This window comes from Jeotgalicoccus nanhaiensis (genome assembly GCF_015235105.1).
Lineage (GTDB): Bacteria > Bacillota > Bacilli > Staphylococcales > Salinicoccaceae > Jeotgalicoccus > Jeotgalicoccus nanhaiensis.
On the sequence record NZ_JADGLW010000002.1, the window covers coordinates 230687 to 287736 of the forward strand.

Here is a 57050-nt window from a genome sequence, read left to right on the forward strand (position 1 = left end):
AGTAAACATTGGTACTCAGGCAGCGGACGCAAAAAGACAAACAATCATTCAGGAAGATAAAGAAATTGTTTTTCAGTCTAACAACTTTAATCTCTGGTACGGTGACAACCATGCACTCCAGGATATTAATTTAACTTTCCACGAAAACGACATCAACGCTATCATCGGACCGTCAGGCTGCGGTAAATCGACTTTTGTTAAATCTTTAAACCGTATGACGGAATTAGTGCCGATTGTCCGGACAGAAGGTGATATCCAGTTCCGGGGGGATGATATTTTCACGAGCGGCATGTCTGTGGAAGAATTAAGAACACGTGTCGGCATGGTTTTCCAAAAACCGAATCCTTTCCCTAAATCAATTTATGATAATGTGGCTTACGGTCCGCGTGTTCACGGCATTAAAAAGAAATCCGTTCTCGATGAAGTGGTAGAGAAATCATTGCGCAGCGCATCGATCTGGGACGAAGTCAAAGACCGTCTTAATGACAATGCAGACGGCTTATCAGGCGGACAGCAGCAGCGAATCTGTATCGCACGTGCACTTGCAGTAGAGCCTGAGGTTATTTTAATGGATGAGCCGACAAGTGCCCTCGATCCGATTTCAACAACTAAAATTGAGGATTTAATGCAGGAACTTAAAAAAGATTACAGTATCATTATCGTGACGCATAACATGCAGCAGGCTGCACGGGTATCCGACAGAACTTCTTTCTTCTACCAGGGCTACGTCGTTGAATCAGATGATACGAATGTGATTTTTGAGAATCCTTCTGATAAACGTACAGAAGATTACGTTTCAGGCAGATTCGGCTAAAAATGACTGTCTATCGTGAAAAATTCCAGCAAGAACTGGACGCACTGATTGGCGAATGTATAAAACTTGGGGAAGAATGTCACAAAAGACTTGCGGGAACTGTGGAAGTACTTCTTGCAGATGATATCGAAGATGCGCGGAAAGTCGTCCGCAATGATGCTGAGATTAATAAAATGGAAGCTGATGTAAATGCTCATGCGATTAATTTAATTACTACCCAGCAGCCTGTTGCCACGGACTTAAGAACGATTATTTCCTGCATTAAAATTGCTGATAATCTCGAACGGATAGGGGATAATATAAGTAATGTGGCAGAAGTCCGAAAGCGTATTAAAATTACAAATGAACGGACGCTGCTCCGTTTTAAAACAATGGAACGTCTGGCGTCATTAATGCTGGAAGACGTTTACACCGCCTTTAAAAAATCGGATCTTGATCTGCTCGATGAAATTATTTTAAGAGACCAGGATATCGATGCGGTATTCGTTCAGATTACCACTTCGGATATTTTCGAAGAATCCGATGCTTTTTTAACAGGTCAGATACAGCTGACCGCAAAATATCTTGAACGTATCGGCGATCACATTAAAAGTATTGCGGAACACATTTACTATATTCACACCGGCGACCCATATGAAAAATACAAGAGCGAATAAGAACAGCCTCCAGTAATTCTGGAGGTTTTTTCTATATTCATATAGAATAACTGTAAGCAAGAAATAAATAGTGAGGGGTTATTAATATGTCTAAAAAAGAGTTGCGCCAAAATATGATCAGCACTTTAAAATCTATGGACAAAGATGCCAAATCAAAAGCTGAAGACAGCATTACAGCGCACGCTAAAGATTTTATTCAAAAGCATGCTTTTAAAAGTGTGGGGATAGTCCTGCCGATGAAAATAGAATACGACACCTGGAAATTAATTGATGAACTGCTTGACTCAGGTATTGAGGTATACTCCCCGCAGTGTCATTACGATGACAAATCGATGACTTTCCACCGCCTGACGTCAAAAGAAGAAGCCACGCTTGATGAGAAAAATATTCCGATTCCAAATCCCGAAGCACCGGTCAACAACGATGTGGACCTGCTAATTGTGCCGGGGCTGATATTCAGCACGGACGGATACCGGATCGGTTACGGCGGAGGCTTTTACGACCGTTTCCTGACGAGTTTTAAAGGCAGTACGGCTTCTTTAATCTTCAGCGAACAGCTGGGAGAGACTATCGTCATGGAACATGACCTGCCTGTCGATACTCTGATTACCGACAAAGAGATATTGAGTGTAAAAGCAGTGAGAGAACATGAAGAATAAATGGCAGGCAGCATTTGAAGTTGCGAAATATACAAACTATGACTTTCTTCATTATGACCAGGATACAGACATGATCTGGCTGAAAGACCGCAAAAAGAAAACACTGCTGTGCCTTTTGGATATGGATTTATCCGATCGTGAACTGGAGTCGATTACTGATAACATCTTCAACTCCGCGGATAATCTTTCAGCAATTGCAGGTTTTCCTGTTAAGACAATTAACCTGTACCATTTAACTGAAAAAAAATTCACGCGCAAGTTTAAGTCGAAAACATTGAGAGTCAATCACAGAACCGTCAGTAATCTCGAGAAAATTATATCAAATCCATTTTATAAAATTGATATGAAATATAAAAAACCGAAAGATGATGCATTTTATAAGCGAAGATTAATGTCGCGCCATCCTTTTGAAAAGTATATGATTAAATTTACACCGATGACGCTCTTGTTCGTAACATTAAATACCATTGTCCTGTTAATTAATTTGATATTTGTTCATCTGTTTAATACTTATGAATTGACCAATCTTCTCGCAGTCAGCCATTACGAAGTTGCATCCGGTGAATATTACCGGCTGGTTACGAGCACCTTCTTGCACGTCGGAGTCAGTCATTTTCTTTTTAATATTTTTGCGCTGTACATACTCGGCAAATTCGTTGAAGGAATATATACACCGTGGCATCTGCTGATAACTTATCTTGCAGCAGGTACGATTTCGAGTCTTTTTTCTCTCGTATTTATTACAGAAGGTATTTCCCTCGGAGCGAGCGGGGCGGTTTACGGTCTGCTCGGTTTAATCATTGTACATTTATTAATTACGAGAAAAATCAAAGCAAAACTGCTTATCCAGATTATCGCAGTATTCGCAGCAGTTTCAGTCTTATCGATGTTTGTAGCAAATGTTAATCATTATGCACATATCGGCGGTCTGATTACAGGCGTACTCCTCGGGGTAATATTTAATTTCCGCCGGGTTAAATTAAAATATACGATTATTGCTGCGGCAGTGCTGATTTTATTCACCATGTTCAGCCATTACGGCATGAACCGGCAGACATCGATTCATCCTATGGACGACGAAGCACTGTACTATTATGAAAAAGGCGATTACGACGCGGCCCTTGCAGTTGTTAATAATTCGATTAACAAAGATGCGGCAACAGATATGACTTACTATTTACTCGGAAAGCTGTATATAGAAGCAGGAGATGAGAAAAAAGGCCAGCAGTACGTCGATCAGAGCTATGAGATGGATCCGTCCAATGAACTTGCGGCAAAAGAAAAAATACTCGAGTTCCGCAAGAATCAGGACTATGACAATATGAATGCAGCCATAGACAAACTGGAAACACCAGTCGAAGATGAGGAACTGCAGATTTTAATTGATGAAGCGAATTAATATATAGAAAAGCATTAAAGAGGCTGATAACGGCCTCTTTTTTTATGTTTTCAAAAAGTATATTAACTATATGTATAATTATACTTGATTATGTAATTTTATGATGTTAGTATTTAAATTATCAATTAATTAAAAAAACTTATGAGGTGACATATATGGCACAGAAAAAAGTAGTATTAGCATATTCAGGCGGATTGGACACAAGCGTAACGATTCAGTGGTTTATCGATAAAGGTTTTGATGTAGTAGCGGTATGTCTTGATGTCGGTGAAGGCAAAGATCTTGAACAGGTTCATGACAAAGCACTAAAAATGGGTGCCAGCGAATGTCACATCATAAATACACAAAAAGAATATGCAGAAGAATTCGTTGCATATACAATTTACGGCAACTCGATGTACGAAGAGAAATATCCTCTCGTATCTGCACTCAGCCGTCCGTTAATTTCTAAGAAACTTGTGGAAATTGCACACGAGACAAATGCGGATTACGTTGCACACGGCTGTACCGGTAAAGGGAATGACCAGGTGCGTTTCGAAGTGGCTATTAAATCACTCGATCCGTCAATCAAAGTACTCGCACCTGTCCGTGAATGGACATGGTCAAGAGAAGAGGAAATCAAATATGCGAAAGAGCATAATATTCCAATTCCTATCGATCTTGATTCTCCATATTCTGTCGACCAGAATCTGTGGGGCAGAAGCAACGAATGCGGTATCCTTGAAGATCCTTGGGCAGCACCGCCGGAAGATGCCTACGATCTTACTGTAAATATTAAAGATGCTCCGGACGAAGCTGAAGAATTATTAATTACTTATGACAAAGGACTGCCGGTCGCTATCAATAACGAGAAGTTCGAACTGCATGAATTAATCCTGCATTTAAACGAAGTCGCGGGCAAACACGGCATCGGCAGAATCGACCATGTAGAAAACAGACTGGTCGGCATTAAATCAAGAGAGATTTACGAAACACCGGCGGCAAAAGTAATTTTAACTGCTAAACACGATTTAGAAACGATTACTTTAACGAAAGATATCGCTCATTTTAAACCGGTAATTGAACAGAAATATACAGAGCAGGTTTACAACGGCTTATGGTTTACACCATTATCCGAAACGCTAAGAGCGACTCTGAAAGATATGCAGCAGCCGGTCAGCGGTGATGTGCGTGTTGAATTATATAAAGGAAACGTCACTGTTACAGGACGCAAATCTGAAAACAGTCTTTACAATGAGAAACTGGCAACTTATACGAAAGAAGACGCCTTCAATCAGGAAGCATCTGTCGGCTTCATAGAAATCTTCGGACTGCCTACTAAAGTGAAAGCGATGCTTGAACAGGGAGTTGCTGTGGATGAGTAAAAAAGCCTGGGGCGGCAGATTCCAAGAGGATTCAATTTCATGGGTGGAAGAGTTTAATGCTTCCATCCATTTTGATAAAGTCCTGATTGAAGAGGATATTAACGGCAGTATTGCACATGCTAATATGCTTGCAGCCCAAAATATTATTACCGAAGAAGAAAACAGCCTGATTAAAGATGGATTGATGAGCATCTTAGATGACTACAACAATAATAAACTGGTCTTCAGCGTATCAGAGGAAGATATTCATATGAATGTCGAAGCAAAACTGATTGAGAAAATCGGCGCAGCAGGCGGCAAACTGCATACAGCCAGAAGCAGGAATGATCAGGTTGCGACAGATATGCATTTATACGTTAAAAAAGAAGTTAAGACAGTCATTGAGAGTATTGAATTGCTGCAGCAGACAATTATCGAACTTGCAGAAAATCACATCGGTGTCATTATGCCCGGTTACACGCATCTGCAGCGTGCCCAGCCGATTTTATTCTCTCATCATATACTGACCTACTTTTGGATGCTGGAACGCGACAAATCGCGTTTTAACGATGCTTTAAAACGCATTGACGTTTCTCCATTAGGTGCAGGAGCAATCAGCGGCACAACGTTTAATATCGATCGTTTCCAGACGAAAGACGAGCTCGGTTTTTCAGGCATATACCACAACAGCATGGATGCGGTGAGCGACAGGGACTACATCGTTGAAACGTTGTCGAATATTTCGCTTTCGATGGTGCATTTATCGAGATTATCCGAAGAATTGATTTTCTGGACGACGGATGAAGCGAATTTCGTCACGCTGAGCGATGCGTTTACGACGGGCTCTTCGATGATGCCACAGAAGAAAAATCCGGATATGGCCGAACTGATTCGCGGAAAAAGCGGACGGACTGCAGGACATCTCATGTCTATGCTCATGCTCTTAAAAGGGCTGCCGCTGACGTATAACAAGGATATGCAGGAAGACAAGGAAGGCCTGTTTGATTCACTGACAACCATAAAGGGCTCCCTTAAAATTATGAATGGCATGCTTGAAGCACTGACGATTAACGAAGAAGTGCTGGAAGAAGCTGTAACCGAAGATTTTTCCAATGCAACGGAACTCGCGGATTATCTAGTTGCTAAAGGTATTCCATTCCGACAATCTCATGAAATTGTCGGAAAACTGGTACTGTCATGCATTAATAAAGGGATTTATCTTAAAGATCTGCCGCTGACGGAATTTAAAGCAGCCAGCAGTGTAATCGAAGAAGATATCTACGGCATCTTGTCGCCTAAAGTTGTCGTCAACAGAAGAATCAGCTACGGATCAACAGGTACAGAGTCTGTTAAGCAGCAGCTGGAAGTCGCTAAAAATCATATGTAATATTAAAATACTCCTTCTGGTAAATCCAGAAGGAGTATTTCTTTTTCGTTATTCATTAATTAACCGAGATCCGGATAGCCGAATGTAAATATAGTTGCAAGCGTCCAAAGTCCAAAGACCAGAACTGTTATTGCACTGAATGCGGCAGCCAGGATGTTTTTAGCTTTCATCGAGTTTAAAAGCCCGATAATTCCAAATACTGCAACTAAGCCCATTAAAATTGCGAGAGCGTTAACTCCGATTCTAATAGTCAGTCCACCAATACTAAATAATTCTCCTGTATCGAAGAAAGGCATTATATTGACCCCCTAATCTTTCTCTTTAAACAATCACTTAACAATATTGTATAATTAATATATAGTTTTGTCGAGAACATTTTGGAGAGTGATTATTAATGAAAATTACAAGATTGCCTTTAGGGGCTTTATCAACAAACTGTTATATTGTGAGCAATGGAGAAAGCGTACTGGTAGTAGATCCGTCGGCGGAAGCAAATGTAATTACCGGTAAATTGAAAGATATCGGACTGCCTGTGGACGGCATCCTTTTAACCCATACGCACTACGATCATTTCGGAGCACTGGATGAAGTTCAGGAATTTACAGATGCTGAAGTCTATATGTCGGATATCGAAACAGACTGGCTGACAGACACCTCTAAAAACGGCTCAATCCGCTTTACTGAGGAGATTACTTCATCAGTGAGCCCGAATATCCTAAAAGAAGGCCCGGCAGCTGTAGGGGCCTTTAAATTCGATGTGATTCATACACCAGGACATTCCCCCGGATCGCTGAGCTATAAATTTGAAGATTTTGTTATTTCCGGTGATGTCTTATTTCACAAAGGAGTGGGACGCACAGATCTTTATGGCGGCAGCACACCTGAACTGATGCATTCTATCAGGGAAAAACTGTACAAGCTCGCTCCGGAAACGACTGTTTATGCAGGACATAATGTACCGACAACCATCGGAGATGAAAAAGAGAATAATCCTTACGTGCGTTAAAAGGCAGCAGCCAAATAGAAAGAGCAGGAACACCGATGTGTTCCTGCTCTTTTTTTAATTAATGCTGGTTTCCAAAAGATGGTTCCAGTAAGAATGTTGTGTAATATGTAAAGCCGACAAAGAACAGAATCAAGTAGGCAGCAAATACGTACATGTACATTCTTTCAGTTAATTTCATATAGCCTAGTAAGACAAAAAGTCCTGTCTGTGCAACGAAGAATAATGACATTGTTACCATATCTCCGATATAGAACAGAATGGCAAACATCGCTGTCCAGAACCCAATCATTTTAAATACTTTATCCATGTGTTACATCCTCCCACCTGAATAATTTTACATATCATTAAATTCAATTATAGATAATACAACGGCTAATGTAAATAGTAATTGCATTTATTTTGATGTAAATAAATTCCAAAACTATGTAAGTTTGTGTAAAAAGTAAACCAGTTTTGCTATTTTTGTGTTTAAGTAACTTTTTTAAAAGGAAATCGCACTTTTGGCCTATATATAGGGTAGGAGGTGTTTTTTTGAAAAGCTTGGCAGAAACATTAATTAAGGATGCATATGACAGCGGCGCAAGCGATATTCACATTACGTTTGAAAAAACCGAAGGGTCGGTTAAAAAACGTATCCGCGGAAAGATGGTAGCCGTCCGCACCCTGGAACTCGATATGCTGAAACGGCTGATTAACTATTTGAAGTTCATTGCGGAACTGGATATTAACGAGCACAAGGTTCCCCAGAGCGGCCGGACGAGTTTTTATATCGGTGATTTGCAGTGCAATATCCGCGTCAGTACACTTCCGCTCACAATTATGAAAGAAATTGTAGTCATCAGACTGCTGAACACAAGTGCAGGAAAATCTTCCGAAAGTCTTTTTTATAGAGACGAAGATTACAAATTTCTCGCTTCGCATATGAAGCTGTCACAAGGGCTGATTCTCTTTACAGGGCCTACAGGGTCGGGAAAAAGTACAGTTATGTACAGACTCGCGACGGATGCCGCAAAAGACGGTACCAGACAGATTATCAGTATTGAAGATCCGGTGGAATTTGATATCAGCGGACTGGTGCAGGTCGAAATTAACGACAAAGCGAATCTGAGTTATGCGCCGCTTATCCGGGGAGTGCTCCGGTGCGACCCGGACATCATTATGTTCGGTGAAATCAGGGACAAAATCATCGCAGAAGAGCTGCTGAAAACAAGTCTTTCAGGACATTTGGTACTGAGCACTTTTCACAGCAAAAGTGCTCTCAGCACGCTGACCCGGCTGAAAGATTACGGTCTCTACAAAGAAGAGATGGCAGAAAGTATTTCACTCATTGTCAACCAGCGGCTGATTCATACTGAAGCGGGGGCGTTTATCGTGTATGAGCATCTTGACAAAGAGATGATACAAAAACATTTAAACGGCGGGACAGTAATGTATCCGACTATCCAGGATAAGCTCATCGAGCTGCACGGGGAAGGAGCGTTGACGGATGAAGAATATAAACATTACAATCGGTCCTTCCAATAAACTCGGCAAATACGATGCTCATTTTTTAATCAAGCTCGCCGGTCTTTTAAGGAACGGTTTTACGATGCAGCAGGCATTAACCTTTTTAACCGAACAGTACGAGGTCATTAAAGAGCCGGATAGAAGAAAGCTCTTAGAATTGATTAACAGCGGTGCATCGCTGAGCGCCGTCTTGAAATATCTCGGCTTCTCTAAATCGATTATTATGCAAGTATCATTCGCTGAAATACACGGTGAGATCATTTCAAATCTTGAACAGTCGGGGGAATATTTAAACACGCGCCGGCAGACAATGCAGCAGCTGGTTAAAACACTGCAGTATCCTCTCGTGCTCGTTGCAGTATTCATCATTATGCTCGGGCTGCTGAATTACACAGTAATACCGCAGTTTAATGAGCTGTACAGCGCAATGCAGGCAGATAAGACGATACTCGTCAGCATGCTCACGCTCATATTAAATTATCTGCCGTATGCGGCTTTCAGTATTTTAGGGACGGCGGTTCTTATACTCCTCGTAATACTGCTGATACTGAATTTGAAAAATACAAAACTCGCAGCAAAGCTTCTGCTCGGTATACCTATTGTTAAAACTTATTTTAAATATTATGTCACCTACCGCTTCTCGCGCGAGTTCGGCTACTTTTTAAATAACGGTCTCGAAGTGAAAGAAATTATACTGCTGTTTAAAACGCAGACCATCAACCGTTATTTAAGCCTCGCTGCAGAAACGATAGAAGAACAGCTTCTTTTCGGCACATCGCTCGGGGAGGCGGTAGAAGAGCTGGACATGCTCGATAAACGGCTCGCGGTATTTGTCAATCACGGCGAGTACAACAGCAATGTTGGACAGGAACTGATTATTTACAGCGAATACTCTTTAGAAAATATCATTATTAAAGTTGAAAGCTTAACGAAGAAAATCCAGCCCGTCATATTTTTAATTCTCGGGCTTCTGATTATCTGTTTATATTTAGTCATCGTGTTACCGATATTCAATATGCTCAGTTCGATAAAATAGGAGGAAAATATTATGAGAAAAACAATCAACCGTAAATTTAAAAACAAGGAAGAAGGCTTTACACTGATCGAAATGCTGCTGGTGCTGCTCGTTATTTCCGTGCTGATTATACTTATTATTCCGAACATCGCCGCCCAGAGCAGAAACGTCCAGGACACGGGATGTGAGGCGCAGGTGCGCATGGTCCAGAGTCAGATTGAAGCTTATACGCTGAACGAAGGCGGAACACCTGCAACAATTCAAGATCTTGTACCTGACTATTTAACAGCTGAACAGGTCAGCTGCCAAAACGGCGATACAATTACGATAACTAATGGCGAAGCCACGAGACAGTAGCGGCTTTACGATGATGGAAATGATGCTAATCCTGACGATTGTCAGCATCATTTTATCGATTTCCGTGCCGCATCTACCTGTATACCGGCAGCACGATCTTGCGGATGAAATCGAAAATATCAGCTATGTATTCCAGGGTGCCCAGATGAATGCACTGGCAAAACAAGAGTCATATACAGTATTTATGGAATATAATAACCAGTCTATTACAGTACGCGATAAAACACGCACTGTTATTTCACATTATGAGCTGCATGCATGCCGGCTCGAAGATTTCGGCATGAAGCAGTTTTCCTACAGGCCGAGCGGGGACACGAGTGCTTTTGGCACAGTGTATTTATCCTGCGGAGAGAAAAACGTTAAATTTATTTTTCAGATATTGAAGGGGAGGTTCCGTATTGAACAATGAAGGCTTTCTGCTCTACGACAGCATGGTGGCGCTTTTAATATTTACTGTCATCGTTCTTATGCTGCCCGGGCTTATCTACATTTCCGTTCTCGACGGAGACAGCATGGCACAGCTGAAATTTTACCGCGAACTGTATACTTTAAGCAGCCGCTATGATTCCTCCGCCGATTATATCAGTAAGGCTGAAGAACTATTTAACAAGGCGGGGGTGCCATGTGATGAACGGCTCAAAAAAATATGCAGCTGACGGTTTTACCTATATGGAAATGCTGCTGTCGCTTATGACTGCAGCACTGATTATGGCAGTCATGCCGGCGGTGATAGCTTTGTTTCAAACACTCGAGCTGCAAGAGGATTACTACGACACTGATATCTTCACACTGGATATTATGGAGACATATAAGGCATCCCGGAAAATTGAAGCTGCCGGCACAGCTGTTCACTTTACAACAGACAGAGGAAAGATTACCTACAGATATTCCAGCGGCAGAATTATTAAAAGTATCGAAGACGAGGGGTTTGTTACTTTAATGTTTAATATCGAGGAATTTATTACTGCTGAAACAAAAGAAGCGGTAAGTCTGGAGTTGAAAGGAGCAGCCGATGAGACATTTATCTTCAAAAAATGACGGATTTTTCAGCCTGTCAGTATACTTTTTACTTATATATTTAATCGGAGTATACTATCATTACTATAATAGGTTTCAGCTGGTACTGGATATCCGTATGAATTTAATTGAAATTTATATTTCAAGAATTGATCAAATAATAAATTAGGTGAATGATAATATGATATTAATCGGTTTTATGGGGTGCGGCAAAACGACAATCGCACATGAACTCGGCATACAGTTAAATAAAAAAACAATAGACCTTGATGATGTGATTCCAAAAATTGCGGGACAGCCGATTCCGGACATTTTTGCGGCTGAAGGAGAAGCGGCATTCAGAGAATACGAATTTCAGGCGCTTCAGTCGATATTGAAAGAAAATGCTATTATTGCGACAGGCGGTGGAGTCGTTACTTATGAAAAATCATATGCGCTGCTGAAAGAACTGACAGACATGCCGGTGTTTTTCTTAAACGCACCGTTCGATGATCTGTACAGCCGGATTCAGGAAGATGATAACCGTCCGCTCGGCAATCAGGATATTGAAAAAGTACGGGCACTTTACAATTCGAGACTGGATAAATATTCAGCGCTTGCCGACAGGGAAATCAGCACTTCAAAGACTGTTGCAGATACAGCAGCTGAAATCATAAGCTATATGGATGATGGGAATTTTAAAGCCTAAGTATTCAGCTTGCCATTTTAAATAAATTATGAGTATAATGAATACGGATTCACAAGACAGTTACGGATGAATAATACTGGAGAGAACGCGTTCAGCGTCGCCGAAGGAGCAAGCCCCTGCGGGGTGAATCTCTCAGGCAAAAGGACAGTGTTGCGACGTAATCCTGAAGATTATTTCAACAGGACAGCGATTATTCACTGTCCTGTTTTATTTATTTGAGGAGGAAATTGTAATGAGTGAGTTAAAAAGAACACCTTTAAATGAGTACTACCACGAAAACGGTGCTAAACTGGTCGATTTTGGCGGCTGGGAAATGCCCGTTCAATTCTCAAGCATCAAAGAAGAACACACAGCAGTAAGAGAAGATGTCGGTATTTTTGATGTCAGTCACATGGGAGAAATCCGTGTTACAGGCAGCGAGGCTGAAGAATTCTTAAACTATGCACTGACTAACGATGTTACGAAGTTAACAGATGTAAAAGCTCAATACACTACGATCGCTAACGAAAAAGGCGGGGTCATTGACGACCTTGTTATATACAAGCTCGCTGAAAATGATTACCTGCTGATTCCAAACGCAGGCAATACTGAAAGCGACTTCGCTTGGCTTAAAGCTATCGAAGGATACGATGCAGTTGTGGAAAACGTATCAGCGGACTACGGTCAGCTTGCAGTGCAGGGGCCAAATGCAAGAGCACTGGTACAGAAATTCACAGAAACTGATTTATCCGGCCTTAAAATGTTCAACTTCGTAACTGGCGCTCAGGTGGACGGCAAAGATGTAATTATTTCACAGAGCGGATACACAGGAGAAGACGGATTTGAGCTTTACTGTAAACCGGAAGATACAGTAGACCTGTGGAAACTATTTGTAGACAACGGCGCTCTTGAGTGCGGACTCGGCGCCCGTGATACACTCCGTCTTGAAGCAGGACTTCCGCTTCACGGCCAGGATCTGTCACCTGAAATTACACCGCTTGAAGCACGTATCGGATTTGCTGTGAAAGTGGATAAGGGCGACTTTATCGGTCAGCCGGCCTTAAAAGAACAAAAAGAAAATGGTGCACCGCGCCGTCTGTCGGGCTTTGAAATTACGGGCAAAGGAATCGCGCGTACAGACTATGAGGTTTATGACACCGAAGGAAACAAAGTAGGGTACGTAACAAGCGGAACGCAGTCACCGACAACGAAACGTTCAATCGGTTTCGCTTTAGTTGATACTGATTTTTATGAACTGGATAAAGAATTCATAATCAAAGTGCGCAATAAAGATGTGCCTGCAAAATTCGTTAAAACACCATTCCACAAAAACTAAATGATTAATTATTTTAAAAGCCTGCAGCTTGATGCTGCAGGCTTTTTGTCTGATATTTTTTCTTTATCTCGACGTAATCTGTTCGTTTGGACGAATAACTCAAAATACGCCAAAAACCAAAAAAAGACGCCTGACCGCAGCCGGTCAGGCGTCTTTTTGTTATTTTAACGGTTTTTAGATTTAATTTTACCTGTCCATTTAGCAATTCCCTGCTTTAGAACGTTGATGTCCTTATGGCCGTCTTTTTTCAGCATACGAGCCGCGCGCAAGGCAGTACGCCCGTTCTGATCATATAAGTAAACCGGCTTATCTTTTCTAATACCGCCTTTTTTTAACTGGAAGGACGATATCGGCATATTTCTCGCTCCGAGTATATGGCCGTGTTCAAATTTTTCCTTCTCGCGTAAATCAATCAGCTGCACTTTGCGCAAATCCTGATTGAATTCTGTCTCAGACAGCATGTTCACGCCTCTCATACTTAAAAATGCATTTATCACCAATGCGATGATGACAACTGCCAGAATAATTAAAGCAATAATCCAGCTTTCCACTTAAAAACCTCTCCTTGTATATGTGTATTATTTTCTCCGCTGTTTACGCTTTGCTTTGCGTAATGCTTTTTTATATTTTCTCTGATCTTCAGTTAAGATAAAGAAATAATAAATGCCGTATAAAATTGCAGCTATCACTAAAAGAAAAATTAATGAATTGACAATCATACCGAGCACGAGATCAAGATTCATCAGAAGCCCGATTGCTGCAACAATCAAAACGATAATCACCAAAGCTCTTTTCACTTTTTATCACTCCCTAAAAGATGGTTGAATGAATGTATTGCAACTTCAACCTGATCGTTCTCCGGCTGTTTTGTCGTTAAATACTGCAGCCACAGGCCCGGCAGCCCGAGATACTTCAGCACGGGCACCTCTCTCAGCTTGTTCGTCAGCTGCAGCACTTCAAAAGACAGTCCGAGGACGACGGGTATCAGCAGAATTCTGTTAATCACTCTCACGTAAAGCGGATCGACGGGAACAAACATGTAAACGATGAAGCCGACCAGTACGGTAAACAGTATAAAGGAACTTCCGCACCGGTAATGCAGTCTCGACTGTGCCTGAACGTTTTCAACTGTCAGCGGCTTATCTTCTTCGAAGCAGTTAATGACTTTGTGTTCAGCACCGTGGTACTGAAACAGTCTTTTAACCATCGGCGTCAGCGAGAGCAGGTATATATAGCCAAGCAGTATAATCAGCTTAATCAGTGTTTCAAGGGCTACCTGTCCGAATTTCCCTGTAATCATACCGGAAAATACTTCCGCGACAAACACCGGTACCAGTGTCAGCACAAATTTACCGATCAAAAAGGTAAGTATACCGATAATCACAGTGGAAAGCACCACTTTCGCTGTATTTTTCGAATTTTTTTCTTCTGCTATTTTATAGTCTTCCGCCGGATTCCGGTCGTATCGGTCCGCAGCAAAATCCATATGTTTCATGCCAAATACACTGGCTTCAAGTATCGCAACATTCCCGCGGAGAAGCGGTATTTTTTTCAGTTTGGCCAAAAGCGGCTTATCCGGCCGCGGCATATCAAAATAATCGATTTCTCCATTCGTCCGCCGGATGGCTGTCGACATATGGGTTTTTGACTGGAACATGACGCCTTCAGGCACTGCCTGGCCGCCGTATATCGGTTTAGTCATAGGCTTCATTCTTTCTACAAGTATTCTGTCGCCGACTGAAGCCTTTCAATGGCTTCGTTAAGCAGCTCATCATCTTCAGCGGCCAGTGCATCCGCAATCTGGTTTACAGCTTCAGTAATTTCTTCATTGGCGAGTACAACATTGGAATGTTCGCGTTCAAGCACATCGGTAAGTTCCAGTTCACCGACAGCAGCCTCATACTTCTCGACAGTATCCGTTACAGCGTCTCTGGTTTTTACAACATCTCCTGTATTGAGCTGCTCGCCGTTCCGGTAGGCAGTAATATATTCGTTCATTTTATTCAGATTTTCAGTAATCCCGCCAGCATATTCCGTGACGGTCTCCACATATTTTTCGACATTGGGATTATCCCGGTCGCGTTCGAAATTTACAATCTGCGTATCGAGGTTTTCCAAATGCAGAGCCAGCTGCTGATTGCGCACCTGTTCAGTCTGCAGCAGCCCTTCCAGTTCACTCTTGTACTCCTCTTGTTCAATAAGAGTCTCTTCCGGTGAACTGTTTGAACATCCCGCAGCCAGTAATATTAGTATCGTTGCAGATAATCTAAGTTTCATCGCACATTCTCCTATATTTCATTAGACTATTTTAACATGTTAGCGTTAAAATATAAAAAGAAAATGAAATAGATATTAATTTCATGTAAAATGATAATGGAGAGGTGGCGGAGAAATGATTAAATTTGATAAAGTACAGCAGTTGCTGGAGAGAGAAAATCTTGATGCATTACTCGTAATGAGCAGTTACAACAGACGGTATTTAAGTAATTTTACCGGCACGAGCGGGGCACTTGTTATTACACCGGAGAGAAGATACTTAATATCCGACTTCAGGTATAAAGCACAAGGTGCTGAACAGGCCAAAGACTTCGAATTTGTGCTGCAGCAGGGAGGCCTGCTTGATTTCATCGCATCATTTATGGAATCGAAAAATATTAAACGTATTGGTTTCGAAGGGGAGCACGTAAACTACAATACATACAGTAAGATTAAAGACGATTTTGAAGTGGTGCCGTTAACAGGCGAAGTAGAAAAAATCCGCTTAATTAAAACAAAAGAAGAAGTGGACTTAATTCAGAAAGCATGTGAAATTGCAGACCAGGCTTACGAATATATTTTAACTTATGTCAAAGAAGGCATGACTGAAATGGAAGTTAAAAATGAGCTTGAAGCGCACATGACCAAACTTGGAGCAAGCGGGCCAAGTTTTGATACGATAGTTGCAAGCGGTCACAGAGGAGCACTGCCTCACGGTGTTGCTTCTGATAAAGTGATTGAATCCGGCGATATGGTAACACTGGATTTCGGTGCCTACTATAAAGGATATGCATCCGATATTACACGTACTTTCGGTGTCGGTTCTGTCTCTCCGGAAATGGAAGACATATACAACGTCGTGTTGGAAGCTCAGCTGAAGTCGCTCGAAGAAATTAAAGCGGGCATGACCGGCAGCGAAGCAGATGCAGTAGCAAGAGACGTTATCAAGAGCTACGGCTACGGCGAAAACTTCGGCCACTCACTCGGCCACGGCTTCGGTCTCGAAGTTCACGAATTGCCAGGCCTCGCACAACAAAGTACAATGACTCTAGAGCCTGGGATGTGCGTGACTGTAGAACCGGGTATTTATGTAGACGGTCTTGGCGGCGTGCGTATCGAGGATGATACAATTGTCACTGAAACCGGACTTAAAAAATTAACACACAGCAGTAAAAAACTGTTTATCGTATAAGACGGACAGATTATTAGGAGGAAAATCATGATTTCAGTAAACGATTTTAAAACTGGTCTTACAGTAGAAGTAGACGGCGGTATCTGGAGAGTTTTAGACTTCCAGCACGTTAAGCCTGGGAAAGGCGCGGCTTTCGTCCGCAGTAAATTAAAAAACCTGCGTACAGGCGCAACACAGGAAAAAACTTTCAGAGCAGGAGAAAAAGTCGGCAGAGCTCAGATCGACAACCATAAAATGCAATATCTGTATGCGGATGGCGACAGCTACGTGTTCATGGATAACAACACTTACGAACAGCTTGAAATTCCGGGCAGCCAGCTGGAATATGAGTTAAAATTCCTGAAAGAAAATATGCCGGTCGCAATTATGATGTATGAAGGCGAGACACTCGGAGTAGAACTTCCGAAAACTGTTGAGCTTGAGGTTATCGAAACAGAACCGGGAATCAAAGGCGACACTGCGAGCGGTGCGTCTAAATCAGCAACACTTGAAACAGGGGTTACTCTGCAAGTGCCTTTATTTGTTAACCAGGGCGATATGCTCGTTGTTAACACTGAAGAAGGATCTTACGTTTCAAGAGCGTAGTCATTTTAAGAGCAGTCGGATTTACTGCTCTTAATTAATACTTGAATTGGTATGACCACCTATGTAAAATGTAGACATATTATTTTATGGGAGAGTAAAACTAATGAATTTAGAACAAGTCGATTCTTTAATTGAAAAAATGGAGCGCGCATCGCTTACTGAAATTTCATATAAAGACAAAGATGTGGATATTAAACTTAAAAGAGAATTAACACCGGCAGCTGCACCAGCGCCTCAAACTGTACAGACACAAAGCGCACCAGCGGCGCAGGCTCCGGCTAAAGAAGCTCAGCCTGAAGATGAAGGCCTTGTTGTCAGAGCACCGATGGTCGGGACTTTTTACAAAGCACCTTCACCTGAAGCTGAAGCATACGTTAAAGTAGGAGACACAGTAAGCAGCACATCAGTCGTTTGTATTTTGGAAGCGATGAAATTATTCAATGAAATACAGGCAGAAGTATCCGGTGAAGTTACAGAAATTCTAGTAGATGACGGAGATATGGTTGAATACAATCAGCCATTATTTAAATTACGATGATTAAAAAAGTATTAATCGCAAACCGCGGTGAAATCGCGGTAAGAATCATCCGTGCCTGTCACGAACTTGGAATCGAAACTGTCAGTATATACTCTGAAGCAGATCAGGATAGTTTACACCGGAAACTAGCGACAGAATCTTACTGTATCGGGCCAAAACTTTCAAAAGACAGCTACCTGGATATGATCGGGATTATTACGATTGCTCAGTCAACAGGCTGCGATGCCATTCACCCGGGTTACGGTTTCTTAGCTGAAAACAGCGATTTTGCAGAGATGTGTGAATCATCGAGTTTGATCTTTATCGGACCGATGTCTGAAACGATTTCTCTAATGGGTGTAAAAGATGTCGCGAAGAAAACGATGATTGAAGCGGATGTTCCTACAGTGCCGGGCAGCGACGGTGTAGTGAAATCACTGGATGACGCTTATGAAATTGCTGAAGACATCGGCTATCCGATTATTATTAAAGCAAGCCACGGCGGCGGCGGTAAAGGAATCAGAGTCGCACGGAACAAAGATGAGCTGACACAGAATTATAAATTAACAGAGCAGGAAGCTGAAAGTGCCTTCGGCAATAAGAGTCTTTATATTGAAAAATATATTGAAAACTTCCGCCATGTTGAAATTCAGGTCCTCGGAGACTATCACGGCAATGTCATTCATTTAGGTGAACGTGACTGTACAGTTCAGCGCCGTATGCAGAAACTCGTAGAAGAAGCGCCGAGTCCGGTCATCAGTGACAAAACGAGACGCGAAATGGGAGAAACTGCAGTCCGGGCAGCGAAAAGCATCGATTATATCGGTGCCGGCACGATTGAGTTTATTTATGATTTAAACGACCATAAATATTACTTCATGGAAATGAATACACGTATTCAGGTTGAACACCCGGTAACGGAAATGATTACCGGCGTAGACCTTGTGAAATCGCAAATACGTGTGGCAATGCATGAACCGATTCCTTATAAACAGGAAGACATTAAATTTGAGGGTCACGCCTTTGAATTCAGAGTCAATGCCGAAAACCCGTATAAAAACTTTATGCCGTCGGCAGGGAAGATAACAGAATTCCTTCAGCCGGGCGGATTTGGAGTGAGAATGGATACTGCATCATATGCAGGCTATGTCATTCCGCCGTACTACGATTCAATGATTGCGAAGCTGATTGTACACGGTAAAAACCGTGACGAAGCAGTACAGACAGCAAAACGCGCGCTCGGTGAATTCCAAATCTCAGGCATCGATACGACAATTCCGTTCCACCAGAACATCTTATTGAATGACGCATTTTTAAACAATGATTATAATACAAATTTCCTGGCAGAACAGGATATTATGAAGTAGCAGTTAAAATAATCCACTTTTTCATTATTAAAATGAAGGAGTGGATTTTTATATGAACTTAACAAATCAGTATAATAATTAGTTAAATACTTTTTCGTTCAATTATAATAATGCATTCCTAAACACTATAAAATTGTCAAGTAGAAAACAATCATTTATAATAATATAAAAGGAGTGGTTATTTTGCGAAAAACTAATATGAATAGTGCAAAGCGACTCAACGGCAGTAAAAATGGATTTATAAAGATTTCACTACCTACTAAACATGGATCTAGCAAAGCTTTTGTTTCAAGACACACACTAGGTAGAAAGACAGCTGTATGGAAATCTGTCCGAAATATCAGTACTGCAGAGCGTCTGATTCACAATGATAAAAAGCAGCCTAAACAAAAGACAAATCAAACAATAGACATACAAGAATTTGATGATTTATTAGTTCAATCTCTAGGTGAACGTTCTGAAATTATTAAAGCTCTATCCAGAGTATGAGTAACTCAAATGGAAAAAACGTCAAATATCTAACTGCTGAACAAATTACAAAAATAAACCGGTTTGTCATATGAACTAAAAAAATTCATTACTGGACATTCTCTTTAACTTTTAAATTCTCACAAAATAGTACTAACATTTTAGTAGAACAGAATATTATGAAGTAGATGATTAAGACCGTCTTTTTATTCCTTTTGGAATAGGGAGACGGTTTTTATCTTTTTCTTTTTAGGGTAGATATCAGTAAATCACAGGAGGAGGATTTACAAATGAATAATTTCCTTGAAGTATTTAATGATGAACTGAAAAAAGTGCAAAATGAGGAACAGGATGATGGTTCTCAAGTACAGCACGATGATAATTATTTTGAAGAAATTGAAAAAGATCTGGGTGAGATTCCCGAGATTTACGCACCGGTAATTGAAATAATTAAGCAAAAGTTTGATGATACTGCAGAGATAAAAAGTCCGAAAGATTATAAAGCAGGGGAAGAGATAACGATAAATTATAAAGGCAGCACTGCGATATCTTATCAGCTGCAGAAAAATAAAGTATCTTCAAATGTTCCCGCGGCCTACAGAATTAAAATCGGCGGTAAATTGCAGCTGCCGGATATGCTGGTGCAGACGAATGTGAATGGTCATTATTATTACTTTGAAGATAAACACACGTCGACAGAAGACAGAGATAAAGATGATCTTGTCGGTATTCCATACCAGGATGCGGACGGTGTGGTTGAAACCGATCAGTTTGAGAGAGTATTAGAGAAGCATATTGTAAGGCTGGCGAGATATGTGGGACAGAATAATTTGTAGAAACTATGCTCTTCTAAATCATTATTAACAGATTGACTGGCTTTTTCAGCCGGTCAATTTTGATTCAATTATCCAGTTTATATTTTTATAATAAAATTAGTTCATTGCGGAGCAAAGCACTCAATTACCACCTTCCACCTGTTTTCCGCAGCTTATTGACTAGAACCGTAAATAGACATATATTTAAAGTAACAAAATACAGCTTAAAGACTTTTCCGAACGGAGTCAGCGGTTTATCGATCCATTCAGCAAACCATTTAATATTACCCGCGTCACGTGATATAATAAAAGAGTGAGGTGATTGTATGATTTTACAAAATCATAATACAAATTTGGGCAGCATCGAAATCTCCAGTGAAGTCATTGAAGTAATCGCAAGCATTGCGGTTGAAGAAACTAAAGGCGTTCACTCATTGCAAAATAATTTTGCCAGTGGTAATATCGAAAAGATTGGGAAGAAATTCCGAGGCCGCGGTGTGAAAGTCGAGACTAAAGATGGTCAGATTCACATTGCGATTTACGTCGTATTATCAACTGACAGAAACGTTCACAGCGTAGCTGAACGTATTCAGGAAAATGTTAAACAAGCTGTAAATGATATGCTCGAAGTCACAGTTAACGAAACTAACGTGCACATCGTTAATATTATTAAATAAGTTAATAGAATAGGTTTAGGTGTAAGCATGAAGAGACATGAACAAAGAAAGAAAGCATTTCAGCTGTTATTTCAAATAGATAAAAACGTTGTTGAGCTGAGAAATGCCCGTTTTTACGAAGTCTATCAGACTGAAACATTTGTTAAATCGGTGATCGATTACTATATCCAGAATCAGGATCAGGTAAATGATGAAATCAGCCGTTACTTAACAGGGTATACGATTGATCGTATATCAAAAGTAGAAAGAAATATATTACGTCTCGCGGTCAGTGAACTGCAGAGTCATGGTGCACCTGTAAAAGTTGTCATTGATGAAGCGGTGAAAATCGCCAAAAACTACGGTGACAAAGACAGCCATCGTTTCGTTAACGGGGTATTGAAGAACTTTGCCGTACAGAATGAAGGTTAGGTAAAATGGATAGTACAAAGTATTTATCAGTTCAGTCATTAACAAAATATATTAAATATAAATTTGAAAAAGACCCGTACCTGCAACGGGTCTTTCTTAAGGGTGAGCTGTCGAATGTGAAACATCATACGAACGGCCACATTTATTTTTCTGTTAAAGATGACAGATCCGTCATCAGTGCGGTTATGTTCAGATACGATGCTGAAAAACTGAATTTCAAGCCCGAAGAGGGGCAGAATGTCCTTCTGGCAGGAAATATTACTCTGTACGAAGCCCGCGGGCAATACCAGATTTACGTTAAAGAAATGCAGATTGACGGTATCGGCCAGCTGTTTTTAAAGCTGGAACAGAACAAAGAGCTGCTGAAGAAAAAGGGCTACTTGAATCCGGAGCACAAAAAGGCGATTCCTGCTTTCCCGGAACATATCGCCATCGTCTCCTCATCGACGAGTGCAGCGATTAAGGATATGATCACCACCTTAACCCGCAGATATCCGCTCGTTAAGGTTACTTTATTAAATACATATGTCCAGGGCGGCCGCAGCCAGGAGAGTGTTCTTACAAATCTTAAAAGAGCGGACTCACTCGGCGCGGACACAGTAATTCTTGCCCGGGGCGGAGGGTCGATTGAAGATCTGTGGACCTTTAATGAATTGGAAGTCGCACTCGCAGTATTTAATATGGATACGCCGGTAATAACAGGGGTAGGCCACGAGACAGATATTACGCTCGTTGACTATGTCAGTGATCTCCGGGCGCCGACACCGACTGCTGCAGCTGAACAGGCTGTGCCTAATATCAGAGATTTAAATCTCCGTCTAGGCGAGCTCGGCAGGCAGGCGGATAATCTGATAATGACAAAAATTGACCGGTCCAGAAAACAGCTGGAAGGGCTGGCGAATTACTACAAGTTTAAAAATCCGAATTTATTATATACAGAAGAGACTGGAAGGCTGCGAGATTTAACCGCGTCACTTGATAATTATATGTCTTCCTCGCTGCTCGAAAACCGGCACATGCTGGACAGGCATATGTCTTCCTTGTCCTACAGCAGTCCGTCACCTCTTATAAGAAACGGGCAGGCGGAACTTCTGAGAACAAAAGATGAGCTGAAACGCCGGATAAAAGCGGTGCTCGGCCGGAAGATGGAACACCTTTCAGGAAACATTAATGTGCTGGAATCAGTCAGTCCGGTTCAAGTATTAAAAAGAGGCTATTCTTATACAACGTTTAATAATAGAATAGTAACGGAAGCAAAAAACTTAAAAGTTGGCGATGTTATTGAAACATCATTTAATCGAGGCACAGTCAGCGCGAAAGTAACTGAGGTGAATACAGATGACTAAAAATGATCAGACTTTTGAAATGAAAATGACGAGACTGGAAACAATCGTTAAATCGCTCGATGAAGAGGAAGTATCCCTGGAAAAGTCGCTGGAACTTTATCAAGAAGGTATTAAACTTTCACAGGAATGCGATAATATATTGAAAAATGCCGAGTTAAAAGTTGAAGAACTCAATAAGGATACTGATAACGATGGAGAATAAAAACAAAGCTTATATCGATAAAGTGAAATCCCATATACTTCTGCATCTGAAAGAATATCAGCATTCTGAAACAATTTACGAGGCGAGTAAATATTCCGTTGAAGCCGGCGGCAAAGGACTCCGTCCGCTGTTGTTATTTACTGCGCTGGAGGCACTCAACACAGACGTCTCAAAAGGTGTCAGTGCGGCATCCGCGATTGAGATGATTCATACTTATTCGCTGATTCATGATGATCTGCCTGCCATGGATAACGATGAACTGAGACGCGGCAAGCCGACAAACCATGTCGTCTTCGGTGAAGCGGCGGCAATTCTTGCCGGCGACAACCTGCTCAATGAAAGTATTAATGTGCTTGCGAAAGACAAGGCATTATCAGCAGAAGTCAGAATTAAACTCGTTGAGATAATTTCTTCTGCGAGCGGCCAGTCAGGCATGATCAGCGGGCAAATGCTCGATATCGAAGCGGAGAAACGGAAAACATCGCTTGATGAACTCGAAAAAATACATGCTTACAAAACCGGTGCGCTGATTAAAGCACCTGTGACAGCAGCGTGCATTATTGCCGGTGCGGAACCTCAGGTGACCTCGCGTCTTGAGGAATTCAGCGAAGTTATCGGCGTCCTGTTTCAGATTAAGGATGATATTTTAGATCTTGAAGGTAATCCTGAAATTACAGGTAAGAATACGGGCAGCGACGCGAAAAAAGGCAAAGTGACCTATGTGAGTGAACTTGGGTTAAAAGGCGCTAAGGCTGCCTTGAATGATAAAGAAGAAGAGGCATACGGCATCCTAGACAGTCTGGATGGATTAATAGCGACAGCGGGATTACGTAAAATCGTTCAGATGTTTGCTGAAAGAGATCAATGATAATTCATATGTCAGTATGAATTATCATTTTTCTTTTTGGTCCGAACAGTATAGTGTTATAATAATTACTAGTAAATTTAAAGGTGGTTGCTATATGAATATATATAGTATTGACGAGCCATCATTTGTGAAAAATTTAAATGAAGAAGAGCTCGTACAGCTAGCAAGTGACATAAGAGAATTTCTCATCGAGTCATGTGCAGTAACAGGCGGCCACATCGGAGCAAACTTAGGTGTTGTTGAATTGACAATTGCACTTCATAAGTACTTTGATTCACCGTCGGATAAACTGATTTTCGATGTAGGGCATCAAGCATATATACACAAAATTTTAACAGGTAGAAGTGCGGATTTCGCCACGCTCAGACAATATAAAGGATTATGCGGATTTCCAAAAATGCGCGAAAGCGAGCATGATGTATGGGAAGCGGGCCATTCATCGACATCGCTCTCAGCTGCGATGGGTTTTGCAAAAGCACGCGATATTAAAGGTGAAAAAAATCACGTTGTTCCGATAATAGGCGACGGTGCACTGACCGGCGGTATGGCGCTTGAAGCCCTGAACCATATCGGCAGTGACAAGACGAATATGACGATTATTTTAAACGATAACGAAATGAGCATTGCGCCAAATGTCGGCGCACTTCACAATATGCTCGGACGCATGAGAACCAATACTCAGTACAACAAATTTAAACATGGTGCGGAAGGGTTTATCGAACGTCTGCCGCAGGTCGGCACGACGCTCCGGGATCTCGCTGACCGTTTTAAAGATAGTACAAAATATATGTTTGTCGACGGTATTTTCTTTGAAGAACTCGGCATTAAATATATCGGTCCTGTCGATGGTCATAATTTTGAAGATCTCGGTGCAGCGATTAAAACTTCCAAAGAATATGATGGTCCCGTTCTGATTCACGTCATTACGAAAAAAGGTAAAGGCTATCATCCAGCAGAACACGACAAGCTGGGTATCTGGCACGGACTCGGACCGTATAAAATCGATACCGGCGAAGTGCTCGGCACGAAGAAAACAGAATCGTGGAGCGCATTTATGTCGAACACTGTACTCGACCGCGCCCATCAAGATGAGACAATTGTTGCCATGACACCGGCTATGCCTGTCGGCAGCAAACTGACAAAATTCCAGAATGAACTGCCGGAACGTTTCTTTGATACCGGTATTGCTGAACAGCATGCCGTGACAATGGCAGCAGGATTAGCGGCTGCAGGCTTGAAACCGTACCTTGCAATCTATTCAACTTTCCTGCAGCGCGGTTACGACCAGCTTCTGCACGACGTTGACAGACAAAATCTCAATGTGCTTCTCGGTATCGACCGGAGCGGTCTTGTCGGTGCGGATGGTGAAACTCATCAGGGCGTCTTTGACATCAGCTTTATTGCACCGCTCCCTAATATCACATTAATGATGCCGAGAGACGAAAAAGAAGCTGAGATGATGATTGATTTATCATTTGAAACTGAAGGCCCGATGGCCATCCGCTATCCGCGCGGCAATGTCCAGGGTATCGATATGAAAGAAGACCGAAAACCGCTTAAAATCGGGAGTTGGGAAGTGCTCCGTGAAGGCCGTGATGCCGCACTAATTTCGTACGGACCGACGCTTCAGACTGTATTGGAAGCTGCTGATTCACTAAGTAAAGAGGGCATTGAAGTTAGAGTGATAAACGCACGCTTTATTAAGCCGATGGATACTGCTCTCCTTAATTCTCTCGGAGAGAGCGGAATTCCTGTATTTGTTATAGAAGAAGCAATGCTTACAGGCGGTCTCGGCAGCATGGTGTCCACCTATATGAACGATGAACTGTACACGAATAAAATTCAGCGTCTAGGGATTGATAATGAATATATCGAACACGGCGATGTGGATCTGCTGCTCCGTGATATCGGCATTACAGCAGAAAATATTGCACACCGGACTAAACAGCTGACAGGGGCATCTTATGAAGAAAATGCGAATCGATGAATATATTTTCGAACATTTTAATGTCGGTTCAATAGATGATATACAAAAATTAATTATGGCAGGGAAAGTATTAAACAATAATGAACCTGTTTATAAAGCTTCAGATAAAATTGCGCCCGAAAAAGCACAGGTCAGATTTAAAAATGTGAAGCAGTTCGTTTCGCGCGGGGGCTTAAAGTTAAAACACGCCATCGATTATTTCAGACTGGATTTAAAGGGTAAAGTAATGCTCGATATCGGCTCATCCACGGGCGGTTTTACCGACTGCGCACTCAAGCACGGCGCAAAATACGTCTATGCTGTCGATGTCGGTACTAACCAGCTCGCCTACCAGCTGAGAATTGATGAGCGGGTATCCGTGATGGAGCAGACCAATTTTAAAGAGACTGTAATCGAAAATTTCGATCCGCTCCCGGATTTCATTTCAATCGATGTCTCGTTCACATCAATTGTACCGATTCTCCGTCATATAAAAGCATTGTTTACCCATAATATCGAAATTGCAGCTTTAATTAAGCCTCAATTTGAAAGTTATCTGGAAGAACGGGAAGAGAGCGGTATTATTACAAATCTCGATACGCATTATCAGGTCCTTCAGCGTGTGCAAAAAGAATGCGAAACACTCGATTTTAATCTGTCAGCAATTGAGCGTTCTCCGATTACGGGAACTAAAGGCAATAGAGAATATCTCTTTTATCTGACAGCCGAACCAAATGAATATGCAGTAATAGACAAAGACATCAAAGCCGTCGTGTACGGCTGATGTCTTTGTTTTTGCTATGCAAAGAGAGCGGCTTATGATAATATAATGAATAAATATTCAATAACTATTTATAAAAGGGGGGATTTTAATGTCTAATAAATCAATCAGACAAATTAAAATCAGAGAAATCATTACGAATAACCGGATTGAAACCCAGGAAGAACTCGTAGATAAGCTTATCGAACATAAGTTTAATGTCACTCAGGCAACAGTGTCCCGTGACATTAAAGAACTGCAGCTGATTAAAGTTCCTTCACCGGGCGGAGAATATGTATACAGCATGCCAAAAGACAGACAGTACCATCCGCTTGAAAAACTCGGACGCTACCTGATGGACAGTTTTGTTAAACTGGACTTTACAGGCAATCTCCTCGTTTTAAAAACATTGCCAGGCAACGCCCAGTCGATCGGAGCAATTATCGATCAGCTCGAATGGGAAGAAGTTGTCGGCACAATTTGCGGAGACGATACATGTCTGTTGATCTGCCGTGATGAAGAATCACAGCAATTAATTAAAGATCGTATTTTTAATCTTATTTAACTGGGGTGTTTAATGTGCTGCTCAGATTAAGTGTGCAGAATTTTGCCGTGCTTGAAAATATTGAATTGGATTTTTCCAGAGGAATGACTGTATTTACAGGTGAATCAGGTGCCGGTAAATCTAAAATTATTGAAGCCATCAGCTATTTGGAAGGACGCCGCGCATCCGCAGATGACATACGCTACGGAAACAGCGGCGCTGTCATTGAAGGCGTCTTTGATTTTCCTGTCAATGATAAACTCAGCAGTATGCTTAATTCACTCGGTATTGAAGAAGATGAATTGTATATCGTGAGACGCGAAGTGATGGCCAGCAGTAAAAGCTTAATTAAAATTAATAATCAGATGGTCACGCTGAATAATTTAAAACAGATTATGGCACTTGTGCTGTCGATTCATTCGCAGTCGTCACAAGCTGAAGTACTGCAGAAAAATGAACAGATTGAATACCTCGATCGCTATATCGGCCTTGGCAAAGAAAGTATTTTTACCGAATACCAGCAGCACTACCAAGCTTATCAGTCGGTAAAAGAACGCATTGAAGAACTCGAATACAAAGACCGCAACCGCCTGACGCAGCTGGAACTGTTAAAAATGCAGCATGCTGAAATTTCAGCCCTTGAGCTGAAAGAAGATGAGGAAGAAGAACTTGAACATGAGTTAGAGTTTTTATCCAACTACGAAAATATTCACTGGGCACTCAGCCAGATTAAGTCGCTGCTCGTGAGCGAATATCCGCCGCAGGGCATGCTGTATGATATTAATCAGTCGCTCGATACAGTTACTAAGTTCGACGAATCATATACATCTTATAAAGATACGCTGATGGATGCATATTACCTTTTAACCGAGCTGAATTCCCATGTGTCGAATGATTTGTCATCGATCGATTACGATGCAGAACGTTTAAATGCGATTCAGTCCAGATTGAATCAGTTCAATCAGCTGAAGCGCAAATTCACAAAAACCTATTCCGGGCTGCTTCAGTTCGAGCAGGAATTGCAGGAAGATATCGATGATCTCGAAAATATTTCGCAGTCGTTCACACGGCTGGAAGAAGAACAGAAAGAACTGTATGAGAAAATGGAGCAGTCCGCAATGAAGCTTCATACATACAGGAACGAGCGCAAACACTTCTTAGAAAGCAAGCTGCGCCGCGAACTCAGTGAACTCGAAATGCCGAACGTTCAGTTTGAAATCAGCTTAAAAGAATCTCATTTTAATCCGCTCGGTTTTACCGATGTTGAGTTTTTAATTGCGACAAATAAAGGCGAACCGCTGAAGCCTATGAAGCAAATTGCTTCAGGCGGGGAAGTGTCCCGTGTCAGTCTTGCCCTCCGGACTATCTTCTCTGAGTTCGACAGCGATTCTTTGATTATTTTTGATGAAATAGATACGGGAGTCAGCGGACAGGTGGCTGCCCGCATGGTCGAGAAAATGAAACTCCTGTCCAAACAGCGCCAGGTGCTGGCGATTTCTCATCTGCCGCAGGCAGCAGCAACTGCAGACCATCTTCTCCATGTAGAAAAAGACACTGAAGGTGAACGTACGCACTCAACCGCAGCTTATTTGAATTACGAAGATAAAATCGAAGAAATTGCACGCATGATCAGCGGCTCTAAAATTACTGAAGCCGCCCGGCTTAATGCGGCAGAATTATTAAAATCCAGTGAAGATTAATCTTCACCGGATTTTTTTGCTTGTTTCATGAAACGTTCCTGGGCACGTTTATTTTTGCGTTCGCGGTACAAAAGATATCCGCCGATAAACCATATTCCAAGTGCAGTCATAATCAGACCTGCAAAAAACTGCAGGGCGGTGTAGGTAAACGGATCAATTACGATACCAAATATGCTATCCCGCATCAGTTTTATTCCGATTCCCGCAATGATGCCGGGAATAACCAGTATTATTAAAGCAACTATTTTCAGCATAATCTTCTCCTAAAATCATTTCTAAATAATATTATACAACAAAAATCGGAAAGTAAAATTTACGATTTATGAAACATGTATGAAATTAGACCTTGAATATTCTTAATTATTAAACATTTTTTAATACACTTTTCTTTTTTGAAAAATAATTGTATGCTTTTTGTAAGGGCTTTCAAAAGGGGTCTTGTAAATGTATTTATCCAAAATATTGTATAATAATTCTGAGGAGGCGAATTCATGAATTTTGATGAAATATTACAGATTAAGCCAGGCACCAAAGCATCAATAGCTCTCGTCAGAGCGACCTCAGAGGACCTGCTTGAACTGGTCATTGACACAGAACGAGAACTCGGTATAAAATGGCATCTTTTTGATGATGAACACAAGTTAAAAGAAATGTTCAAAAAAATAAATTTTGATTATACGGTACACAATATATCGATTCACCACAGTACAAATGATCAGGATGCAGCTGCTAAGGCCGGCCAGTTGCTTGCTGACGGCGGGGCAGAGGTCCTGATGAAGGGTCTTATTTCAACAAGTGTTATTTTAAAAGCAGTATTAAATAAAGAATTAAAGCTGCTGAAACAGGACCTTTTATCTCACATTGCACTGTTCAGCCTGCCGAATTACCACAAGCCGGTAATTATCAGCGATGCGGCGATGAATATCGATCCGGATACAGAAACCAAAATTAAAATAATAGAAAATACTATTACCGCAGCAGGCAAGCTCGGTATTAAAGAACCTAAAATTGCACTCATTTCTGCAGTCGAAAAAGTGAATGAAAAAATAGCTTCTACCGTCACAAATGATACAATAGTGAGGGCCTGTAATTTTAAAAAGGCAATAATCGACGGGCCTATGCAGTATGATCTTGCACTGTCAAAATCTGCTGCAGAAATTAAAGGGTACGACTCAGCTGTCGCAGGTGATGCAGATATACTCATTATGCCGCACATCGATGCGGGAAACATACTGTATAAAGCACTCGTGACGACTGCTGGCGCTCACGTGGCGGGTATGATTGCCGGACTTAAAGTCCCTTTCGTACTGACTTCACGTGCAGATTCAAAAGAAGAGAAGTATAATTCAATTAAATTGGCAATTAAAATGATGGAACACAATCAGGAGGATGTTTAATATGATTTTTACTGAAATGGAACAGGGCGACTATGAACAATTAGTATTCTGCCAGGATAAAGCAAGCGGACTTAAAGCAATTATCTGTATTCACGATACGACACTTGGGCCGGCACTCGGCGGCATCAGGTTCTGGAATTACGAACATGAAGATGAAGCAATTACGGACGTGCTCCGTCTCGCTAAAGGCATGACTTACAAAAACGCAGCAGCAGGACTCAACCTCGGCGGCGGCAAGGCAGTTGTTATCGGTGATGCATCAAAAGACAAATCAGAAGCATTCTTCCGTTCGCTCGGACGTTACATTAACAATCTCGGCGGACGCTACATCGCAGCAGAGGATGTTGGTACAACTGTTGAAGATATGGATTACATTTACCAGGAAACCGACTATGTATGCGGCGTCAGCGAAGCATACGGTTCGAGCGGCAACCCGAGTCCGTTTACAGCTCTCGGACTATTCGTTGCGACTCAGCGTACAGCTAAAGAAGCCTTCGGCAGCGATGATCTTGCAGGTAAAACTGTGGCTGTTCAGGGTGTCGGCAATGTGGCGTACAGCTTGTGTGCGCATCTGCATGAAGCAGGCGCAAAATTAATCGTAACGGATATCAACGAAGCTGCAGTGCAGCGTGCGGTCGATGATTTCGGCGCAGAAGCTGTCGGTCTTGATGAGATCTACGGTGTCGAAGCGGATATCTTTGCCCCGTGTGCACTCGGCGGAATTTTAAACGATGATACGATTCCACAGCTGAAAGTTAAAGCGATTTGCGGCAGTGCGAACAATCAGCTGCTGGACATTGAAAAACACGGCCAGGCACTCGAGGATGCGGGTATTGTTTACGCACCGGATTACGTGGTAAACTCCGGCGGTGTGATTAACGTTGCTGATGAACTGGAAGGCTACAACAAAGAACGTGCAACAGCAAAAGTCAAAGATGTATATAACCAGATAGATAAAATCTTTACGATTGCAAAAGAACAAAATATTTCACCGCAGCACGCGGCAGATCATCTTGCAGAAGCGCGTATTAAAGCGATCCAAAATGTGAAGAGTGTATACACTCAATCTGATAAAAATATCCTTTCCGGAAGAAAATAATAATGAAAAAGTTTATACTTGTATTAAATCTCGGGAGTACAACGACTAAAGTTGCGCTCTTCCGGGATTTAAATTGCCATATAGTTAAGACCTACTCCCATGACAAGGAGCTAATCAGTCAGAGTATTAACGAACAGAAAGCTGTACGCTACAATACGCTGATGATGTTTTTTTCTGAATGCGGTGTTCGGCCGGAAGAAGTCAGCATTGTCGCTTCACGCGGCGGTCTGCTTCATCCTGTTGAAGGCGGCACGTATTTAATCAACGAAGATATGCTTAAAGATTTAACGGAAGGCCGCTACGGTGACCATGCCTCAAACTTAAGCGGCATCCTCGCAGCTGACTTTGCCAAAAACTACAAAATCGAAGCTGTCATTACCGATCCGGTTGTCGTCGATGAACTGTGTGTAGAAGCTCAGTATACCGGCCTTAAAAATGTCAGAAGAACTTCCATTTTCCACGCACTGAACCAAAAAGCAGTGGCGAGAAAGTATGCTGAAAGTATAAAGAGAGATTACGAAGATTTAAATTTAATCGTCATTCATATGGGCGGCGGCATAACAGTCGGTGCGCATCACCTTGGAAAAGTAATCGATGTCAACAACGGCCTGAACGGCGACGGGCCGATGAGTCCGACACGCGCCGGAAGTATTCCGGCCGACGGCCTGCTTAAATATATAGAAGACTCCGGCCTGTCACCTTTAGATATAAATAAACTGATCTCTAAACAGGGCGGGCTATTGTCTCATTTAAACACTGAAGATATCCGCGATATAGTAGCTGATATTGAGCGCGGTGACAAGAACAGCGAAGAAGTGCTTAACGCTATGGCTTTTCAAATCGGCAAGGAAATCGGCGCTAAAGCCGCTGTACTGCACGGTGAAATCGACCAGATTATTTTTACAGGCGGCATCAGCTACAGCAGCTATGTTATGGATTTAATTAGGCCTTATATTTCATTTCTCGCACCAATAACAGTTTACCCGGGCGAACTTGAGATGGAAGCACTGGCCTACGGTGCGTATACAGTAGAACAGGACAGAAAATTGCTGAAGACATACAGAGCGGAGGAAACTCATGACTAAAAATTACGATACAGTGATTGTCGGCGGCGGCACAGGCGGTTATGTGGCTGCTATTAAACTCAGCCAGCTCGGCCACCAGGTCGCCGTTGTAGAGAAAAATAGACTCGGCGGTACATGTTTAAACAAAGGATGTATTCCGACGAAAAGTTTTTTAAAAAGTGCAGAAGTCATTAACACGATGAAAAATGCAGAGCTATACGGTATTACACCGCATAAGCCGTCATTTGAAATGGCAAATATTATTAGCCAAAAAGACAAAGTCGTTAATAAAATGCAGACCGGAATAAAATACCTGCTTGATAAAAACAAGGTGGATATTTATGAAGGGACAGCAACTGTGCTCGGTCCGTCATTATTCTCACCCTTGGCAGGCGCTGTCAGTGTCAGCTATGAAGATGAAGAAAAAGAAAGTGAAATACTCGTTAACGATTTCGTCGTTATCGCTGCCGGCTCGAAACCTGCAGAACTTCCTTTTATGCCGTTTGACGGTGAGATAGTTTTATCGAGTGATGATCTGATGTATATGGAAGATATTCCAAAGAAAATCGCAATTGTCGGCGGCGGTGTTATCGGTGTTGAATTCGCAACAATCTTGAATGCATTCGGTTCAGAAGTAACTGTGCTTGAAGCGGCGGAGCATATTCTGCCGGCAGAAGACAAAGATGTTGCACAAGCTGTTCATAAATCTCTGTCTGAAAGTGGAGTTATTATTAAGACCGGTGTTAAACTGGAAGCTGAAGGCATCGATATTAAAAAAGACAGCGTGGGTCTCGTAATCGACGGGAACACTGAAGTATTCGATAAAGCAGTCGTTGCAATCGGACGAAAAGCAAACACAGAGGAACTCGGACTTCAGAACACCAAAGTTAAAATGGATCACGGTGTGATTGAAGTTAATGAATTCCAGCAGACCAGTGAATCGCACATCTATGCGATTGGAGATGTTACTTCTTCCCAGCAGCTTGCACATGTTGCTATTGAAGAAGCTCTGATTGCAGCAGAGCATATTATGGACAATAATCCGCTTCAGCTTAATTATGACAATGTCCCGAGATGTATCTATACATCACCGGAAGTTGCTTCGATTGGTCCGACCACTCAGCAGTTAAAAGAAAAGAATACAGAGTTTAAAACACATAAATTGCCGCTCTCGGCAATAGCGAAAGCAGTCATCGAAGATGGCGGGGAAGGCTTCATTAAATTGAACGTCTCACCCGAAGGAGATATTCTCGGCGCCTCCATAGTAGGTGCGCATGCGACCGAACTGATTAATCAGCTGTCGCTCGCGAAATTTATGGATGCTTCGGCGCTTGAATTGTCGAGCGCGGTATTTGCCCATCCATCTGTCGGAGAAATTATTAAAGAAATTGGACTTGATGCCGAAGGTATCGCAATTCACGTTTAGGAAGGTGAAATTCTTGTTATCACATAAAGAAACAGATTTAACAGAAACAGATTTACAGGATATGTACAGAACAATGCTGCTATCACGTCGTCTTGATGAGCGGATGTGGCTCTTAAACCGCGCAGGAAAGCTGCCCTTTGTCATTTCATGCCAGGGACAGGAAGCAACTCAGGTGGGTGCGGCCTTCGCACTCGACAAAGAAGTCGATATTATCAACCCTTATTACAGGGATCTTGCGCTCGTGACGCATTTTGGAATGACGCCGGAAGAAATGATGCTGTCAGCCTTTGCCCGCGGTGCAGATGTGCAGAGCGGGGGACGCCAGATGCCGGGGCATTTCAGCAAGAAAGCGAGCAATATTATGACTCAGGGATCTGCTGTAACGACTCAGATTCCGCATGCAGTCGGCGCGAGCTACGTCTTTAAAATGGACGGTGAAAAACGTGTCTCTCTTGCAACGCTTGGGGAAGGTTCAACATCACAGGGTGATTTCCACGAAGGATTAAACTTTGCCGGTGTGCACAAACTGCCGTTTATCTGCCTGATTGAAAACAATAAATATGCAATCAGCGTACCGGCACACCTCCAGTATGGCGCAGACAAATTATCGGACCGGGCAGTCGGCTACGGCATGCACGGGGAACAGGTCGACGGCAACGATCCAATCGCTGTCTACAAAGTGATGAAAGAAGCGAGAGACCGGGCAGTTAACGGTGAAGGCGCATCTTTAATCGAAGCAATGTCCATTCGTTTAACACCGCACTCATCAGACGATGACGATAAATACCGTGAAGCTGATGAGCTTCAGAAAAATAAAAAAGATGACTGTCTGGAGTCATTTAAGCTCTATCTGCTCGAGGAGAAAGTTATCGACGAAGCATGGCTTGAAACAGTGGAAGCTGAAATTAAAGATACTGTAAACAAGGCGACGAAAGCCGCCGAAGCTGCCCCTTATGCAGCACCTGAACACACTTTAAAACACGTTTATGAGGAGGTAAACAATGGCTAAATTGTCTTATCTCGATGCAATTCGCGATGCCTTGTTTGTTGCGATGGAACAGGATGATAATGTATTTGTACTCGGTGAAGATGTCGGTAAAAAAGGCGGCGTCTTTAAAGTCACAGAAGGACTGCAGGAGAAATTTGGAGAAATGCGCGTCCTCGATACTCCGCTTGCTGAAAGCAATATTGTCGGTACGAGTGTCGGCGCTGCAATGATGGGTAAAAGGCCTGTCGCTGAAATACAGTTTGCAGAATATATTCTGCCCGCAGTCAACCAGATATTAAATGAAGCGGCTAAAGTCCGTTACCGTTCGGATAACGACTGGAACGCGCCTATGGTTATCCGCGCGCCGTTCGGCGGAGGTATTCATGGGGCTCTGTATCATTCGCAGTCGATTGAATCGATCTTCGTCTCTACACCGGGACTTAAAGTTGTCGTGCCTTCAACACCGGCAGATGCGAAAGGTTTATTGATGGCGGCTATTAAAGACAACGACCCGGTCTTATTCTTTGAACACAAAAAAGCTTACCGGCTTTTAAAAGGCGAAGTGCCTGAGGGTGATTATACGATCCCTCTCGGTAAAGCGGACGTTAAACGCGAAGGTGATGATATTACTGTCATTACTTACGGACTGTGCGTCAATTACGCTATGCAGGCGGCAGAACAGCTGTCAAAAGAAGGATACGAAGCGGAAATCCTTGATTTACGCACCCTTTATCCTCTGGATAAAGAAGCAATTATTAAAGCAGCTTCGAAGACAGGGAAAGTGCTGCTGGTAACTGAAGATAATCTCGAGGGCAGCCTGATCAGTGAAGTATCGGCAATTATCGGTGAAAACTGTCTTTACGATCTCGATGCGCCGATTATGCGCCTTGCGGGGCCGGATGTGCCGTCGATGCCTTATGCACCGCCGATGGAAGATTATTTTATGATGAATCCTGATAAAATTTACAATAAAATGCTCGAACTCAGCGAGTATTAAGAGGTGACAGACATGACGGAAATTACAATGCCTAAACTCGGGGAAAGCGTAACCGAGGGAACGATAGAAAACTGGCTGGTTAAAGTAGGAGACAGAGTCAGTGAATACGACCCGGTCTGCGAAGTCAATACAGCGAAAGTAACAGCTGAAGTGCCGTCGGTGCATGACGGTGTCATTACGGAAATACTTGTGGCCGAAGGTGAGACTGTCGATGTCGGCGCACCAATTTATAAAATTGATATTGACGGGGGAGCTGACGGAAAACCGGCAGCGGAAGAAGAAGTATCTGAAACCGCTGAAAATAAACCTGAAGAAGAAGCCGTTAGACCAAATAAGCCTGATGTTAAAGAGCAGTCAGGCGGCCGGAGATTATCGCCGGTCGTCATGCGTTTAATCGGTGAGCACGGTATCGATATCGAAGAACTCGAGGGAACCGGCTTTAACGGGCGCATTACTAAAAAAGATGTCGAGAAGTATCTCGCTGAAGGACCGGTTAAACAGCAGGAACAAGCTGTAAACCCACCGACAGCTGAAAAAGAAAGACCAGCGGTCCCTGAGAGAGAATCATCGGTTAAAAGCGGTGAATCGATTAAAGTATCCGGCGTGCGGAAGGAAATTGCCAAACGCATGGTTCAGTCGAAAACTGAAATACCGCATGCCTGGCTGATGATGGAAGTGGATGCAACGAATCTCGTTAATCTGCGCAATAAACACAAGGCACGTTTTAAAGAGCAGGAAGGTTACAATTTAACTTTCTTCAGCTTTTTCGTAAAAGCTGTGTCGGAAGTGCTGAAAGACTATCCGATTCTGAACAGCTCGTGGGACGGCGATACGATTACTGTCCACGATGATATTAACTTATCCATCGCAGTCGCGAATGAAGATAAGCTGTTCGTACCGGTGATTAAAAATGCCGATGAGCGCTCCTTAACAGGCATCGCGAAATCTATCAGCACGCTCGCCCATAAAGCGCGTTCGAACCAATTAACAGGCGATGATATGTCTGGCGGAACGTTTACTGTGAATAACACAGGCGCCTTCGGTTCAATTCAGTCGATGGGAATTATTAATCAGCCTCAGGTGGCAATTCTGCAGGTGGAATCCATTGTGAAGAAACCGGTGTTTATCGGAGATATGCTCGCAGCGCGCCATATGGTTAATTTGTGCCTGTCAATCGACCACCGTGTGCTCGACGGATTAGTCGCAGGGCAGTTCCTTAAAGCTGTGAAAGAAAAAATTGAGAATCTCGATCCGGATACAGATTCGGTTTATTAACTTTACAAACACTCATACGCTCGCTAAAATAAACAGTACTGACATGACTTTTAATGAGTCGTATAAAGGAGATTTTCAAAATGGATTTAGACTTTAATTTATACATGCAGGATTTAGTTCAGAATGCGCGTAAAGAATTAACAGACGTCGGGTATACAGAAATGCTTACACCGGATGACGTCGAAGCACACTTAAACAAAGAGGGTACCGCACTTGTTATGGTTAACTCTGTGTGCGGCTGTGCCGGCGGTATTGCACGCCCTGCAGCTATTCATTCGTTAAATTACGACAAGCTTCCGGATCAGGTTCTGACAGTATTTGCAGGCCAGGATAAAGAAGCAACTGAACAGATGCGTGACAAAGCACCTGATTATTTACCATCATCTCCATCATTTGCGTTCTTTAAAGACGGTAAAATCGTCGATATGATTGAACGCCACGAAATTGAAGGCCATGAAATCATGAGCGTTATTACCGGACTGCAAGCGTGGTTTGAAGAACACGGTAAAGAAGCATAAGAAAATAAAACACCCTCAACTATTTATTGAGGGTGTTTTTACACTGATTTTAAAATGAAGTTAAGTAGCTGACACCCATTAAGAGGCCGGAAACTACTATAAGAATAATCATAAACCAGATTATATATCTTTGTACTTTTTTATTTTGCATGCGCCCATCACCTTTAAGAATTTATTGTTACAATAACTATACATGAAGATAAATCAATATATCAACTGCTGGAGGCATAATTTTATGAATAAAGAACGTCTGACAGAACAATTTTTAGAAATCGTGCAAATAGACTCAGTCTCAGGACAGGAAAGAAAAGTAGCGGACTACCTGCTTAATCTTCTAACCGAAATCGATCTTGCCGGTTTCGAAGATAATACCCAGGATGTAACAGGCTACGGAGCAGGCAACTTAATCTTTACGCTAAAAGGTGAAGAAAACATCTCACCGGTAGCGTTTATGGTGCATATGGATACAGTTACGCCGGGAATCGGCGTTAAACCTCATATCGAGGACGGCTATGTATATTCAGACGGCACGACAATTTTAGGCGCTGACGACAAAGCGGGTATTTCTGCAGTCATCGAAGCGGTACGCGTGCTGAAAGAAGAAAATATTCCCCACGGCGATGTTGAAGTCATTATTACAGTGGGCGAGGAAACAGGCTTAGTCGGAGCGAAAGCGCTGGATATTAAAAATATTAAAAGTAAGTTCGGCTACGCTGTCGACGGGACAGGTGAAGTCGGTACAATTGTTAACCGTGCACCGTCTCAGACAAAAATTAAGGCGCAGATATACGGTAAGAAAGCACATGCTGGCATCGAACCTGAAAAAGGTATCAGTGCAATTAACCTTGCTGCCAAAGCAATCAGCAAGATGGATCTCGGACGTATCGATGAAGAAACGACATCAAACATCGGAACGATCCAGGGCGGCCAGGCGACGAATATCGTTGCTGATAATGTGGAGATTTTAGCGGAAGTGCGCAGTTTATCAGATGAAAAACTTCAAGCAGAATCCGAGAAAATCAAAACCGCCTTTGAAGAAACAGCAGCGGAATACGGCGGCAGCGCTGATGTCGAGGTTGATCTTATGTACCCGTCACTGCACGCACCAAAAGAAGACCCTGTTATCACAACAGCAGCAGAAGCAATTGAGAATATCGGCAGAGAAACTGACATTATCAGTCTCGGCGGAGGCAGTGACGGCAATATCTTCCACGGCCAGGGTGTACCAACGGCAATTTTAGGAGTGGGATACGAATATATTCACACGACAAGCGAACGTATGCCGCTTGAAGAATTGTACAAAATGACGGAACTGATTGTTGAAATTGTTAAAGTGCACTATAAAAATGAGAGTAAATAATTTTGAGCCGGGGCGGAAATCCCGGCTTTTTATCTGGGATTTTCGCGCTCATGTATATGTATTTCTTTATACGTATGCATGAGACTTCCTCATGTATATGCAAATGTTTATACGTGTGCATGAAGACTCATCATGTATATGCAAAAAGAGATACATAGGCGTGAGGCTTGTTCATGACTACGATTAAAGGTTTACGTATATATGAGATTCCGTCATACCTACGTAAACGGAAATACGTATACATGAGAACCGCTTGCTGCCACTCACCTCAGGCTGATAAACAATAATCAACCGCATAAAGGAACCGGCTTGAGTCGTACAACAACAAAACCCGCTAAAAATCATAAGATTTTCAGCGGGTTTCATCAATTATTCATCTAAAGCCTGCCACACCTGGATTTTTGTTCCGGGGTCTTCAAAGGAATAAGTAGGTTTAATTAATTCGAGTGAAAAGTCACATGTCATATTAACATCTTCACGGAAATGCCATCTTCTGAATATATATTCGTACACTTTATCGATGGCAGCACCCGGGTCGCCGGATGTTTCAAATATTTCATAGTTCATCGATTCGGTAAAAGTTTCGTCAAAGGGGGTGTGCTGATAGCTTGCCGTCCCGACGAAGATTTCCATTTCTCCGTCGATAAACCGCTCCTGGACAAAGATTCCTTTTACAAAACCGTCGTTGTATCTTAAGATTTCATCGATCAGTCCATCGCGCTCAAGAATTTTTAGAAACTTGTATTTATAGTCGGGCTGATATGAGTTAATATCAAAATACTGAGCAATGCCAATCAGCCGAAAGCTTTCGACAAAGCTTCTGTAAGAAGGATATTTCGGTTTTTTCGTCGGCACCACTTCAAAGGAAATATAATCCAGCAGATCCATCTTTTTAATATGACGTTCTGTTTCATGCACTGGAATACCGAAGGTTCTCCTGTATACTTTTTTGAAAGCATCAATATCGCGGTAACCGTAATATTTAGTAATATCAACGAGGCGTCTGTGCCCCTGGTAAACTTCGTAGGCAATTTCCGTCATACATCGTTTTTCCTGATACTGGGATGGTGTCATTCCAACGAGCGAAGTAAATATCGTCATAAATGATTTCTGTTCCACGCCCATATTTTCCAAAACCTCACCAAAATCTATATTTTCTCTGAGGTGGTCTTCTATATATACGATAAATCTTTCTACAAATCTGATCGTTTCCATGTCATCACCTATACTTAATGTACTCTTATTTATTATTCCACCCGCGGGTAAAAAACACAACTGATTATATGATATAATAAAACAATTAATTAACGAGGTGTCGAAATGAAATTTACTGTTTTGGGGTCGGGAGCAGGGCTGCCGTCTAAAGATAGAAATACGCAGAGTTTTGTCATTGACTGCGTGCTTGAATACAATGAATATATTTTAATCGATGCCGGTGAGGCTCTGCAGCACCGCATCCTTCATACTCATATTAAACCATCTAAGATAAAAAATATATTTATAACGCATCTGCACGGCGATCATATTTTCGGTCTTCCCGGATTTTTATCGTCGAGAGCTTTTCAGGGCGGGGAAGGAATTCCTCTTAAAATTTATGGACCTGCGGGTCTTTGTGAATGGTTGGAGACGACTTTCCGTATTTCTGAGAGCACACTCAATTATCCGCTTGAAATCATCGAAGTAGAGGCTCATATGAATATTCGGCTGAACAATTTTGATGTTCATGTGCTGCCCTTATCACACGGCATTGATTCTTTTGGTTACATCTTTAAAGAAGATGACAAAATAGGAGAGCTTCAGACGGATAAACTCCGCGAAATCGGCTTAAAACCAGGCCCTGTTTATGGAGAGATTAAGTCGGCTGAAACTTTCATTGTCGATAATACAGTGTATAAGTCGGCGGATTTTATCGGAGAAACGATAAGAGGACGCAAGATTACAGTGCACGGAGATACACGATTAAACAGTGATGAGGAGTATTTGAATCTAATCCGCAACTCTGACCTCGTTGTTCACGAAGCTACATTTTTAAAAAATGAAAGAGAAAAAGCACATGATTATTTCCATTCGGAAGTTAATCAGGTGCTGGATACTTTTAAAGATATTAATTACAAAGAGCTCTTAATTGTGCATATAAGCAGCCGCTATACTGATGAGGATATTAAAGAAGTCGCAGCCTTGCTTGAAGGCCGCGCAGTTATTGCTTATGACTATTTTGAACTTCCCATCCCGCGTAACGTGAAATAAAATCGGCGACCGTCTGACGGTACTGTTTCGGATTGCGGTTGTAGCTTTCTACGTGATTGCCGCGCTCCGGATACCACTGTTCTTTCGGTCCTTTTTTCTTGTTATAGAGCTCGATGCTTGCTTCGTAGGGAATAAATGAATCCCGTTTCGAATGAATAAACAGAACGGGCTGTTCTATTTTATCGACAACTTTAACCGGTGATACGTGGTACAAGCTGAACTTGCTTCTTAATTTCAGGAAAACATAGGTGAACAGCAGTACTACCGGTGATGCAACCCGGGAATACGAAGTATAGATATGCGCGAGCTGATCTCTGAACTTCGCAAAAGATGCGTCTGATATATAAAATTTTGCTTTGTTCGACAGTTCGCCCGCATACAGCAGCGTGGTTGCGGCACCCATGGATTCACCATGCACCCCGAATTCAATATCATCACCGTAATTGTCGAGGAGGTATTCAATAACTGTTTCAAGGTCAAACTTCTCGTAAAAGCCGTAAGTTGAATCGACACCGCCTGAGTCGCCGTGACGGCGCGCATCGTAAACAACACAGTTAAAGCCCATATCTTTAAATAAATTGACGTATTTGGTTGAACTCAGCTTGTTTTCGGATACGCCGTGGCAAATAACTATCCATTTGTTTGTCTCATTCGGGTAAATGAAGGAGGCGCTGATATCATAGCCGAATCTTGACGGTACGTTTACGATGTCTTTAGGAAGCTGCTCGTACTCTTCCATATTCATCCGTTTTGCACGCGTTTCGCGGCGTTTAATAATTTCAACGTCTCTCAGTTTAAAAAACATAATCTGGCTCGAAGCAAAGTAGCCGAGCGATATAAACATCACAGCTGCCGACATGAAGAGGGCGGCAAGCCATTTGGAAAAACTTTTCATTGTGATCCTCCATTCTTATAACAACCATTATTATATCACCTGTATAAAAATTTCAAATCGTTATTTTTACAACTTAATGTGATATATTTAATATAATTATTGAAAAGCGGTGATTAATATTTCTAACGAACATTTAATAGAGAAGACACGTTCTAAAGAAGATATATATGATGGTAAAATAATCGACGTCAAAAAACTGGCCGTGGAATTGCCGAACGGCAATGAAGCATACAGAGAAGTCGTTTACCACAAAGGTGCAGTCGCTGTTATTGCGACGGGCAGTGAATGTATGTATTTCGTCAAACAGTTTAGAATTTCAACTGAAGAAGTACTGCTGGAAGTGCCGGCAGGAAAAATTGAAATTGATGAGCATCCCGATGACACAGTGAAAAAAGAACTGAAAGAAGAAATCGGCGGGGAGTCCGGCGATATTAAAAAACTGTATGAATTTTATGTTTCTCCCGGATTCTCAAATGAATTGATTCATTTATATGAAGCAAAAGAAGTTTCCTTTGGTGATTCTCAATTGGAAGATGACGAATTTTTAGATATCGTTAAAATTCCGCTGACAGAATTAAAAGAGAAAATGCATAACGGCCAGTTCAGAGACGGTAAAACACTAGTTGCTGTCCACCATGTGCTTCTGTCCAGAGGTTATTTGTAATTATTATAAATAACTTTTAAAATACTGAGAAGTTATGTATAATTGTTATCAATAAGATTATGAAAGTTAGAAGGTGCAGTTGTGGAAAAAAGAATTGAGCGCATTAAAGAAGCATTGCACGATGCTCGGTATAAACTAACTCCACAGCGGGAAGTCACTGTGAGAGTGCTGCTTGAAAATGAGAGCTCTCATTTGAGTGCTGAAGATGTTTTTATGAAAGTAAAAGATAAATACCCGGAAATCGGACTGGCAACAGTCTACCGTACGCTCGAGCTCTTAAACGAATTGAATGTACTCGATAAGGTTAATTTTGGCGACGGCGTTTCAAGATACGACCTCAGAAAAGAAGGTGCCCAGCACTTTCATCATCATTTAATTTGCATACATTGCGGCTCGGTGGAAGAAATCGAAGAAGATTTACTGACCGATGTTGAAAAAATCGTTGCTCGCGATTTTAATTTCGAAATCATCGACCACCGTTTAACTTTCCACGGTGTCTGCAAGTTATGCAAAGGGAAAGAAGGAAGCACAGATGCTTAACCGTTATATCGATGAATACTTGACCTATCTGAAAATCGAAAGAGGTTTAAGCGATGCATCGATATCATCATACAAACAGGATTTAAAACAATACAGTCAATATTTAACTGATGAAAATGTTACGGGTGTCGACCAGATTACGACAGAAATCCTCGTAACATTTTTACAGTTTTTATCGCTCGGCGGCAAAAGCAACAAAACCATCAGACGTATCCAGTCGACGCTCAGAAATTTCCATCAGTTTTTGCAGCTCGAGCAGGTAATCGAGACGAATCCTGCGCTCCGGCTCAATACGCCGAAAGAAGAACGCGAGCTGCCGGTTGTGCTGTCCGTTGAAGAAATGGAAACGCTGCTGCATTCACCTGATTCGACTGCCCAGGGCATACGCGACAACGCAATAATGGAACTGCTGTACGCGAGCGGACTCAGAGTCAGTGAACTGATTAATTTAAAGCTCAGCGACTTGAATCTGGACATGGGTTTTATTCGTGTATACGGCAAGGGTGATAAAGAAAGAATTGTTCCGACGACCGAATATGTTGCAGATAAATTAAATAATTATATAAAAAATCAGCGTTTAACATTATTAAAGCATGAAAATACTGATATACTGTTTCTTACGAACAGAGGTAAAGGTTTCACCCGTCAGGGATTATGGAAGACCATTAAAAAGTATGTGCTGATCAGCGGCATCAATAAAAATATTACGCCGCACACATTCCGGCATTCTTTTGCCACGCATTTAATTGAGAACGGCGCAGATCTCCGCGCGGTTCAGGAAATGCTCGGTCATTCCGATATATCCACAACGCAGGTGTACACACAAATCTCTGCAAGCAAAATCAGAGAAATGTACAAGCAGTTCCATCCAAGAAAGTAGGTAAATTTATTATGTACAAAAAAATTCATTTAATCGTTCTCGATTCTGTCGGCATCGGGGAAGCTCCTGATGCTGAAGATTTCGGAGACGTCGGTACACATACTTTAAAACATACGCTGGAAGCACATCCGAATACGCTGCCGAATCTCGCGAAACTCGGGCTAGGCAATATCGAAGCACTGCCGGGTGTTGAAAAAACTGAAAATACAACAGGTTTTTATACCAAGATGCAGGAAGTATCGAAAGGTAAAGATACGATGACCGGGCACTGGGAAATTGCCGGTCTGAATATCGATACAGCTTTCAAAGTCTATCCTGACGGATTTTCAGATGAACTGCTGGAAAAAATCACCGAAGCAACAGGACGCGGCATCGTCGGCAACAAACCGGCGAGCGGTACCGATATTATCGAAGAATACGGTGAGCATCAGATGGAAACAGGAGATCTGATTATATACACATCAAACGACCCTGTTCTTCAAATCGCAGCGAATGAAGAAGTTATTCCACTCGAGGAAATTTACGAAATCTGTGAAAAAGTACGCGAAATGACAAAAGACCCTGAGTTTTTAGTCGGCCGTGTTATTGCACGTCCGTTTGTCGGTTCTAAAAAAGGTGAATTTAAGCGTACCGAAAACCGTCATGACTATGCACTGAAACCATTCGGCAAAACTGTGCTGGACGCGCTTAAAGATGATGGCAAAGATGTTATCGCAATCGGCAAGATTAACGATATCTTTACAGGCAGCGGAATCACAGATGCAGTCCGTACGAAAAATAACGATGACGGAGTCGATAAGCTTCTGCAGGTCATGGACCGCGACTTTAACGGGTTATCATTCCTGAATCTGGTGGACTTTGACGCGGAATACGGTCACCGCCGCGATCCTGAGGGCTACAGCAATGCCTTAAAAGCATTTGACGACAGACTGCCTGAACTTACCGGCAAACTGACAGAAGACGATCTTTTAATTATTACAGCAGATCACGGAAATGATCCTACTTATACGGGGACAGACCACACGAGAGAATATGTTCCGCTTTTAATCACGACAGGCAAAGACCTGGACTTTGGCGAGATTAACCAATGCGGCACCTTCAGCAACATCGCAGCAACAATTGCTGAAAACTTCGGTGTGGACTACGAAACACACGGCCAGAGTTTCTTAAAGGAATTAAAATAAATGAATAAAGCAAAATACATTATCTTTTTCGGCATCCTCCTTATGAGTATTATATGGGGATTCATCTATTGGATATTTGTTGTTTAAGTTAAATAAGAAAGATGGATAAACGGTCTGAACACCTTTATTTTAAGGTGTTTGGGCTGTTTTTTGTTTTCAGAGGGCAGCAGGGAGGTCTCATGTATATGCAATCTGACAATCGTAGGCATGAGGGTTGCTCATGTATATGCAAACTGATTATCGTTGGCATGAGGGGGTCTCATGTATATGCAAACTGATTATCGTTGGCATGAGGGGGTCTCATGTATATGCAATCTGATTATCGTTGGCATGAGGGTTGCTCACGTATATGCAAGCTGACAATCGTAGGCATGAGGGGGTCTCATGTATATGCAATCTGATTATCGTAGGCATGAGGGTTGCTCATGTATATGCAAACTGATTATCGTAGGCATGAGGGTTGCTCATGTATATGCATAAGAGGATACGTATACATGAGAGCAGATTTTAACCCATAATAAAATTTCTCATCAAAAAAGAGAGTCCAAAATCGACTCTCCAGCATAATATTCGTTTATCGACCAAATGAAAATGTCACATCAGGCTGATAACTTATGTTCGACCGTATGAAGGACATGTTCATTGAGGCGATAAAAAGCTTTGGTTCCAAAGAACAAGACGCAATGGGATGATTATATACATTTGTCTCATTGAACATCTCACATTGAGACAATTATGCGTCTTCACATCAAAACAGGCACCATACTCATTCCTTCCGCTGTTCCAGTTTCCGGTTCAGCGCCTCGAGCCGCGCTTCAATTACATCTTCGCGGTCGCGCAGCCGGTGTCTATGGACTATTTCTTCATCTTTTTCAAAGCGTTCTAAAATATCCAGAGTAAATGCGCTGTACGATTCATACTCATCCTGATGCATCTCATAAAGAGACTCGTATACCCAGTTTAGAACCGGAAAATTCAACGGTTTAAAGGGTGTATCTGCCAGATGCTGGTAGCGTTCCTGAAGTAGGCTGATCAACTCCTCAGTAAAACCGAATGCTGTCATATCATACTCGTGTTTCCCGTAAAGTTTCAGCGCGCGTTTATAAGATGTCGCTGCGCCGATAATATTGTCTCTTCGGTAATGGTATTCACCGGTCACGATCAGCACGAAGAACACTTCAGCGTCTTCTTTCGTAAAGTCACCCTTGTCTTTCCATGCATCTTCCATGATTTCATGGCATTCGAAGTAATCTTGCTTTATAATTAATTCGTTAAAGAATTGTAACAGTATTTTTTTATCGATACGTATCACTCCTGAAATTGAGGTTTTGTAATGACTGCTTATAAAGTGAAATTAGATGTTTTTGAAGGACCGCTCGATCTGCTGCTTCATTTGATTAAAGAACTTGAAATCGATATTTACGATATTCCGATGAAAATGCTCACTGAGCAGTATATGGAATATATTAATCAGATGAAAGAACTTGAGCTCAACGTTGCAAGCGATTATCTCGTTATGGCGAGCGAGCTTGTGAAAATTAAAAGCCACATGCTGCTGCCGGAACCCCCCATGCCCGATGATGATTATGAAGATCCGCGCGAGCAGCTGATGTCCCAGCTAATAGAATATCAAAATTATAAATTATATGCTGAAGAATTGAATAAGCTGAAAGCGGAGAACAGTCTCCAGTTCACCAAAGCACCGCATGCTTTCGAAGATGAGGACGAAGATTCCGGCACTCTCGAGCTGAGTCTTCACGACTTGCTTGAGGTCTACAGCAAAGTAAAGTCGCGCGTCTCTCTTAACGAAGAGTCCTATGTCGTCGTGCAGCGCGAAGTTTATACGAAGGAACAGGCAGTGACTTTTATCGCCTCGAAATTTAAAGACAGAAAATCTTTAAAAATGACCGAGCTTCTTACTTTCGATGAACCCCGCAGCAAAGTAGTGCAAGTATTTATTACTATACTAGATTATATCAGTCAAAATCTCTATCAGATTACACGCATCGATGAAGATGATTTTGAGCTCGAAAGGTTGGCTTAGATTTGGAAAAAATAAACATCATTGAAGGTTTATTATATATTGCCGGCGACCTCGGTTTAAGTGAAGAAGCACTGATGATGCACGTGCCGATTACTAAAATGCAGCTTGAGGCCGAAGTGAAAAAATACGATAAAGAACATTTAACAATTACCCGTCACGGCGACATGTACTTTTTAAAAACGACGGATAATATGGAGAAATATATTAAAAGAGTACTCGCTGACCGGCCGGCGAAGAAGTTATCCCAGGCGGCGCTTGAAGTGCTTGCAATAATTGCCTACAATCAGCCGATTTCAAGGAACGGCATAGAAAGCGTTCGCGGCATTCAGTCGGACGGTCCAATTGCAACACTGGTCAATAAAGGGCTGGTGAAAAAGAAAAATATTAGTGACGAACGCGCTCAGCATTTCGAAACCACTCAAAGCTTTTTGGAAATATTCGGTCTGGAATCTTTAGATGACCTGCCGGCAGATGATATGATAGCAGAACAGGAAGAAATCGACTTGTTCTTCAATAGCTTAAAGGAGCAAAATTAATGAAAACTACACGGTTAAATAAAAAAATTGCAGATGCAGGCATTACTTCACGGCGAAAAGCGGACACACTAATAGAAGAGGGCCGCGTTTTCGTTAACGGCAAGAAAGTTACTGAACTCGGACTTCAAGTGACTGACAAAGATCAGGTTACTGTCGACGGCGTGCAGCTGACCAAAGAAGAGCCGGTCCATATTTTATACTACAAGCCGGCAGGTGAAATCTCTGCTGCAGAAGACGATAAAAAGCGCGATACAGTGATAGACGCTTTTCACGATATCGACGCGCGTCTTTATCCAGTAGGCCGGCTCGACTACGATACTTCAGGGCTTTTGCTCGTTACGAACGACGGTGAGTTTACCCAGCTTATGACACACCCGAAATTCGAAATGAAGAAAACATACAGAGTTAAAACAGACGGAATCTTACTCCGCCATCAGCAGGATGAAATGCGCCGGGGCATCAGACTCGACGACGGCAAAACTGCACCTTGCGATTTAAAAGTTATCCGCGACAAGGGCGGCAAAGATATGATTTTGGAAATTACAATTCATGAAGGACGCAACCGTCAGGTGAGAAGAATGTTTGAACATTTCGGTTTAAATGTCACAAAGCTGACACGCATCCGTTTCGACTTCCTGACACTCGACGGCTTAAAAGAGGGCGACTACCGTTTCCTGAAGCCTCATGAAGTCAAAAAGTTGATTGCGAACAGTAAGAAGTAAGCGTTTAAATGTCATAATACTGTCAAACCGCAACAAAATGTGTAGTGTTATAATTGGTGCTGCGTACGCATTTTATTGCGGTTTATATTAATGTGGAAAGGGGCCTGACGTTGAAAAAAGGAACTAGAAAAATTATTCGTACAGGTACAATTATTACAATCGCCGCTTTGCTCGGCATTACACTTTATTTAAATTTGAGGGACGGCTCTCAAACTGTCAATGTCGGAGACGAGGCAGTGGATTTTAAACTGGAGACACTGGACGGTGAAGAAATTCAGCTGTCTGAATTAACTGCCGAAAACGGCGTTATTTTGAACTTCTGGGGAACATGGTGCAAACCATGCCGCGAAGAAATGCCGGAAATGAACCAGGTGTATAACGAAGGTCATGAGGATTATGAAATTATTGCTGTGAACGTTTCTGAAAACAAGCAGCAGATTGAGCAGTTTCTTTCGGGATTATCTGAAGATCTCGATTATCCGATAGCATTGGATCCAAACCGCAGTGTAACGAAAGCTTATAATATCGGACCACTGCCGACGACTGTCGCTGTTAATAAAGAAGGTGTCGTCGTTAAAAAACAGGAATATCAACTGACTAAAGAGGATATCTACGCATTTATAGATGAATCTCTGGAATAGGATGACCTAATATGGAACTCAAGGAAATTAAATGTAATCATTGCGGTCATGTAAACCCTCCGGGCACCCAGCTGTGCCAGTCCTGCGGTAAGATGATCAATGAAGATTACGACAAGAAAAAAATTAAAGACCTGATGCGCTATGACGGTAGTGCAGTGCGTTCAAAGGTACGTTCACAAAGTATTTTCGATAAGATATGGAACTTTTTCACCTCCATTAAAGTCGGCGTAGGAATCATTGCGATAATCGCAATAGCCGCTGCTATCGGAACAATCTTGCCTCAGGAATACTTTATTCCAATCGGTGCAGACCCGCTGCAGCACTATACAGAACAGTACGGTACATTCGGTACCTTATACTACAAACTCGGCTTTACGCAGCTTTATTCATCATGGTGGTTCGTGCTGCTGATGGGGCTCCTTGCCCTCAGTCTGATTGCAGCGAGTGTCGACAGAGGAGTCCCGCTGTACAAGTCATTAAAAAATCAGCGTGCCAAAAAACACGCTTCATTTTTCAAGCGCCAGCGTTTATTTAAAGAATATGAATCAAATGAAAATGCTCAAGCACTTGCCGAGACATTTGAAAACAAAAAATATAAATTAAAAACTGACGGTGACCACTATCTCCTTGAAAAAGGCCGGCTGTCAAGATGGGGCCCTTACATTAACCATACAGGGCTGATTATTCTGCTTGCAGGAAGTATGCTGAGATTCTTCCCCGGTGTATACATTGATGAAATCATTTACGCACAGGAAGGCGAGACAGTAAGCATACCGACTACCGACGGACAGTATTACATGCGTAACGACGGTTTCACGCTGGATACATACGATGAAGATGCCGGCACGGTTTTTGATCAGTCACTGCAGAACAATATGGAGATGACAATCAGCAACTTCCAGACAGATATTACGATGTTTGAGAACAAAACAGCAGATATCGTCGGTTCATCACCGGATCTTGAAGAAATAGAAAATTACAGTATCCGCGTGAACCACCCGTATTACTTTGACGATTACGAGCTGTATCAGTCAAGTTACGACAACTCGCAAATGAAATCGATGACATTCAGGCTTGAAGATTCAGAAGGCAATGTACTCGGCGAGAACTTCACAGTCGGTCTCGATGATCCGGCAGACAGCTATGAAATAACTGAAGATATTACGATTAACATGAAAGCTTATTCTCCCGACTTTTTAGAAATCGATGAAAATGGAACATTGATATCCGAAACACCGGTTCCTACAAATCCGGCCTTCGTCTTTGAAGTCGCAGCAGGAGATACTTCGGAACTCAGTCTGCTGCAGATTATGAATTCAACGGATATTACACAGGATAACGAATACAGTATTAAATTCGTCGAAGCCGAAGAGCATATGGCGAGTGTACTGACATTGAAAAAAGATTTATCAATGCCGATTATTGCAACCGGATTTGTGATTTTCCTCATCGGATTATTTATCGGGTCATACATTAATCACCGCAGAATTTGGATTAATGCAGAAGGCGACACGATGAAGATAGCCGCTCACACTAACAAAAACTACTTCGGACTGAAGAAAGAAATGAATGCAGCACTTGCATCCTACGACCTTCCCGAAGTATTCGATAAACAGGAAAAAGAGGAAAATGACAAGATGAAAGGATAGTGTTTAAATTATGGAATCAACCTTTTTATCACTCAGTAACACATTTATATTTATTGCGTTTCTTATACTGCTGATTGCACTTTTACCGCTCGGCATAAGTATTAAATCAAAATCAGAATCGAAAAAATATGAAAAACTTGCAATCTGGATGATTGTAATCGCGTTTATACTTGAACTGGCTTACTTTATAATGCGCTGGCTCGCAACGGGCCACGCGCCGGTCTCAAACATGTATGAATTTATAGCGATGTTCTCTATTATGCTGATCGGCGGATTTTTAATTACCTATCATTATTTCAAAACGAAGGTGTTCGGTCTGTTCGCCATTCCGGTTTCACTGCTCCTTCTCGGATACGGCAGTCTGTTCTCAACAGACGTTCAACCTCTGATACCGGCATTACAGAGTAACTGGCTGGCTATTCACGTTATTACTGTTACCTTGTCTTATGGTATACTGTCCATGAGTGCAGTTGCAGGACTGATCTATTTAATAAAAGCTATTCCTGCAGATGAAAATTCATGGCGCGCACGCTGGCTGGAAGCAGTCATGATAGCGATTCTGACTGTTGTAATGTATATGGTGACAACGGTATTTATGCAGAACATTATCGGCTACAATGATGAGTTCTACTATACCGACCAGCAGGGCCAGCAGGTTATTGCTGAATACCATCTTCCAAGCCTGATTAATTACAATGATGCAATACCGGTAGAGCACGTAGGCAACAATGAATATGAGCCTGTCGACCACTTCCACCTTGGAATTGACCTGCCTCCGGTTATTAAAGCACATACTTTAAATACAGTAGTATGGTCGATTATTATCGGTTTGATTACGTATGGAATTGTACGTCTGATTATTAGAAAACGTCTGTTTTCACTGGTTAAACCTTTAACTAAAAAAGCCGACCTTGCGCTGATGGATGAAATAGGCTACCGATCTGTTATTATCGGATTCCCGCTGTTTGCACTCGGAGGTATCTTCTTCGCTGCAATCTGGGCTCAGATTGCGTGGAGCAGATTCTGGGGCTGGGACCCGAAAGAAACGTGGGCCTTCATTACATTTATGTTCTATACAATCTTCCTTCACCTCCGCTTAAACCGCGGTTATGAAGGCGAAAAGTCTGCATGGTTAGCCGTAGGCGGGTTCATTCTTATTCTGTTTAACCTGATTGCGATTAACTTAATTGTAGCCGGCCTGCATTCCTACGCATAATATGAAAAGAGGGTAATTATGGCAGAAAAAATATTATTAGTCGATGATGAAGAACGTATTCGTAAATTGCTTAACTTGTACCTGACAAGAGAAGGGTATGAAATTACTGAAGCAGGAGACGGCAGAGAAGCACTGGAGCTTGCATTAAACAATGATTTCCACTGTATTCTTCTCGATTTGATGATGCCGGAAATGAACGGGATTGAAGTCGCAAAAGAACTGCGCAAGGAAAAATCAACACCCGTTATTATGCTGACAGCAAAAGGTGAAGAAGCTGACCGTGTCGAGGGACTTGAAGTCGGTGCTGACGATTATATCGTGAAGCCGTTCTCGCCCCGCGAAGTCGTGCTGAGAGTAAAAGCAATCTTGCGCCGTTCTTCTGAAACGGCCTTTATCGAGAACGATTCATCAGCAAAAGATATGATCGTGTACGAACATCTTGTTATCGACAACGACGCTCATCGCGTCCTCGCCGATGACAAAAAGGTTAATTTAACACCGAAAGAATACGAGCTGTTATTATTTTTAGCGAAGAGTCCGGATAAAGTATTTAACCGGGAAGAACTGCTGAAAGAAGTGTGGAACTATGACTTCTACGGCGATTTAAGAACAGTCGATACGCACGTTAAGCGTCTCCGCGAGAAACTGAACAAAGTTTCTCCGGAAGCAAGCCAGATGATTCACACAGTCTGGGGTATCGGCTATAAGTTCGAGGTTAATGACAAATGAGTTTTTTCTCCAGCGTTGTAACTAAACTGTGGTTTACTATCTTAATGATAGTAACTACAGTTTTAATTATATTATCGATCATTTTGAGTTTTTATTTCCGAAATTATGCGCTCAGCAGTACAGAAGAACACCTGGAAGACGAACTGAGCCGGATTGAAAATGTAGTGCTGTCGACGCATACACTTGATTTAAACGACTCGTACCTCTCAGCTGAAGAAAACCTGATTATTTATTCCGATGGACATTTCATTGCCGGCGACAGCGAAATGGCTGAAGAAATATACAGCGAAATTATTACTTCTGATCTGACTTCCAGCACTTTTATCGTCAACGATATAAACGAACGGGAATTTATGGTTAAGGTGTCTGATTTGAGCGAGTTCTTCGAGTCGGATACAGCAATTATAAAATACAGTGATCTTGACAGTCTCAACCAGTCATTTTTAACAGTCTTAATTATTCTGATAATCAGCGCGGCGGTTCTTTTCTTAATGACAACTTTCTTTGCGTTTTTCTTAATCTCAAGAATTACTAAACCGCTGATAGCCTTAAAAAATTCATCCTTCTCAACAGCAGGAGGGAAATACAACCAGCTTAAAGTGACCTCGAGAGATGAAATCGGCGAGCTGACACTGGCATTTAATAAGATGAATAACAATATTAAAAATACAATTACAGAACTGACTCATGAAAAGAATTTAAGAGAAACTGTCTTTTCGTCACTGTCGAACGGAATTATATATTTTAATACGTCAGCAGAACCTGTCTACTCTAATGACAGGGGACAGAGTTATTATCAGCTGTTCCAGCAGAATCAAGAAGAATTCGAATCCTTTAAGTCGCTGATCAAAGAAGTTTCGAGGTCGGATGAAAACCATCTCGAGCGGCTCGATATTGAAGATCTGCATCTGCAGCTTGCCATGTCTCCAGTTAAATCGCTTGAAGAAGAGAATGGGGTCACGGTACTCATCCGGGATATTACGGATGAATATAATACAGAAAAAATGCGGACGGACTTTATTTCGAGCGTCTCTCATGAGTTGAAAACGCCGATGGTGATGCTGAGCGGATATTCAGAAGCTCTGCTCGATGATATAGTAACCGAACCCGAAGAAGTTAAGGAAATGGTCTCGATTATAAAAGACGAATCCGACCGTATGAACAAGCTGGTCAGTGAACTGCTGATTATTGCCCGCATGGATTCTGATGATGTGCTGTACGATATTAAAGAGCAGAACTTTACTATGCTGCTCGATGAACTTCATCAGCGCTTTGATTATAAGCTGAAAGATAACAATATTGAGCTGGTTATAGAGGCCGGGAGTGAGATGGTGCAGTTCCCGTTTGACTACGATAAACTGAATCAGGTCTTTACTAACTTAATCGATAATGCAATACGCTATACATCACGAGGAGATATGATTACAATAAATGTTGCAGAAGATAATGAAGACTATGTAAGCATCGAAGTCCGTGACACCGGTACAGGTATTAAGCGTGAGAATCTGAAACATATATTTGAACGATTCTATAAAGCCGATGAAGCACGGACAAGAGGAAAACACGGCACCGGTCTCGGTCTTTACATCGTCAGCAATATTATTAAAAAACACGGCGGAACGATTACTGCAGACAGTATCTTCGGCGAAGGTACAGTATTCACTATTAAACTGCCAAGAAAATAGAAGGGAATGAGCCATTTGGACAGACAGCGACTTCGGAAAATTATTTACATCAGTATATTAAGTGCACTCGCCTTCATTCTGATGCTGATTCAATTTCCGCTGCCTTTTCTGCCGCCATTCTTAATGCTCGATTTATCCGACATACCGGCCTTTATCGGTTTTATATTGTTCGGAGGCATCGGCGGATCATTAATCATCATTATGAAAATAGTGCTGTACAGCATTTTAATGGCAAGTGAGCCAATCGGACCGATAGCAAATCTGCTCGCTGCATTTTCATTTTTGCTGCCTGTATACTTTTTCTATTACAAGCGAAAAACAGCGAAAAGCTTGATTGCAGGCTTTATAGCGGGGACTGTCGTGCTGACGCTGGCCCTTGCGGTACTCAACTACTTCGTACTGCTGCCGGCATACGGCCTGATCGTCGACCAGACAGATATTTTCAATAACCTCCGTACGGTAATTACAGCGGGAATTATTCCGTTTAACATTGTTAAAGGTATTATTTTAAGTCTGATCTGTTATGTAATTTATAAAAAGGCGGTTCCTGTTCTGATGAACAGACAGTAAATGAAAGTCATCCGGATATCCGGGTGACTTTTTATTTGGAGGAGTATTTAGCTGGTTAAGGTGTTGGCTTTGGTTTACAACGGGAGAATGGTGTTGTTGTTCGAAGCAGTCCGGTTTACAACGGCCTAACGGTGTTGTCATTCGAGGACGTTCGGTTCACAACGGCGAAGTGATGTTGTTATCCGAGGACGTCCGGTTTACAACGGCGGCCGCGCGATGCTATTCGGAGGCGCTCAATCCGTAAATTCTTTCCAGACAAAAAAAGAACGGAATCAATGATCCCGTTCTTGATATTTAAATCAATTTATTCATATTTTAATGGATCGCCGTCGAATGGTGCATCCTCAACTTTAATCGAGTCTGTCGGGCAGCCATCGAATGCGTCTTCCATGTCTTCAAGCAGGTCCTCAGGCACAGCCGTAACGCCTTTATTATCATCTAAAATGACGTAAGCAATGCCGTCGTCATCGTAATCATATATATCTGGTGCTGCAGCACCACATGCACCGCATGCGATACAAGTATCTTGATCAACAATTGTGTACTTTTTTGCGCACATATATTTCACCTCTTAACGTTTACGATTAGTTCATAACTAATACTAAGAGAAAATCAAAAATTTATCAATGAACAAAAATCGAATTTGTTAACAATCCACCGTAAGTATGATTACTCTTTAAATGTCCATACAAACAATATATAATTAAACCAAGAATGCAGTTACTAGGAGAATGCGCTATGAAAGATGATTTTTACAAAGATATTAACCATAAGCGTGCACAGGATGAGAAGTCTGGTAAAACAAGTGCAGGTAACAAAAAGTCTGAAGAACGAGAACACAAAACTTTAAGCCGCAGTGCGCGTCATAAAACTAAAGATGCTGCTGACAGTAAACAGCCGGAGAAAAAAGCTCCGAAAAAACAGCAGCCGAAAGATAATAATTTTACAGATAAGCTGAAAGGGTACTTCAGCCGGGAAAATGCCGAAAAAGGCAAGGCGCTGTTTGCAGGAAAGTTATCCTCATATAAACAGCGCATTAACAATGAAATTAAAATTTCCAAAGAAAAACTCGGAGGCATCGGTGCTGCAAAAGCAGCTGATAAAAAGCCCGAACAAAAGAAAGACGGCGGACAGAAACGCATGCTTCCCTGGGTACTTGCCATACTCGTTTTAATTCCTATTACAGTCTTATTGGCATTTTTAATATTTTCGAATTTCTGGCCGTCATTGAACGATGAAATGCAGGTGGCCGATGAAAACACTTCGGAAGAAACCGCAGACGGTGAAGAGACAGAAGAAGAACAGGCTTTTAACGAGGAACTTGAAGCCCAGAAAGCAGAACACGAAAGACGGCTGGCTGAAAACCGCAATGAAGATTTAACTGCAAAAAATATTGAAACAAATTACTCTCAGGAAGAACTTCAAGAGCTTGAAGAAGCTGCGCTCAGCGCAATCCGCGGCAAGGAAGACGGTTCCGAGGAAGAGAATCAGCCAGCTGAGGAAGAGTCGGAAGAAAACTCAGAAACTGATTCGGACACAGAAACCGCAGATAACAGTACAGAAAACGAAACGGAAGAAAATACAGAAACAGATACAGACTCCGACTCAGATGAAACAGAAAACGCCAATGCTTCTCACGTCGTCACATCCGAAGATAACTTATACCGTATTGCTATTCAGTACTACGGCGACGGCAGCGCAGAAAATGTACAGCGCATCATGGAAGCAAACGGCGTTACTCCGGATAATCTGACCGTTGGACAGGAACTTATAATACCGTAAATGAAAGTAGGCCATTAAATGTCACACATCAGCATCGCAATTGACGGGCCGGCTGCTGCCGGCAAGAGTACTATTGCAAAACGCGTCGCAAAAAAATTAGGATTTT

The 57050-nt window shown here is 42.0% G+C and carries 67 protein-coding genes and 1 riboswitch (2 of these 68 running past the window's edge); of the genes, 55 read left to right on the top strand and 12 right to left on the bottom strand.

Going from position 1 to position 57050, the window contains the following annotated elements; genetic code table 11:
• From pstB to argH, 6 genes are all read left to right on the top strand, one after another.
• Positions 1-814: the 3' portion of a phosphate ABC transporter ATP-binding protein PstB gene (gene pstB / locus IR135_RS03355; protein ID WP_135096712.1), read on the top strand. Its footprint begins 29 nt before the window's first position; only the last 814 of its 843 coding nucleotides appear in the window; its start codon lies off the left edge, out of view; its stop codon occupies positions 812-814.
• A gap of 2 nt (positions 815-816) precedes the next feature.
• Positions 817-1470, top strand: coding sequence for a phosphate signaling complex protein PhoU (gene phoU / locus IR135_RS03360; protein ID WP_135096714.1), 654 nt, complete (start codon positions 817-819; stop codon positions 1468-1470).
• A gap of 86 nt (positions 1471-1556) precedes the next feature.
• Positions 1557-2129 carry a 5-formyltetrahydrofolate cyclo-ligase gene (locus tag IR135_RS03365; RefSeq protein WP_135096716.1) on the top strand — a complete coding sequence of 191 codons (573 nt, stop codon included), beginning with the start codon at positions 1557-1559 and terminating at the stop codon, positions 2127-2129.
• Complete coding sequence (locus tag IR135_RS03370; RefSeq protein ID WP_135096719.1) at positions 2119-3528, top strand: rhomboid family intramembrane serine protease; 1410 nt, start codon at positions 2119-2121, stop codon at positions 3526-3528. Before IR135_RS03365 ends, IR135_RS03370 begins: the two co-directional genes overlap by 11 nt.
• Before the next feature lie 155 nt (positions 3529-3683).
• Positions 3684-4892 (top strand): argininosuccinate synthase, encoded by a 1209-nt coding sequence (locus IR135_RS03375; RefSeq protein WP_135096721.1) that lies wholly within the window; start codon positions 3684-3686, stop codon positions 4890-4892.
• On the top strand, positions 4885-6258 hold the full coding sequence (gene argH / locus IR135_RS03380; protein WP_135096723.1) for an argininosuccinate lyase: 1374 nt from the start codon (positions 4885-4887) through the stop codon (positions 6256-6258). The genes IR135_RS03375 and argH overlap by 8 nt, the downstream gene beginning before the upstream one ends.
• Positions 6259-6317: 59 nt before the next feature.
• On the opposite strand, the gene IR135_RS03385 is transcribed toward argH, so the two are convergent.
• Positions 6318-6554 (bottom strand): DUF2759 domain-containing protein, encoded by a 237-nt coding sequence (locus IR135_RS03385; RefSeq protein ID WP_135096725.1) that lies wholly within the window; start codon positions 6552-6554, stop codon positions 6318-6320.
• A gap of 98 nt (positions 6555-6652) precedes the next feature.
• On the opposite strand from IR135_RS03385, the gene IR135_RS03390 reads away from it, so the two are divergent.
• Positions 6653-7264: an MBL fold metallo-hydrolase gene (locus IR135_RS03390; protein ID WP_135096726.1), complete on the top strand. Its 612-nt coding sequence runs from the start codon at positions 6653-6655 to the stop codon at positions 7262-7264.
• Between the two features lie 58 nt (positions 7265-7322).
• On the opposite strand, the gene IR135_RS03395 is transcribed toward IR135_RS03390, so the two are convergent.
• Positions 7323-7571 carry a DUF2626 family protein gene (locus IR135_RS03395; protein ID WP_135096728.1) on the bottom strand — a complete coding sequence of 83 codons (249 nt, stop codon included), beginning with the start codon at positions 7569-7571 and terminating at the stop codon, positions 7323-7325.
• A 224-nt stretch (positions 7572-7795) separates the two neighbouring features.
• On the opposite strand from IR135_RS03395, the gene IR135_RS03400 reads away from it, so the two are divergent.
• The 8 genes from IR135_RS03400 to gcvT all read left to right on the top strand — a co-directional run bounded on the left by IR135_RS03400 (position 7796) and on the right by gcvT (position 13162).
• Entirely contained in the window at positions 7796-8788 is a 993-nt protein-coding gene (locus IR135_RS03400) for an ATPase, T2SS/T4P/T4SS family (RefSeq protein ID WP_135096730.1), read from the top strand.
• Complete coding sequence (comGB, locus tag IR135_RS03405) at positions 8751-9806, top strand: competence type IV pilus assembly protein ComGB (RefSeq protein WP_135096732.1); 1056 nt, start codon at positions 8751-8753, stop codon at positions 9804-9806. The genes IR135_RS03400 and comGB overlap by 38 nt, the downstream gene beginning before the upstream one ends.
• A 12-nt stretch (positions 9807-9818) precedes the next feature.
• Positions 9819-10142 (top strand): competence type IV pilus major pilin ComGC, encoded by a 324-nt coding sequence (gene comGC / locus IR135_RS03410; RefSeq protein WP_135096734.1) that lies wholly within the window; start codon positions 9819-9821, stop codon positions 10140-10142.
• Positions 10120-10551, top strand: a complete 432-nt coding sequence (locus tag IR135_RS03415; RefSeq protein WP_135096736.1) for a prepilin-type N-terminal cleavage/methylation domain-containing protein — start codon at positions 10120-10122, stop codon at positions 10549-10551. The genes comGC and IR135_RS03415 overlap by 23 nt, the downstream gene beginning before the upstream one ends.
• A complete protein-coding gene (locus IR135_RS03420; protein ID WP_135096738.1) occupies positions 10541-10798 on the top strand; it encodes a hypothetical protein in 258 nt (85 codons plus the stop codon). Before IR135_RS03415 ends, IR135_RS03420 begins: the two co-directional genes overlap by 11 nt.
• The gene (locus tag IR135_RS03425) at positions 10770-11180 is read left to right on the top strand and encodes a hypothetical protein (RefSeq protein WP_135096740.1); all 411 of its coding nucleotides are present in this window, start codon (positions 10770-10772) and stop codon (positions 11178-11180) included. Before IR135_RS03420 ends, IR135_RS03425 begins: the two co-directional genes overlap by 29 nt.
• Before the next feature lie 160 nt (positions 11181-11340).
• Positions 11341-11847, top strand: a complete 507-nt coding sequence (locus tag IR135_RS03430) for a shikimate kinase (protein WP_135096742.1) — start codon at positions 11341-11343, stop codon at positions 11845-11847.
• A 66-nt stretch (positions 11848-11913) separates the two neighbouring features.
• A riboswitch (glycine riboswitch) is annotated at positions 11914-12005 on the top strand.
• A gap of 74 nt (positions 12006-12079) precedes the next feature.
• The gene (gcvT, locus tag IR135_RS03435; protein ID WP_135096744.1) at positions 12080-13162 is read left to right on the top strand and encodes a glycine cleavage system aminomethyltransferase GcvT; all 1083 of its coding nucleotides are present in this window, start codon (positions 12080-12082) and stop codon (positions 13160-13162) included.
• Between the two features lie 164 nt (positions 13163-13326).
• On the opposite strand, the gene IR135_RS03440 is transcribed toward gcvT, so the two are convergent.
• Genes IR135_RS03440 through IR135_RS03455 form a run of 4 tightly spaced genes read right to left on the bottom strand, consistent with a single transcriptional unit; the run spans position 13327 to position 15439 of the window.
• Positions 13327-13713 carry a rhodanese-like domain-containing protein gene (locus IR135_RS03440; RefSeq protein ID WP_245954122.1) on the bottom strand — a complete coding sequence of 129 codons (387 nt, stop codon included), beginning with the start codon at positions 13711-13713 and terminating at the stop codon, positions 13327-13329.
• Between the two features lie 27 nt (positions 13714-13740).
• Positions 13741-13959, bottom strand: coding sequence for an SA1362 family protein (locus IR135_RS03445; protein ID WP_135096746.1), 219 nt, complete (start codon positions 13957-13959; stop codon positions 13741-13743).
• Complete coding sequence (locus IR135_RS03450; RefSeq protein ID WP_228063401.1) at positions 13956-14873, bottom strand: DUF1385 domain-containing protein; 918 nt, start codon at positions 14871-14873, stop codon at positions 13956-13958. The genes IR135_RS03445 and IR135_RS03450 overlap by 4 nt, the downstream gene beginning before the upstream one ends.
• Positions 14874-14878: 5 nt before the next feature.
• Complete coding sequence (locus tag IR135_RS03455; protein WP_135096749.1) at positions 14879-15439, bottom strand: hypothetical protein; 561 nt, start codon at positions 15437-15439, stop codon at positions 14879-14881.
• 115 nt (positions 15440-15554) lie between these two features.
• Here IR135_RS03455 and IR135_RS03460 point away from each other — a divergent pair, with 115 nt between their 5' ends.
• The 15 genes from IR135_RS03460 to recN all read left to right on the top strand — a co-directional run bounded on the left by IR135_RS03460 (position 15555) and on the right by recN (position 28836).
• Positions 15555-16610 (top strand): M24 family metallopeptidase, encoded by a 1056-nt coding sequence (locus IR135_RS03460; protein WP_135096751.1) that lies wholly within the window; start codon positions 15555-15557, stop codon positions 16608-16610.
• A 27-nt stretch (positions 16611-16637) separates the two neighbouring features.
• Complete coding sequence (gene efp / locus IR135_RS03465) at positions 16638-17195, top strand: elongation factor P (RefSeq protein WP_115884359.1); 558 nt, start codon at positions 16638-16640, stop codon at positions 17193-17195.
• A 103-nt stretch (positions 17196-17298) separates the two neighbouring features.
• Complete coding sequence (accB, locus tag IR135_RS03470) at positions 17299-17733, top strand: acetyl-CoA carboxylase biotin carboxyl carrier protein (protein ID WP_135096753.1); 435 nt, start codon at positions 17299-17301, stop codon at positions 17731-17733.
• Positions 17733-19079 carry an acetyl-CoA carboxylase biotin carboxylase subunit gene (gene accC / locus IR135_RS03475; protein ID WP_135097094.1) on the top strand — a complete coding sequence of 449 codons (1347 nt, stop codon included), beginning with the start codon at positions 17733-17735 and terminating at the stop codon, positions 19077-19079. The genes accB and accC overlap by 1 nt, the downstream gene beginning before the upstream one ends.
• 183 nt (positions 19080-19262) lie before the next feature.
• Positions 19263-19568 carry a hypothetical protein gene (locus IR135_RS03480; RefSeq protein WP_135096755.1) on the top strand — a complete coding sequence of 102 codons (306 nt, stop codon included), beginning with the start codon at positions 19263-19265 and terminating at the stop codon, positions 19566-19568.
• Positions 19569-19837: 269 nt separating this feature from the next.
• A complete protein-coding gene (locus IR135_RS03485; RefSeq protein WP_135096757.1) occupies positions 19838-20383 on the top strand; it encodes a hypothetical protein in 546 nt (181 codons plus the stop codon).
• Positions 20384-20688: 305 nt separating this feature from the next.
• Positions 20689-21039 carry an Asp23/Gls24 family envelope stress response protein gene (locus tag IR135_RS03490; RefSeq protein WP_115884355.1) on the top strand — a complete coding sequence of 117 codons (351 nt, stop codon included), beginning with the start codon at positions 20689-20691 and terminating at the stop codon, positions 21037-21039.
• Between the two features lie 27 nt (positions 21040-21066).
• Positions 21067-21450: a transcription antitermination factor NusB gene (nusB, locus tag IR135_RS03495; protein ID WP_135096759.1), complete on the top strand. Its 384-nt coding sequence runs from the start codon at positions 21067-21069 to the stop codon at positions 21448-21450.
• Positions 21451-21455: 5 nt separating this feature from the next.
• On the top strand, positions 21456-22796 hold the full coding sequence (gene xseA / locus IR135_RS03500) for an exodeoxyribonuclease VII large subunit (RefSeq protein ID WP_135096761.1): 1341 nt from the start codon (positions 21456-21458) through the stop codon (positions 22794-22796).
• A complete protein-coding gene (xseB, locus tag IR135_RS03505; protein WP_115884352.1) occupies positions 22789-22998 on the top strand; it encodes an exodeoxyribonuclease VII small subunit in 210 nt (69 codons plus the stop codon). Before xseA ends, xseB begins: the two co-directional genes overlap by 8 nt.
• Complete coding sequence (locus tag IR135_RS03510) at positions 22988-23866, top strand: polyprenyl synthetase family protein (RefSeq protein WP_135096763.1); 879 nt, start codon at positions 22988-22990, stop codon at positions 23864-23866. The genes xseB and IR135_RS03510 overlap by 11 nt, the downstream gene beginning before the upstream one ends.
• Positions 23867-23960: 94 nt before the next feature.
• Positions 23961-25853, top strand: a complete 1893-nt coding sequence (gene dxs / locus IR135_RS03515) for a 1-deoxy-D-xylulose-5-phosphate synthase (protein ID WP_135096765.1) — start codon at positions 23961-23963, stop codon at positions 25851-25853.
• Positions 25831-26616 carry a TlyA family RNA methyltransferase gene (locus IR135_RS03520; RefSeq protein ID WP_135096767.1) on the top strand — a complete coding sequence of 262 codons (786 nt, stop codon included), beginning with the start codon at positions 25831-25833 and terminating at the stop codon, positions 26614-26616. The genes dxs and IR135_RS03520 overlap by 23 nt, the downstream gene beginning before the upstream one ends.
• Positions 26617-26704: 88 nt before the next feature.
• Positions 26705-27157, top strand: a complete 453-nt coding sequence (ahrC, locus tag IR135_RS03525; RefSeq protein ID WP_115884348.1) for a transcriptional regulator AhrC/ArgR — start codon at positions 26705-26707, stop codon at positions 27155-27157.
• A 14-nt stretch (positions 27158-27171) separates the two neighbouring features.
• Positions 27172-28836, top strand: a complete 1665-nt coding sequence (recN, locus tag IR135_RS03530; RefSeq protein WP_135096769.1) for a DNA repair protein RecN — start codon at positions 27172-27174, stop codon at positions 28834-28836.
• Here recN and IR135_RS03535 read toward each other — a convergent pair.
• A complete protein-coding gene (locus IR135_RS03535) occupies positions 28833-29090 on the bottom strand; it encodes a DUF2627 domain-containing protein (RefSeq protein WP_115884346.1) in 258 nt (85 codons plus the stop codon). The two genes, recN and IR135_RS03535, sit on opposite strands and share 4 nt — an antisense overlap.
• A 237-nt stretch (positions 29091-29327) precedes the next feature.
• Here IR135_RS03535 and IR135_RS03540 point away from each other — a divergent pair, with 237 nt between their 5' ends.
• From IR135_RS03540 to IR135_RS03575, 8 genes are all read left to right on the top strand, one after another.
• Positions 29328-30233 (top strand): phosphate acyltransferase, encoded by a 906-nt coding sequence (locus tag IR135_RS03540; RefSeq protein ID WP_135096771.1) that lies wholly within the window; start codon positions 29328-29330, stop codon positions 30231-30233.
• A 1-nt stretch (position 30234) separates the two neighbouring features.
• On the top strand, positions 30235-31332 hold the full coding sequence (locus IR135_RS03545) for a Glu/Leu/Phe/Val family dehydrogenase (protein ID WP_135096773.1): 1098 nt from the start codon (positions 30235-30237) through the stop codon (positions 31330-31332).
• A 2-nt stretch (positions 31333-31334) separates the two neighbouring features.
• On the top strand, positions 31335-32417 hold the full coding sequence (gene buk / locus IR135_RS03550; protein ID WP_135096775.1) for a butyrate kinase: 1083 nt from the start codon (positions 31335-31337) through the stop codon (positions 32415-32417).
• Complete coding sequence (lpdA, locus tag IR135_RS03555) at positions 32410-33822, top strand: dihydrolipoyl dehydrogenase (protein ID WP_135096777.1); 1413 nt, start codon at positions 32410-32412, stop codon at positions 33820-33822. The genes buk and lpdA overlap by 8 nt, the downstream gene beginning before the upstream one ends.
• Before the next feature lie 13 nt (positions 33823-33835).
• On the top strand, positions 33836-34831 hold the full coding sequence (locus tag IR135_RS03560) for a thiamine pyrophosphate-dependent dehydrogenase E1 component subunit alpha (RefSeq protein WP_318272256.1): 996 nt from the start codon (positions 33836-33838) through the stop codon (positions 34829-34831).
• Complete coding sequence (locus IR135_RS03565; RefSeq protein WP_115884340.1) at positions 34824-35807, top strand: alpha-ketoacid dehydrogenase subunit beta; 984 nt, start codon at positions 34824-34826, stop codon at positions 35805-35807. Before IR135_RS03560 ends, IR135_RS03565 begins: the two co-directional genes overlap by 8 nt.
• Before the next feature lie 12 nt (positions 35808-35819).
• Positions 35820-37082: a dihydrolipoamide acetyltransferase family protein gene (locus IR135_RS03570; RefSeq protein ID WP_135096779.1), complete on the top strand. Its 1263-nt coding sequence runs from the start codon at positions 35820-35822 to the stop codon at positions 37080-37082.
• Positions 37083-37162: 80 nt separating this feature from the next.
• The gene (locus tag IR135_RS03575; RefSeq protein ID WP_135096781.1) at positions 37163-37600 is read left to right on the top strand and encodes a BrxA/BrxB family bacilliredoxin; all 438 of its coding nucleotides are present in this window, start codon (positions 37163-37165) and stop codon (positions 37598-37600) included.
• Between the two features lie 49 nt (positions 37601-37649).
• On the opposite strand, the gene prli42 is transcribed toward IR135_RS03575, so the two are convergent.
• Entirely contained in the window at positions 37650-37751 is a 102-nt protein-coding gene (gene prli42, locus IR135_RS03580; RefSeq protein ID WP_162842266.1) for a stressosome-associated protein Prli42, read from the bottom strand.
• Positions 37752-37835: 84 nt separating this feature from the next.
• Between prli42 and IR135_RS03585 the strand changes: the two genes are divergently transcribed.
• Positions 37836-38960, top strand: a complete 1125-nt coding sequence (locus IR135_RS03585) for a M20/M25/M40 family metallo-hydrolase (RefSeq protein ID WP_135096783.1) — start codon at positions 37836-37838, stop codon at positions 38958-38960.
• A gap of 369 nt (positions 38961-39329) precedes the next feature.
• Here IR135_RS03585 and IR135_RS03590 read toward each other — a convergent pair whose 3' ends face one another.
• A complete protein-coding gene (locus IR135_RS03590) occupies positions 39330-40175 on the bottom strand; it encodes a helix-turn-helix domain-containing protein (RefSeq protein ID WP_135096785.1) in 846 nt (281 codons plus the stop codon).
• Positions 40176-40280: 105 nt separating this feature from the next.
• On the opposite strand from IR135_RS03590, the gene rnz reads away from it, so the two are divergent.
• Positions 40281-41207 (top strand): ribonuclease Z, encoded by a 927-nt coding sequence (gene rnz / locus IR135_RS03595; RefSeq protein ID WP_135096787.1) that lies wholly within the window; start codon positions 40281-40283, stop codon positions 41205-41207.
• Here rnz and IR135_RS03600 read toward each other — a convergent pair.
• Entirely contained in the window at positions 41158-42102 is a 945-nt protein-coding gene (locus IR135_RS03600) for an alpha/beta hydrolase (protein ID WP_135096789.1), read from the bottom strand. The two genes, rnz and IR135_RS03600, sit on opposite strands and share 50 nt — an antisense overlap.
• Positions 42103-42211: 109 nt before the next feature.
• Here IR135_RS03600 and IR135_RS03605 point away from each other — a divergent pair, with 109 nt between their 5' ends.
• The 4 genes from IR135_RS03605 (at position 42212) to deoB (ending at position 45370) form a co-directional block, all read left to right on the top strand.
• Positions 42212-42766 (top strand): NUDIX hydrolase, encoded by a 555-nt coding sequence (locus IR135_RS03605; RefSeq protein ID WP_318272258.1) that lies wholly within the window; start codon positions 42212-42214, stop codon positions 42764-42766.
• Between the two features lie 81 nt (positions 42767-42847).
• Positions 42848-43306, top strand: a complete 459-nt coding sequence (locus IR135_RS03610; protein ID WP_135096791.1) for a Fur family transcriptional regulator — start codon at positions 42848-42850, stop codon at positions 43304-43306.
• Positions 43299-44186, top strand: a complete 888-nt coding sequence (gene xerD, locus IR135_RS03615; RefSeq protein WP_135096793.1) for a site-specific tyrosine recombinase XerD — start codon at positions 43299-43301, stop codon at positions 44184-44186. The genes IR135_RS03610 and xerD overlap by 8 nt, the downstream gene beginning before the upstream one ends.
• A gap of 11 nt (positions 44187-44197) precedes the next feature.
• The gene (gene deoB / locus IR135_RS03620) at positions 44198-45370 is read left to right on the top strand and encodes a phosphopentomutase (RefSeq protein WP_135096795.1); all 1173 of its coding nucleotides are present in this window, start codon (positions 44198-44200) and stop codon (positions 45368-45370) included.
• 766 nt (positions 45371-46136) lie between these two features.
• Here the strand turns inward: deoB and IR135_RS03625 are convergent.
• Positions 46137-46682: a DUF309 domain-containing protein gene (locus IR135_RS03625; RefSeq protein WP_167753353.1), complete on the bottom strand. Its 546-nt coding sequence runs from the start codon at positions 46680-46682 to the stop codon at positions 46137-46139.
• Positions 46683-46703: 21 nt separating this feature from the next.
• Here IR135_RS03625 and IR135_RS03630 point away from each other — a divergent pair, with 21 nt between their 5' ends.
• From IR135_RS03630 to IR135_RS03670, 9 genes are all read left to right on the top strand, one after another.
• The gene (locus IR135_RS03630; protein WP_135096799.1) at positions 46704-47414 is read left to right on the top strand and encodes a segregation and condensation protein A; all 711 of its coding nucleotides are present in this window, start codon (positions 46704-46706) and stop codon (positions 47412-47414) included.
• A 2-nt stretch (positions 47415-47416) separates the two neighbouring features.
• Complete coding sequence (scpB, locus tag IR135_RS03635; protein WP_135096801.1) at positions 47417-47950, top strand: SMC-Scp complex subunit ScpB; 534 nt, start codon at positions 47417-47419, stop codon at positions 47948-47950.
• Positions 47950-48672, top strand: a complete 723-nt coding sequence (locus IR135_RS03640; RefSeq protein WP_135096803.1) for a pseudouridine synthase — start codon at positions 47950-47952, stop codon at positions 48670-48672. The genes scpB and IR135_RS03640 overlap by 1 nt, the downstream gene beginning before the upstream one ends.
• Positions 48673-48782: 110 nt before the next feature.
• Complete coding sequence (locus IR135_RS03645; protein ID WP_135096805.1) at positions 48783-49313, top strand: redoxin domain-containing protein; 531 nt, start codon at positions 48783-48785, stop codon at positions 49311-49313.
• A gap of 11 nt (positions 49314-49324) precedes the next feature.
• Entirely contained in the window at positions 49325-50962 is a 1638-nt protein-coding gene (locus IR135_RS03650) for a cytochrome c biogenesis protein ResB (protein WP_135096807.1), read from the top strand.
• 10 nt (positions 50963-50972) lie between these two features.
• Positions 50973-52178, top strand: coding sequence for a c-type cytochrome biogenesis protein CcsB (gene ccsB, locus IR135_RS03655; RefSeq protein WP_135096809.1), 1206 nt, complete (start codon positions 50973-50975; stop codon positions 52176-52178).
• Positions 52179-52196: 18 nt separating this feature from the next.
• Entirely contained in the window at positions 52197-52907 is a 711-nt protein-coding gene (locus tag IR135_RS03660) for a response regulator transcription factor (RefSeq protein ID WP_135096811.1), read from the top strand.
• 44 nt (positions 52908-52951) lie between these two features.
• Positions 52952-54592 (top strand): sensor histidine kinase, encoded by a 1641-nt coding sequence (locus IR135_RS03665; protein ID WP_228063403.1) that lies wholly within the window; start codon positions 52952-52954, stop codon positions 54590-54592.
• A gap of 15 nt (positions 54593-54607) precedes the next feature.
• Positions 54608-55162 carry an ECF transporter S component gene (locus IR135_RS03670; protein ID WP_115884321.1) on the top strand — a complete coding sequence of 185 codons (555 nt, stop codon included), beginning with the start codon at positions 54608-54610 and terminating at the stop codon, positions 55160-55162.
• 304 nt (positions 55163-55466) lie between these two features.
• Here IR135_RS03670 and IR135_RS03675 read toward each other — a convergent pair whose 3' ends face one another.
• The gene (locus tag IR135_RS03675) at positions 55467-55721 is read right to left on the bottom strand and encodes a ferredoxin (RefSeq protein ID WP_115884320.1); all 255 of its coding nucleotides are present in this window, start codon (positions 55719-55721) and stop codon (positions 55467-55469) included.
• Positions 55722-55900: 179 nt separating this feature from the next.
• Between IR135_RS03675 and IR135_RS03680 the strand changes: the two genes are divergently transcribed.
• Together IR135_RS03680 and cmk are read left to right on the top strand one after the other, a co-directional pair.
• Complete coding sequence (locus tag IR135_RS03680; protein ID WP_167753354.1) at positions 55901-56944, top strand: LysM peptidoglycan-binding domain-containing protein; 1044 nt, start codon at positions 55901-55903, stop codon at positions 56942-56944.
• A gap of 18 nt (positions 56945-56962) precedes the next feature.
• Positions 56963-57050 carry the 5' end (the start) of a (d)CMP kinase gene (gene cmk, locus IR135_RS03685; RefSeq protein ID WP_135096817.1) on the top strand. Its footprint extends 566 nt past the window's final position, so 88 of the gene's 654 nt are visible here — the first part of the coding sequence; the start codon lies at positions 56963-56965; the stop codon falls past the right edge of the window.

Coding starts and splice junctions, on each gene's coding strand:
- IR135_RS03430 (WP_135096742.1), top strand. CDS start 11,341: ATGATATTAATCGGTTTTATGGGGTGCGGCAAAACGACAATCGCACAT.
- lpdA (WP_135096777.1), top strand. CDS start 32,410: ATGACTAAAAATTACGATACAGTGATTGTCGGCGGCGGCACAGGCGGT.
- IR135_RS03665 (WP_228063403.1), top strand. CDS start 52,952: ATGATAGTAACTACAGTTTTAATTATATTATCGATCATTTTGAGTTTT.
- deoB (WP_135096795.1), top strand. CDS start 44,198: ATGTACAAAAAAATTCATTTAATCGTTCTCGATTCTGTCGGCATCGGG.
- IR135_RS03365 (WP_135096716.1), top strand. CDS start 1,557: ATGTCTAAAAAAGAGTTGCGCCAAAATATGATCAGCACTTTAAAATCT.
- IR135_RS03680 (WP_167753354.1), top strand. CDS start 55,901: ATGAAAGATGATTTTTACAAAGATATTAACCATAAGCGTGCACAGGAT.
- IR135_RS03490 (WP_115884355.1), top strand. CDS start 20,689: ATGATTTTACAAAATCATAATACAAATTTGGGCAGCATCGAAATCTCC.
- comGC (WP_135096734.1), top strand. CDS start 9,819: ATGAGAAAAACAATCAACCGTAAATTTAAAAACAAGGAAGAAGGCTTT.
- argH (WP_135096723.1), top strand. CDS start 4,885: ATGAGTAAAAAAGCCTGGGGCGGCAGATTCCAAGAGGATTCAATTTCA.
- gcvT (WP_135096744.1), top strand. CDS start 12,080: ATGAGTGAGTTAAAAAGAACACCTTTAAATGAGTACTACCACGAAAAC.
- IR135_RS03600 (WP_135096789.1), bottom strand. CDS start 42,102: ATGAAAAGTTTTTCCAAATGGCTTGCCGCCCTCTTCATGTCGGCAGCT.
- xseA (WP_135096761.1), top strand. CDS start 21,456: ATGGATAGTACAAAGTATTTATCAGTTCAGTCATTAACAAAATATATT.
- IR135_RS03590 (WP_135096785.1), bottom strand. CDS start 40,175: ATGGAAACGATCAGATTTGTAGAAAGATTTATCGTATATATAGAAGAC.
- IR135_RS03660 (WP_135096811.1), top strand. CDS start 52,197: ATGGCAGAAAAAATATTATTAGTCGATGATGAAGAACGTATTCGTAAA.
- IR135_RS03370 (WP_135096719.1), top strand. CDS start 2,119: ATGAAGAATAAATGGCAGGCAGCATTTGAAGTTGCGAAATATACAAAC.
- IR135_RS03460 (WP_135096751.1), top strand. CDS start 15,555: ATGATTAAATTTGATAAAGTACAGCAGTTGCTGGAGAGAGAAAATCTT.
- rnz (WP_135096787.1), top strand. CDS start 40,281: ATGAAATTTACTGTTTTGGGGTCGGGAGCAGGGCTGCCGTCTAAAGAT.
- IR135_RS03650 (WP_135096807.1), top strand. CDS start 49,325: ATGGAACTCAAGGAAATTAAATGTAATCATTGCGGTCATGTAAACCCT.
- ccsB (WP_135096809.1), top strand. CDS start 50,973: ATGGAATCAACCTTTTTATCACTCAGTAACACATTTATATTTATTGCG.
- IR135_RS03675 (WP_115884320.1), bottom strand. CDS start 55,721: ATGTGCGCAAAAAAGTACACAATTGTTGATCAAGATACTTGTATCGCA.
- IR135_RS03390 (WP_135096726.1), top strand. CDS start 6,653: ATGAAAATTACAAGATTGCCTTTAGGGGCTTTATCAACAAACTGTTAT.
- IR135_RS03520 (WP_135096767.1), top strand. CDS start 25,831: ATGAAGAAAATGCGAATCGATGAATATATTTTCGAACATTTTAATGTC.
- IR135_RS03640 (WP_135096803.1), top strand. CDS start 47,950: ATGAAAACTACACGGTTAAATAAAAAAATTGCAGATGCAGGCATTACT.
- IR135_RS03385 (WP_135096725.1), bottom strand. CDS start 6,554: ATGCCTTTCTTCGATACAGGAGAATTATTTAGTATTGGTGGACTGACT.
- IR135_RS03395 (WP_135096728.1), bottom strand. CDS start 7,571: ATGGATAAAGTATTTAAAATGATTGGGTTCTGGACAGCGATGTTTGCC.
- IR135_RS03485 (WP_135096757.1), top strand. CDS start 19,838: ATGAATAATTTCCTTGAAGTATTTAATGATGAACTGAAAAAAGTGCAA.
- IR135_RS03450 (WP_228063401.1), bottom strand. CDS start 14,873: ATGAAGCCTATGACTAAACCGATATACGGCGGCCAGGCAGTGCCTGAA.
- IR135_RS03425 (WP_135096740.1), top strand. CDS start 10,770: ATGAACGGCTCAAAAAAATATGCAGCTGACGGTTTTACCTATATGGAA.
- IR135_RS03575 (WP_135096781.1), top strand. CDS start 37,163: ATGGATTTAGACTTTAATTTATACATGCAGGATTTAGTTCAGAATGCG.
- accB (WP_135096753.1), top strand. CDS start 17,299: ATGAATTTAGAACAAGTCGATTCTTTAATTGAAAAAATGGAGCGCGCA.
- dxs (WP_135096765.1), top strand. CDS start 23,961: ATGAATATATATAGTATTGACGAGCCATCATTTGTGAAAAATTTAAAT.
- ahrC (WP_115884348.1), top strand. CDS start 26,705: ATGTCTAATAAATCAATCAGACAAATTAAAATCAGAGAAATCATTACG.
- IR135_RS03630 (WP_135096799.1), top strand. CDS start 46,704: ATGACTGCTTATAAAGTGAAATTAGATGTTTTTGAAGGACCGCTCGAT.
- IR135_RS03570 (WP_135096779.1), top strand. CDS start 35,820: ATGACGGAAATTACAATGCCTAAACTCGGGGAAAGCGTAACCGAGGGA.
- IR135_RS03510 (WP_135096763.1), top strand. CDS start 22,988: ATGGAGAATAAAAACAAAGCTTATATCGATAAAGTGAAATCCCATATA.
- xerD (WP_135096793.1), top strand. CDS start 43,299: ATGCTTAACCGTTATATCGATGAATACTTGACCTATCTGAAAATCGAA.
- comGB (WP_135096732.1), top strand. CDS start 8,751: ATGAAGAATATAAACATTACAATCGGTCCTTCCAATAAACTCGGCAAA.
- IR135_RS03540 (WP_135096771.1), top strand. CDS start 29,328: ATGAATTTTGATGAAATATTACAGATTAAGCCAGGCACCAAAGCATCA.
- nusB (WP_135096759.1), top strand. CDS start 21,067: ATGAAGAGACATGAACAAAGAAAGAAAGCATTTCAGCTGTTATTTCAA.
- IR135_RS03545 (WP_135096773.1), top strand. CDS start 30,235: ATGATTTTTACTGAAATGGAACAGGGCGACTATGAACAATTAGTATTC.
- phoU (WP_135096714.1), top strand. CDS start 817: ATGACTGTCTATCGTGAAAAATTCCAGCAAGAACTGGACGCACTGATT.
- IR135_RS03375 (WP_135096721.1), top strand. CDS start 3,684: ATGGCACAGAAAAAAGTAGTATTAGCATATTCAGGCGGATTGGACACA.
- IR135_RS03565 (WP_115884340.1), top strand. CDS start 34,824: ATGGCTAAATTGTCTTATCTCGATGCAATTCGCGATGCCTTGTTTGTT.
- prli42 (WP_162842266.1), bottom strand. CDS start 37,751: ATGCAAAATAAAAAAGTACAAAGATATATAATCTGGTTTATGATTATT.
- IR135_RS03455 (WP_135096749.1), bottom strand. CDS start 15,439: ATGAAACTTAGATTATCTGCAACGATACTAATATTACTGGCTGCGGGA.
- IR135_RS03585 (WP_135096783.1), top strand. CDS start 37,836: ATGAATAAAGAACGTCTGACAGAACAATTTTTAGAAATCGTGCAAATA.
- buk (WP_135096775.1), top strand. CDS start 31,335: ATGAAAAAGTTTATACTTGTATTAAATCTCGGGAGTACAACGACTAAA.
- IR135_RS03535 (WP_115884346.1), bottom strand. CDS start 29,090: ATGCTGAAAATAGTTGCTTTAATAATACTGGTTATTCCCGGCATCATT.
- xseB (WP_115884352.1), top strand. CDS start 22,789: ATGACTAAAAATGATCAGACTTTTGAAATGAAAATGACGAGACTGGAA.
- efp (WP_115884359.1), top strand. CDS start 16,638: ATGATTTCAGTAAACGATTTTAAAACTGGTCTTACAGTAGAAGTAGAC.
- IR135_RS03415 (WP_135096736.1), top strand. CDS start 10,120: ATGGCGAAGCCACGAGACAGTAGCGGCTTTACGATGATGGAAATGATG.